At 48.2% G+C, this 57,671-nt stretch carries 44 protein-coding genes (1 of these 44 only partly in view); 15 read left to right on the top strand and 29 right to left on the bottom strand.

Annotated elements, in window-relative coordinates; translation table 11 throughout:
* Both srfAA and U2H13_RS01885 read right to left on the bottom strand, forming a co-directional pair.
* On the bottom strand, positions 1–9,492 hold the 5' portion of the coding sequence (srfAA, locus tag U2H13_RS01890; protein WP_154817978.1) for a surfactin non-ribosomal peptide synthetase SrfAA. Its footprint begins 1,263 nt before the window's first position; the window shows 9,492 of its 10,755 coding nt (coding positions 1–9,492); its start codon is at positions 9,490–9,492; its stop codon lies beyond the left edge, outside the window.
* A gap of 591 nt (positions 9,493–10,083) precedes the next feature.
* Entirely contained in the window at positions 10,084–10,446 is a 363-nt protein-coding gene (locus U2H13_RS01885) for a helix-turn-helix domain-containing protein (RefSeq protein ID WP_007409352.1), read from the bottom strand.
* Between the two features lie 231 nt (positions 10,447–10,677).
* Between U2H13_RS01885 and hxlA the strand changes: the two genes are divergently transcribed.
* The 4 genes from hxlA to comJ all read left to right on the top strand — a co-directional run bounded on the left by hxlA (position 10,678) and on the right by comJ (position 13,054).
* Positions 10,678–11,313: a 3-hexulose-6-phosphate synthase gene (hxlA, locus tag U2H13_RS01880; RefSeq protein ID WP_014416875.1), complete on the top strand. Its 636-nt coding sequence runs from the start codon at positions 10,678–10,680 to the stop codon at positions 11,311–11,313.
* Complete coding sequence (hxlB, locus tag U2H13_RS01875) at positions 11,310–11,867, top strand: 6-phospho-3-hexuloisomerase (RefSeq protein ID WP_103527165.1); 558 nt, start codon at positions 11,310–11,312, stop codon at positions 11,865–11,867. Before hxlA ends, hxlB begins: the two co-directional genes overlap by 4 nt.
* 330 nt (positions 11,868–12,197) lie before the next feature.
* On the top strand, positions 12,198–12,635 hold the full coding sequence (locus U2H13_RS01870) for a NucA/NucB deoxyribonuclease domain-containing protein (RefSeq protein WP_103527166.1): 438 nt from the start codon (positions 12,198–12,200) through the stop codon (positions 12,633–12,635).
* Positions 12,636–12,655: 20 nt separating this feature from the next.
* Positions 12,656–13,054, top strand: a complete 399-nt coding sequence (comJ, locus tag U2H13_RS01865) for a competence protein ComJ (protein WP_007609299.1) — start codon at positions 12,656–12,658, stop codon at positions 13,052–13,054.
* 40 nt (positions 13,055–13,094) lie between these two features.
* On the opposite strand, the gene U2H13_RS01860 is transcribed toward comJ, so the two are convergent.
* From U2H13_RS01860 to U2H13_RS01835, 6 genes are all read right to left on the bottom strand, one after another.
* Complete coding sequence (locus U2H13_RS01860) at positions 13,095–14,531, bottom strand: glycoside hydrolase family 1 protein (RefSeq protein WP_072177592.1); 1,437 nt, start codon at positions 14,529–14,531, stop codon at positions 13,095–13,097.
* Between the two features lie 103 nt (positions 14,532–14,634).
* A complete protein-coding gene (locus U2H13_RS01855) occupies positions 14,635–14,913 on the bottom strand; it encodes a YckD family protein (protein WP_263612330.1) in 279 nt (92 codons plus the stop codon).
* A 116-nt stretch (positions 14,914–15,029) separates the two neighbouring features.
* Positions 15,030–15,464: an RDD family protein gene (locus U2H13_RS01850; protein WP_014416871.1), complete on the bottom strand. Its 435-nt coding sequence runs from the start codon at positions 15,462–15,464 to the stop codon at positions 15,030–15,032.
* A gap of 14 nt (positions 15,465–15,478) precedes the next feature.
* Complete coding sequence (locus tag U2H13_RS01845) at positions 15,479–16,615, bottom strand: zinc-dependent alcohol dehydrogenase (protein ID WP_094296367.1); 1,137 nt, start codon at positions 16,613–16,615, stop codon at positions 15,479–15,481.
* Positions 16,616–16,679: 64 nt separating this feature from the next.
* On the bottom strand, positions 16,680–17,882 hold the full coding sequence (locus U2H13_RS01840; protein WP_014416870.1) for a GTP-binding protein: 1,203 nt from the start codon (positions 17,880–17,882) through the stop codon (positions 16,680–16,682).
* Between the two features lie 189 nt (positions 17,883–18,071).
* Positions 18,072–19,277 (bottom strand): MFS transporter, encoded by a 1,206-nt coding sequence (locus U2H13_RS01835; RefSeq protein ID WP_014416869.1) that lies wholly within the window; start codon positions 19,275–19,277, stop codon positions 18,072–18,074.
* A gap of 181 nt (positions 19,278–19,458) precedes the next feature.
* Between U2H13_RS01835 and nirB the strand changes: the two genes are divergently transcribed.
* From nirB to cobA, 5 genes are all read left to right on the top strand, one after another.
* On the top strand, positions 19,459–21,786 hold the full coding sequence (gene nirB / locus U2H13_RS01830) for a nitrite reductase large subunit NirB (protein WP_121984615.1): 2,328 nt from the start codon (positions 19,459–19,461) through the stop codon (positions 21,784–21,786).
* Positions 21,779–23,911, top strand: coding sequence for a molybdopterin oxidoreductase family protein (locus U2H13_RS01825; RefSeq protein WP_022552564.1), 2,133 nt, complete (start codon positions 21,779–21,781; stop codon positions 23,909–23,911). Before nirB ends, U2H13_RS01825 begins: the two co-directional genes overlap by 8 nt.
* 119 nt (positions 23,912–24,030) lie before the next feature.
* A complete protein-coding gene (nasD, locus tag U2H13_RS01820) occupies positions 24,031–26,448 on the top strand; it encodes an NADPH-nitrite reductase (protein WP_233662492.1) in 2,418 nt (805 codons plus the stop codon).
* 20 nt (positions 26,449–26,468) lie between these two features.
* Positions 26,469–26,789, top strand: a complete 321-nt coding sequence (gene nirD, locus U2H13_RS01815) for a nitrite reductase small subunit NirD (protein ID WP_007409365.1) — start codon at positions 26,469–26,471, stop codon at positions 26,787–26,789.
* Positions 26,790–26,855: 66 nt separating this feature from the next.
* Positions 26,856–28,295 (top strand): uroporphyrinogen-III C-methyltransferase, encoded by a 1,440-nt coding sequence (gene cobA, locus U2H13_RS01810; RefSeq protein WP_100261589.1) that lies wholly within the window; start codon positions 26,856–26,858, stop codon positions 28,293–28,295.
* Positions 28,296–28,349: 54 nt separating this feature from the next.
* Here the strand turns inward: cobA and U2H13_RS01805 are convergent, their stop codons facing one another.
* The 9 genes from U2H13_RS01805 to U2H13_RS01765 form a co-directional block, all read right to left on the bottom strand.
* Complete coding sequence (locus U2H13_RS01805) at positions 28,350–29,360, bottom strand: NAD(P)/FAD-dependent oxidoreductase (RefSeq protein ID WP_103527170.1); 1,011 nt, start codon at positions 29,358–29,360, stop codon at positions 28,350–28,352.
* A gap of 198 nt (positions 29,361–29,558) precedes the next feature.
* Complete coding sequence (locus U2H13_RS01800; RefSeq protein WP_003156600.1) at positions 29,559–30,794, bottom strand: CdaR family transcriptional regulator; 1,236 nt, start codon at positions 30,792–30,794, stop codon at positions 29,559–29,561.
* Between the two features lie 157 nt (positions 30,795–30,951).
* Positions 30,952–32,406, bottom strand: a complete 1,455-nt coding sequence (gene putP / locus U2H13_RS01795; protein WP_376700649.1) for a sodium/proline symporter PutP — start codon at positions 32,404–32,406, stop codon at positions 30,952–30,954.
* Positions 32,407–32,497: 91 nt separating this feature from the next.
* Entirely contained in the window at positions 32,498–34,045 is a 1,548-nt protein-coding gene (pruA, locus tag U2H13_RS01790) for an L-glutamate gamma-semialdehyde dehydrogenase (protein ID WP_103527171.1), read from the bottom strand.
* A 17-nt stretch (positions 34,046–34,062) separates the two neighbouring features.
* Positions 34,063–34,974 carry a proline dehydrogenase family protein gene (locus U2H13_RS01785; RefSeq protein WP_087920787.1) on the bottom strand — a complete coding sequence of 304 codons (912 nt, stop codon included), beginning with the start codon at positions 34,972–34,974 and terminating at the stop codon, positions 34,063–34,065.
* Positions 34,975–35,161: 187 nt separating this feature from the next.
* Positions 35,162–35,947 carry a nucleotidyltransferase domain-containing protein gene (locus U2H13_RS01780; RefSeq protein WP_376700648.1) on the bottom strand — a complete coding sequence of 262 codons (786 nt, stop codon included), beginning with the start codon at positions 35,945–35,947 and terminating at the stop codon, positions 35,162–35,164.
* A gap of 65 nt (positions 35,948–36,012) precedes the next feature.
* Entirely contained in the window at positions 36,013–36,969 is a 957-nt protein-coding gene (gene cah, locus U2H13_RS01775) for a cephalosporin C deacetylase (protein WP_127070164.1), read from the bottom strand.
* 144 nt (positions 36,970–37,113) lie between these two features.
* Positions 37,114–37,674: a shikimate kinase gene (locus tag U2H13_RS01770; RefSeq protein ID WP_003156609.1), complete on the bottom strand. Its 561-nt coding sequence runs from the start codon at positions 37,672–37,674 to the stop codon at positions 37,114–37,116.
* A gap of 125 nt (positions 37,675–37,799) precedes the next feature.
* Positions 37,800–39,110, bottom strand: a complete 1,311-nt coding sequence (locus U2H13_RS01765; protein ID WP_007609271.1) for an MFS transporter — start codon at positions 39,108–39,110, stop codon at positions 37,800–37,802.
* Positions 39,111–39,327: 217 nt separating this feature from the next.
* On the opposite strand from U2H13_RS01765, the gene U2H13_RS01760 reads away from it, so the two are divergent.
* The 3 genes from U2H13_RS01760 (at position 39,328) to U2H13_RS01750 (ending at position 41,222) form a co-directional block, all read left to right on the top strand.
* A complete protein-coding gene (locus tag U2H13_RS01760; RefSeq protein ID WP_104679037.1) occupies positions 39,328–40,116 on the top strand; it encodes a sugar phosphate isomerase/epimerase in 789 nt (262 codons plus the stop codon).
* Between the two features lie 53 nt (positions 40,117–40,169).
* Positions 40,170–40,763, top strand: coding sequence for a tunicamycin resistance ATP-binding TmrB (tmrB, locus tag U2H13_RS01755; RefSeq protein ID WP_121984610.1), 594 nt, complete (start codon positions 40,170–40,172; stop codon positions 40,761–40,763).
* Positions 40,764–40,943: 180 nt separating this feature from the next.
* Positions 40,944–41,222 carry an antimicrobial peptide LCI gene (locus tag U2H13_RS01750; protein ID WP_007609269.1) on the top strand — a complete coding sequence of 93 codons (279 nt, stop codon included), beginning with the start codon at positions 40,944–40,946 and terminating at the stop codon, positions 41,220–41,222.
* Positions 41,223–41,272: 50 nt separating this feature from the next.
* On the opposite strand, the gene nadE is transcribed toward U2H13_RS01750, so the two are convergent.
* On the bottom strand, positions 41,273–42,091 hold the full coding sequence (gene nadE / locus U2H13_RS01745) for an ammonia-dependent NAD(+) synthetase (protein ID WP_007409061.1): 819 nt from the start codon (positions 42,089–42,091) through the stop codon (positions 41,273–41,275).
* Between the two features lie 134 nt (positions 42,092–42,225).
* Complete coding sequence (locus U2H13_RS01740) at positions 42,226–42,822, bottom strand: DUF1989 domain-containing protein (protein ID WP_011996295.1); 597 nt, start codon at positions 42,820–42,822, stop codon at positions 42,226–42,228.
* Between the two features lie 124 nt (positions 42,823–42,946).
* Between U2H13_RS01740 and U2H13_RS01735 the strand changes: the two genes are divergently transcribed.
* A complete protein-coding gene (locus U2H13_RS01735; RefSeq protein ID WP_121984609.1) occupies positions 42,947–44,275 on the top strand; it encodes an amino acid permease in 1,329 nt (442 codons plus the stop codon).
* 1 nt (position 44,276) lies between these two features.
* Here U2H13_RS01735 and U2H13_RS01730 read toward each other — a convergent pair whose 3' ends face one another.
* From U2H13_RS01730 to U2H13_RS01720, 3 genes are all read right to left on the bottom strand, one after another.
* Positions 44,277–45,038: a YqcI/YcgG family protein gene (locus tag U2H13_RS01730; RefSeq protein ID WP_015416762.1), complete on the bottom strand. Its 762-nt coding sequence runs from the start codon at positions 45,036–45,038 to the stop codon at positions 44,277–44,279.
* Positions 45,039–45,102: 64 nt separating this feature from the next.
* A complete protein-coding gene (locus U2H13_RS01725; RefSeq protein ID WP_007409057.1) occupies positions 45,103–45,732 on the bottom strand; it encodes a LysE family translocator in 630 nt (209 codons plus the stop codon).
* 63 nt (positions 45,733–45,795) lie between these two features.
* Positions 45,796–46,257: a MarR family transcriptional regulator gene (locus tag U2H13_RS01720; RefSeq protein WP_003156626.1), complete on the bottom strand. Its 462-nt coding sequence runs from the start codon at positions 46,255–46,257 to the stop codon at positions 45,796–45,798.
* Between the two features lie 114 nt (positions 46,258–46,371).
* Between U2H13_RS01720 and U2H13_RS01715 the strand changes: the two genes are divergently transcribed.
* Positions 46,372–47,904, top strand: a complete 1,533-nt coding sequence (locus U2H13_RS01715; RefSeq protein WP_121984608.1) for an MDR family MFS transporter — start codon at positions 46,372–46,374, stop codon at positions 47,902–47,904.
* Between the two features lie 41 nt (positions 47,905–47,945).
* Here the strand turns inward: U2H13_RS01715 and U2H13_RS01710 are convergent, their stop codons facing one another.
* From U2H13_RS01710 to U2H13_RS01695, 4 genes are all read right to left on the bottom strand, one after another.
* Positions 47,946–48,899 carry an L-lactate dehydrogenase gene (locus U2H13_RS01710; protein ID WP_014416851.1) on the bottom strand — a complete coding sequence of 318 codons (954 nt, stop codon included), beginning with the start codon at positions 48,897–48,899 and terminating at the stop codon, positions 47,946–47,948.
* 248 nt (positions 48,900–49,147) lie between these two features.
* On the bottom strand, positions 49,148–51,127 hold the full coding sequence (locus U2H13_RS01705; protein ID WP_021495278.1) for a starch-binding protein: 1,980 nt from the start codon (positions 51,125–51,127) through the stop codon (positions 49,148–49,150).
* Between the two features lie 232 nt (positions 51,128–51,359).
* The gene (locus U2H13_RS01700) at positions 51,360–51,848 is read right to left on the bottom strand and encodes a DUF6773 family protein (RefSeq protein ID WP_029973922.1); all 489 of its coding nucleotides are present in this window, start codon (positions 51,846–51,848) and stop codon (positions 51,360–51,362) included.
* A gap of 92 nt (positions 51,849–51,940) precedes the next feature.
* Positions 51,941–53,374 carry a YfcC family protein gene (locus tag U2H13_RS01695; protein ID WP_376700646.1) on the bottom strand — a complete coding sequence of 478 codons (1,434 nt, stop codon included), beginning with the start codon at positions 53,372–53,374 and terminating at the stop codon, positions 51,941–51,943.
* Between the two features lie 135 nt (positions 53,375–53,509).
* Between U2H13_RS01695 and U2H13_RS01690 the strand changes: the two genes are divergently transcribed.
* Positions 53,510–54,631 (top strand): M20 peptidase aminoacylase family protein, encoded by a 1,122-nt coding sequence (locus U2H13_RS01690; RefSeq protein ID WP_014416847.1) that lies wholly within the window; start codon positions 53,510–53,512, stop codon positions 54,629–54,631.
* A gap of 35 nt (positions 54,632–54,666) precedes the next feature.
* Here the strand turns inward: U2H13_RS01690 and U2H13_RS01685 are convergent, their stop codons facing one another.
* The 3 genes from U2H13_RS01685 to opuAA are packed head-to-tail and all read right to left on the bottom strand — an operon-like array spanning position 54,667 to position 57,653.
* Positions 54,667–55,548 carry a glycine betaine ABC transporter substrate-binding protein gene (locus tag U2H13_RS01685; protein WP_014416846.1) on the bottom strand — a complete coding sequence of 294 codons (882 nt, stop codon included), beginning with the start codon at positions 55,546–55,548 and terminating at the stop codon, positions 54,667–54,669.
* Entirely contained in the window at positions 55,548–56,396 is an 849-nt protein-coding gene (opuAB, locus tag U2H13_RS01680) for a glycine/proline betaine ABC transporter permease subunit OpuAB (protein ID WP_003156639.1), read from the bottom strand. Before opuAB ends, U2H13_RS01685 begins: the two co-directional genes overlap by 1 nt.
* Positions 56,397–57,653: a glycine/proline betaine ABC transporter ATP-binding protein OpuAA gene (gene opuAA / locus U2H13_RS01675; RefSeq protein ID WP_003156640.1), complete on the bottom strand. Its 1,257-nt coding sequence runs from the start codon at positions 57,651–57,653 to the stop codon at positions 56,397–56,399.
* Positions 57,654–57,671 lie beyond the last annotated feature (18 nt).

Below are 57,671 nucleotides of genomic sequence, written 5' to 3'. Positions count from 1 at the left end.
TTCTGTTATCTCCGGATCAAAGCCGTCTTTCGCGTGAAGCATGACGGATTGATTCCAGTGGTGTTTGTCGGTGAAGTTTTTCTCAAAGAACCAGCGCTGGATCGGCGTTAAGTCCGCTTCACCTTCGACAGGGCCTTGGTCGGCCTGCTTGCCTTCCGTCCGCTCCACGTAGGAGACGAGCTCTTCGATGGTCGGGTGCTGGAAGAGGTCTTTCATCTCCAATTTGTAGCCGTGCTGGTTCAGGCGGCTCGCCATTTGGATGCCTTTGATCGAGTCGCCGCCGAGCGTGAAGAAATTATCGCTTACGCCGATCTGGTCAAGACCGAGCACTTCCTGCCAAATGTCGGAAAGCAGCGTCTCCATCTCCGTTTCTGGCGCTTTGTAAGCGGCGCTTCCCGCTTCAATGTCCGGTTCCGGCAGGGCTTTTTTGTCAATCTTGCCGTTTGCGGTGACCGGAAGCTCGTCCATCTCCACCCAGAACGCCGGCACCATGTAGTCAGGCAGCGTGTCTTTCAGCGCGGCTTTGAGCGCTTCAATATCGTCCTGCTGAGGCGCGACATAGGCGCAAAGCGCGGTATTGCCCGCTTTGTCTTCCACCGCCGTCACCGCTGCGTCATGAACGTCCGCAAGCCGGGCGAGGCGGACTTCGATTTCTGAAAGCTCGATCCGGTAGCCCCGCACTTTGACCTGCTGGTCGATACGCCCGATGTATTCGATGCCGCACTGCGCGTTCCATTTGACGAGGTCGCCGGTCCGGTACATGCGCTCGCCGGGCACGAACGGATCTGCGGTAAACCGCTTCGCCGTTTCTTCTTCACGGTTCAGGTATCCGCGCGCAAGTCCGCGGCCTGCCACGCATAATTCACCGGCAATGCCTTCCGGCTGCACCTGATCGCCGTCGCCGAGAATATAAGCTCTCGTATTGGCAATCGCCCGTCCGATCGAAAGCGATCCTTCCTCCGGATTGATGACGCCGCTTGTCGCGACGACGGTGTTTTCCGTCGGGCCGTAGTTGTTGACGATCGTGTACGGCTGTTTCACCGCCCGCTTCAGCTTGTCGCCGCCGACGAGAAGCATGCGGAGAGAAGTATTTTCCAGCTCCATAAATTGTTCGGCGAGCTGCGTAGGCAGGAAGGTGATGGTCACGCCGTGCTCTTCGAAATAGTGATTTAAGCGGGTGATATCCAGCCGGATCGCTTCGTCAATGACGTGAAGTTCCGCGCCGATGGTCCATGTCGGGAACATCTCCCAGATGGAGGCGTCAAAACCGAAGCCCGCGTATTTGGCGCTTTTATCATCCGCCGTCATGGCGAATGCGTCGTGATGCCAGAAGCACAGGTTCACCAGCGCATGGTGTTCGACCATGACACCCTTCGGCTGTCCGGTCGTTCCTGACGTGTAAATCATATAAGCGAGATGATCCGCCGTTGTTTCCGTCTGCGGGTTCGCTTCATCGTTTTCATCAAGCGGCAGGCTCAGAATGGAGCGTCCGCCGTCAAGCAGAATCGTTTCTCCGTTGTAGCTGTCCGGCACGTCCAGCGCTTCCTGTGTGAGAAGAAGCTCGGCGCCGCTGTCCTGCAGAATGTAGCTGATCCGCTCTTCCGGGTAGTCGGGGTCAATCGGCACAAATGCCGCGCCCGCTTTCAGGACGCCGAGTACGCCCGCGGCCATTTCCAAGGACGGTTTCGTCAGGATGCCGACACGTTCGTCAGCCGTGACGCCGCAGTCCATGAGAATGCGCGCGATCCGGTTCGCCCTTGCATTCAGCTCGCCGTACGTCCATTTTGCGCCGTTGTATGCCGCGGCCGGCCGGTCCGCGTAGCGGGCGGCCGTTTCTTCAAAGAGACGGTGAACCGTTTTGTCCCGCGGCACAGAGAGTGTTTTTCCTTTCCATGCATTAAGGAGGGCTTGTTTTTCTGTTTCATTCACCAATGAAAGCTCAGAAAGTTTCGCGGCCGGATTTTCCGCTGCGGCTTCTAACAGTTGAAGCCAGTAATGCTTCCATGTCTCTGCCGTTTCCGGTTTAAACAGCGCGGTGTTATATTCAAGCACAAACGTTAAGCCTTCGTCTGTGTCCTCAGCCGTCATTGTCAGGTCAAACTTGGCTGTTTTTCTGTCAAACGGATGGTGCTTCAGCTCAATTCCTTCCATGACCAGATCTTCCGCATTTGCATTTTGCATTGAGAATACCGCATCAAACAGCGGATTTCTGCTCGTATCACGCTGCACCTCAACCTTTTGCAGAAGGTCTTCAAGCGGATAATCCTGCGCGTCAAATGCATGTAAAGCGGTTTGTTTCACTTCTTTAAGATAGTCCGTGAACGTTTTGTCCGCTTCCGGATACGTACGAAGCGCGAGTGTATTCACAAAAACACCGATGACGTTTGCGAGATCCGCATGTGACCGTCCCGCAACCGGCGAGCCGACAATGATGTCATGCTGTCCGCTCAGTTTTGAGAGAAAGGCGCTGTATGACGCCAGCAGCACCATGTACATGGTAGAATCCGTTTGTTTCGCAAGACTGCGAAGAGCCGACGTCTGTTCCTCAGTCAGAGAAAAGACCAGCTTGTCTCCTTCAAAGGTTTGCACGGCCGGACGGCTGTAATCAGCCGGCAGCGTCAATACCGGAAGCTCGCCGTCAAGCTCCCGAAGCCAATGCTCCTCCTGCTTGCGGTACTGCTCTGATTGAATAAATTTCTGCTGCCATACCGCATAGTCTTTATAATGAATCCGCAGCGGCTCAAGCGTTTCGCCGCCATACAATCGGGACAGTTCATCTATCAGCACGCCGACTGAAGCGCCGTCCGAAATGATATGGTGCATATCAAACAGCAGCAGGTGGTCATGTTCAGCCAGCTTGACCAGTCCCGTTCTGACGAGAGGAAGCTGATCCAGGCGGAACGGCCGGATAAAGCTCTGAATAATCCGTTCAGCATCTTCTTCAGAGGCTTCATAATATTCCATGTCGATATCAGCTTCCGCCCATATGCGCTGAACCGTTTCTCCATCCTTTATGTCAAATGTCGTTCTGAAGGCTTCATGGCGTTCTGTCAGCTGTTTCATGACGGATTTCAGCTTTTCTGCATCAAGCTTTCCTTTTAAGCGGAGCACAGACGGCATGTTATAGCTTGTTTCAGCGCCCTCCAGCTGCTGGAGCACGAACATCCGCTTCTGCGGTGAAGAAACCGGATACGTTTCCTGCTCGGCCGCCGGTGTGATGCTCTCAGCCGCCTTCCGCTCAGCCCCTTCAATCAGCTGCGCCAGCCCCGCAGCTGTCGGAGAAGTGAACAGATCCTTTAAGGTAAGCTGCACGCCGAATGTCTTCTGGATAAGGGCCAGCAGTTTCATCCCCGCTAACGAGTGGCCCCCGATCTCAAAGAACTGATCATGGACGCCGACACGTTCCATTTGCAGCACCTCAGCCCAAATATCCGCCAGTTTTTGTTCTGTTTCATTGCGCGGCGCCGTATATGCCACGGCATTCGCTGCGGTCACATCCGGCATCGGCAGCGCCCGTCTGTCGATTTTTCCGTTCCCTGTAAGAGGCAGTTCATCCAATTGAATAAAGACGGACGGAATCATATAAGCCGGAAGATCCTTCGCCGTATGCTCCCTCAGCTCCCGGGAAGAGATTTCTCGGAGGCCGACAACATACGCGCAAAGAAGTTTGTCACCCGCGCCCTGATCCACAGCGAGCACAATGCATTCCTGAATCTGGTCATGGCTTTGGAGCTGATGCTCAATTTCGCCAAGCTCAATCCGCTGACCGCGGATTTTCACCTGATGATCGATACGTCCGATAAACTCGATATCGCCATTCGGAAGCCATCTGGCCAAGTCGCCCGTTTTATACATCCGTTCACCTTCCTTAAACGGATGCTCTACAAATTTTTCTTCCGTCAGTTCAGGACGGTTGTAGTACCCTTCTACGAGACCTTCCCCGCTGACGCACAGCTCTCCCGCGATACCCGCCGGCTGAATGCGTCCGGCTGAGTTCATAATAAAGACTTCCGTATTGCTGACCGGTTTCCCGATCGGAACGGAGAGCGTATCCTCTTCAATGACATCCACCGGATGGTATGTCGCAAACACCGTGCTTTCCGACGGGCCGTACATATGAAGCAGTCTTCCTTTTCCGACTGCCGCCAGCGCTTTTTTGACATGTTCTACAGACGCTCTTTCGCCCCCGAACATGATTTTCCGAAGCGTCGTCAGACAGGACGGCTCCATATCAACAAGCAGGTGGAACAGGGCCGTCGTAATCATCAGAATGCTGACGTTCTCCCGTTTGATCACACGGGACAGGCGTGACATATCCAGCACCGTATCTTTCGGGACGATCACAAGCTTTGCACCGTTTAACAGCGAACCGAACATATCAAACATAAAAGCGTCAAAGACGTAGTTTGACAGACCGAGCACTGTGTCCTCTTCAGAAACAGTCAAATAGTTCGTGTTTTTTACCGTCCGCAAAATGTTGGCATGTGTGACGATGTTTCCTTTCGGCGTTCCCGTCGTGCCTGATGTATAAGTGAGATTGGCAATCGTTTTGGAATCAAACGGCAATGCTGGATTGCGAGAGTCCTTTTCATAGCTCGCCTCATCATCAGCAAGCACAATGACGCCTTGAAAACCGGCCTTTTCCGCAAGCGGCTTGAGGCTTTGCTGAGTCATGAGCACATTCGCCCCGCTGTCGCGGAAGAAATGCTGAATCCGCTGAACCGGATGCTCAGGATCAATCGGCACATAGGCGGACCCCGCTTTTAACACAGCCATAATGGAAACAATCATATCCATTGACCGTTCACACAGAACAGCCGCGGTTTTTCCGCCGCCTCCGACCGAAAGAATATGCCGCGCAAGCCTGTTGGCGCGTTCATTCAGCTGCTGATACGACAGGGTTTCCCCTTCGAACTGAAGAGCCGTCCGGTCAGGGTTCTTTCGGGCTTGTTCTTCAAAGATCTGCACGATCGTTTGCTCTTTCGGGTATGCCGTGCGTTCCGGGTTGAACCGCTGTAATTGAGTCAAAGCCTCCCGTTCAGAAAGCAGATCATATTCGCTGATTTTCGCATCCGGCTGAGCTGCCGCTCTCTCCAGCAGACGGACATAGTGCGCAAGCATGCGATCCGCAGTTGAGCGCTTAAACAGCTTCGTGCAATAATCCAAATCAAGCGCAATGCCTTCCGCTGTTTCCCGGGCCTGCATGGTCAGGTCGAATTTGGCGATATTGAAGTTTGTTTCATAAAGAGCCAGCGTCAGATTACCGATCTCCGGAATTCCGTCCGAAGCATTTTGCAGACTGAACATCGTGTCAAATATCGGATGCCTGCTCATGTCCCGGGGTACGTTCAGCTCCTCGGTCAGCCACTCAAACGGATAATCCTGGTGGGAAAACGCATCCAGCACCTGCTTGCGCACATGACCTAACAAGCCGGCAAATGTCTGACCCTGCTTCACGGAGCTTCGCAGCGCAAGCGTGTTGACAAACATCCCGATAAGCCCCTCGGTATCAGAGTGGTTTCTTCCCGCTGATGGTGTTCCCACGATGATGTCTTCCTGTCCTGAATACTTAGAAAGCAGCGTATAGTATGCCGATAACAGCACCATGTAAAGGGTGGCTCCGTTTTTCTCGGCAAGCTTCTGCAGCCGTTCCCGCAGCATTTTCGGCAGCTTGACGGACACGCGGTCACCTTCAAAGCTTTGCACCTGCGGCCGCGGATAATCAGGGAGCAGCTGAAGCACCGGCAGTTCCCCGCTGAAGACTTCTTTCCAGTACGCCCGCTCCTTCTTGTAGCCTTCTTTCGCCCGTTCCGCCTGCCATACGGCATAATCTTTATATTGAATGCGCAATTCAGGCAGCTGATTTCCCCCGTAGATGTCAGCCAGTTCCTTCAGCATGATGGAAATAGACACCCCGTCAGAAATCAGGTGATGCATATCAAACAGCAGCAGATGGCTATTGTGACCGAGCGTTTGCAGGCCGATTCTGAACAGCGGCGCCTCAGATAAATCAAAACGGCGCACAAAGTCCTTCATGACCTGTTCATTCGTTCTTCCGCGCGCTTCGATCATTTCAATATGAAACGGAACATGCTCGCCAATCACTTGTCTCGGCGTGCCGTCCTCTGATTGAAACGATGTTCTGAGCGCTTCATGCCTGCTGATTAAGGCAGAAAATGCACGCTCAAGCTTTTCACGGTCTAAAGCGCCCTCAATCATGGCCGCAGCCGGCATGTTATATCCGACTCCCGCGTCTTCAAATTGGCTTGCGATATAAGTCCGCTGCTGAGCGAGCGAAAGCGGATAGCTCGCCTGCTTCTCAGCCGGCTCAATTGCATTGAATGCCGGTCCTTCGTTTCGGTTTTCCGCATAATCGGCAAGCGCCGCAATCGTCGGATGCTCAAACAAGTATTGCAGCGGAATTTCAACGCCCATTTGCTTATGAATTTTCGTCAGAAGCGTCATTGCCTTTAATGAATGACCGCCTGACTCGAAGAAATGATCATAAATGCCCGCCTTGTCCATTCCGAGGACTTCCTGCCAGATGACGGTGAGCATTTCCTCCGTTTCATTTCTCGGCGCGGCATATTCGGATGAGCTGACAGCCTGCACATCAAGCGCAAACAGCTTTTTGCGGTCCGCCTTCCCGCTCGGCGTGAGCGGAATTTCGTCCGTTTTTGTAAAGTAAGCGGGCACCATGTAATCAGGAAGGTGCTTGGACACATACTCCCTGTACTCGGCAGGGTGAAACTCGGTTCCTTTTTCCTGAACGATATATGCGCAGACATCTAAGCTGCCCTGCTGATCCGGCCGTGCCAGCACGACGGCCTGCGCCGCGCCCGGAGCTTTTCTGAGCACCGTTTCAATTTCTCCCAGCTCAATACGGTAGCCGCGGACTTTCACCTGATCATCTTCACGGCCGATATATTCGATCGTCCCGTCCGGCAGCCAGCGCGCCATATCACCCGTGCGGTACATGCGGCCGCTTCCGTTAAACGGGTCCTGCAAAAACTTCTCTGCGGTCAAATCCGGAAGATTTAAATAGCCGCGGCCTACACCATCACCCGCGATATACAGCTCACCGGCCGTGCCGTCGGGCTGAAGCCGCTGGTGCTTATCCAATATATACAGACGGGCGTTGCCGAGCGGTTTTCCGATCGGAACGTACGCCGCCTGTTGATTCATTCCGTTATCGGCTGACATCTGATGCACGGACGCATCTACGCACGTTTCTGTCGGCCCGTAGACATTCGTCAGACGCGGCGTCCTGCCCGATTGATGAAAGAGCGTCATCAGCTGTTCAGCAACAGCCGCGGACAGGCCCTCTCCCCCAATGAGCATGTGGCTGAGTTCAATTCCGCTGACATCTCCCGCCGCAACCATCATCTGCAGATGCGCAGGCGTTCCGTCAGTGGCTTCAATCCGGTTTTGACGATAATAGTCCAGCAGTGCCGAGCCATTCGTTACAGTCGTTTTCGGCACGATATAAAGCGTCTGTCCCAAAAGAAGCGAGGCGAATATCTGTTTGACGGACGCATCAAAATGAAACGGAGCCAAAAGCGCCATTCTTAATGTCTGCTCACCGCATTGATAAATCTCCTGCTGCAGTGATTGCACCAGATGATGAACTTGCCGGTGCTCAATCATCACGCCTTTCGGCCGCCCCGTTGTACCTGACGTGTAGATGATGTAAGCCAGCCGGTCTGATTGTGTGCTGACACCGTCCGCAGCCGTCTCATACTGAACAGCCTCGTCAAAATCAATCCGTTCGGCATCCGCTGCAGGCGCCTGTATTCCGGCTTCCGTCAGAACAGCCTTCGCTCCGCTGTCCTCCAAAATGTACTGAATCCGATCCGCTGGAAAGTCAGGATCTATCGGCACATAGGCGCCGCCCGCTTTCAAAATTCCCAATATTGCCGCAATGACACGCTCAGAACGGCCAAGCAGCACCGCGACAGGAGAATCGGCTGATATCCCGGCTTGAAGAAGACGTCCGGCAATACGTCCTGACTGTTCATGCAATGTGCGATAGGACAATGTTCGGCCTTCATACACAACCGCGGGTTTGTCAGACAGTGACTTCACTTTCTCTTCAAACAGCCCCGGAATCGTCATCTCCTTGCGGTAATTCACCGGATTGCCGGAGGCCCGTTTCAGCAGCCGCTCTTTCTCGGATTCAGAAAGAAGAGTAAGTTCATCAATTATGCGATCAGGAGATGAAATCGCATCTTCAATCAGCGTGATCAAACGTTCAGAAACAGATTCAATCTCTTCCCCCTTGAAAATGTCGCTGCGATAGTCAAAATCAATTGTCAATTTCCCGGTGTCCCATCGTTCCTTCACATGAATTGAAATATCATTTGTACCGCTTCCGCTGAAAATAGGGTCTGTCAGGAAGGACAGATTCTCTTTTTTCTGCCACTGCATCACCTGGTACTCCAGAGCCACCGTAAACAATCTGCTCAGCGAACTTTTCGAAGCGCGCAAATCATTGACAAGCAGGTTATACGGATACTTTTGGTGGCGGAGAATTTTCATCAGATCCTTCATCCGGCCTTTAACGAATTCCAAGAACGACTGTCCTCCGTCAACGCTTGTCCGCACAGGCACCGTAGATACGAACATCCCGAGCATCTGCTTTTCTTTCGCATTCGTCCGGTTTCCCATAAACGTACCCGTGACAACGTCATCACGACCGGTCACTTTGTAGAGATAAGTGATCAGAGCTGACTGGAACAGAGACAGTACGCTGACTTTATGCTCCTCGCAGAATGAATGAATGCGGCCATATAAGTCGTGAGGAATTTCTTGAGAAAACCGTTTCGCATTAAGACCCGCATCTGCCTGGCTCCGTTTCAGGGACACAAGCTCCGGCACGGTCTCAAACTGCCCGTTCCAAAAATCCCGATCCTTTTTAAACCTCTTCGACTGCACATATTCCTGCTCTGTCAGCACGTGCTCAATAAAAGAAGGAATCTCCGTCTGTTCCTCACTTGTCCCGCCTGAAAGCTCCAAATAAATATCAGTAATCGCATTGCCCAGAATTGTCATGGAAATCCCGTCTGAAATAATGTGATGCACATTAGCGTAAAACCAGACCTCATTTTCACTGATCGTGTGCACGGAAAAACGGAATAAATCCTGATCATATAACGCCAGAGGCTTGCCAGCTTCTTCACGCCCCCATTTGGACAGCTCGTCCGCAGAGCAGCCGGCTTGCCTGATATCCGTGTGCCCGATAGAGAGCGGACGGTATTCGCTCACATATTGAACGGGCTCCCCCTCATCATCAAGCCGCAGACGGATTCTCATCGACTCATACCGCCGGACGAATTCCTGTATCGCTTTCTCAACGTAATGAGCCTGTACGCCGTCTTCAGAAATGAGTTTCCCGAAGCCGGCTAGATTTGAAATGCTTGTGTTCGGATAGAATTTTTCTGTATACCAGATACGTTTTTGAGCATTTGTTAAAGGATAAAAAGTTATTTCCATATGTGTGCGCCTCCCCTTTTTAAGATAAAGTTGTCAATTCTCCCTTAGAAACAGCCTCCCTCTATGTCCCTAACTCATTCTCAAGCCAAAAGAACCACTTACCTCCAAAAACGATCCCGATTCAATCACCGCCGAAATCCGTCATCCGTTCACCCGCGCAGTCCGAAATGCGGCATCAAATTTATGAGAAATCAAGACAAAAAGCCATTGATTGTAAGCACGAAAGGTTTACCTATTTCTGCATGTATTTCTATATATCTACTTACGTTCACTTTATATGAAAATATTGTTTTTATCACCGAAAAATGGGTGAAAAGTTTCATGCGGCACACCGAAAAAAAATCCGACGAATCCAGAGGGTATTTTGCGGCATCCCGCAATTTATTTTCAAAAATATTATTTACGTAAAATTAAAAATCTTTAAACTATAATGAAAATCTGTCGAATATCCAGTTATGGCAGAATGAAAAAAATTTACGTACGTAAGCTGACCCGGAAAAAACAGCGCAAGAACCGAAACAGACAGCCCGAATGTTCGCAATATGATTTCATTAAACCGCAAAAAAAGCACTCTATTTTACATAGAGCACTTCAAAAAGATTCCTTTATTGCAGTTTTATCAATGTTGATTAATTCCATATAATCTTTTCCCCACTTATACATGGCGTCCAGAATCGGCATAAGGCTTTCTCCTTGCGCCGTTAAAGAATACTCCACTTTCGGAGGAACGACAGGGTAAACTTCCCTGTGAACGATCAGATCCTGCTCCAGCTCCCTGAGCTGATTCACAAGAATTTTGTGCGTAATATCCGGAATTAAAGCTTTCAGCTCATTAAACCGCTTCGTCCCTTCTTTTCCCAAGTGCCACATAATCAGCATTTTCCACTTCCCGCCTATCACGGCAAGCGTCAATTCCTTTTCGCAATTAAACGTTTTCTCATCCATTCGGCTCACGGACAATTCTCCTTCCTCTTACTTTTTGTACGGTCATCATCTATTCATACACGCTTACTTTTTCACACAACTTTCGTCAGTTTATACTACCACGCAGTTTTGCTGAAACAAAGCGCATTGCCTGCGGGGACAGTATCCTCAAAGTAACTATTAGACTTCAAAGTGCGTACTTCTCAACATGCGGGGCACTCTATAGAATGGAAATACATGAAAAAGAGGAGTGGATATAAAGTGGAATTACAGCTGGCATTAGACTTAGTAAATATCCCGGAAGCAATTGAACTTGTGAAAGAGGTCGAACAATATATAGATGTTGTAGAAATCGGCACTCCCGTTGTCATTAATGAAGGACTGAAAGCCGTGCAGGAAATGAAAACAGCCTTTCCTCACTTGAAAGTGCTTGCCGATCTTAAAATCATGGATGCAGGCGGTTACGAGATTATGAAAGCGGCAGAAGCGGGAGCCGACATCATCACCGTTTTAGGAGCGACAGACGACTCAACGATCAAAGGGGCGGTTGCCGAAGCAAAAAAACAGCAGAAAAAAATCCTCGTCGACATGATTAACGTAAAAAACCTTGAAACACGGGCAAAAGAAATTGACCAACTCGGTGTTGATTATATTTGTGTTCACACAGGTTATGATCTTCAAGCAGAAGGAAAAAATTCATTCGAGGAACTGACGGCGATTAAAAAAGCGGTCAAGAGCGCTAAAACCGCAATTGCCGGAGGCATTAAACTTGATACGCTTCCTGAAGCCATCAAACAAAACCCAGATTTAATCATTGTCGGCGGAGGCATTACGGGAGCTGACAATAAAGCGGATGCTGCTGCTAAAATGAAACAGCTGATCACACAAGGATCATGAAAACGACTGAATACTTACATGAAATACTAAATGAAATATCCCGCACCGCAGCATTAATATCCGACAGTAAAGCTGACAAGCTTGCGGATCTGATTTTATCGGCAGATCAAATCTTCACGTCCGGAGCGGGACGTTCCGGCTTTATGGCTAAAGCGTTCGCCATGAGGATGATGCACATCGGCCTGAACGCTTACATCGTCGGTGAGACGCTTACCCCTCCCCTCCAAGAAGGCGGTCTCGTCATCATCGGCTCAGGCTCAGGCGAAACAAAAAGTCTGCTTCATACGGCTGAAAAAGCCAAAAACCTTAACGGCATTATCACTGCATTAACGATTAACCCCGCTTCAAGCCTCGGCAAACTTGCGGATCTTACAATAACGATTCCCGGCTCTCCTAAAGAAGAGACCGGCGGAGACAGAAAGACGATTCAGCCGATGGGTTCTTTATTCGAACAAACTCTTCTGCTGTTCTACGATGCGGTTATTCTAAAAATCATGGAGAAAAAAGAATTGAATTCAGCAGACATGTTTACAAAGCATGCGAATCTGGAATGATTTGCTAACGGCCTTCTTATCAGATGGCCGTCTTTTTATCGTCCTGTTTCGCACGACACTCGCAGACGAAGATACCTCGCCGGTGAGCTTATCGCTATAATAAGTCAATTGACGATACGGCCGCAACCGTTCATTTCTGAATAAGGAAACGGCAAAAAACACTTTCTGATCGAATTTTTAATGAATAAAGTTGATTTGTGCGGATGGTTTTACAGATATTCAGCTGAATTGCGGCTGAGAAATATATTTTAACAGCTTTACAGCCGGCCGATTCTGCTTTATTCTTGGACCAGCTTAACAGCAATTTAAAACTGGAGGTGATTGATACTCTTGAAAACATTAAAAGCACTGCTGCTTGTTCTTATCATCATTGCCGGAGCAGTCGCGGCCCTGATCAAGGGTGATCTTTTCTCAGATAACGAGCAGACCGTTCAGAAGAGTGATTACGACAAGGTAATCCTATTTCCGTCCGATCGATATCCGGAAACAGCAAAGCATATTAAGGACGCGATAACAGAAGGACATTCCAGCATATGCACCATTGACAGAGACGGAGTACATAAGCGGCGTGAGCAATCTCTTAAACATGTGCCTGTCAAAACGGGATACGATAGGGATGAATGGCCGATGGCGGTTTGTAAACAGGGCGGAAATAATGCCTCCGTAGAATATATTTCTCCGGCAGACAACCGCGGAGCCGGCTCTTGGGTCGGACACCAGCTTACCAATGATCCCGACGGAACGAGAGTATTATTTAAAATCAAGTAAAAAACAGGAGGAACAGCGCATTGATTAAATCATGGAAACCGCAAGAACTAGCCATTTCTTATCATCAATTTACAATCTTCCAAAAAGATTCAGAACCGCCTGTTATCGATTGGACCGATGAAGCTATTGAAAAAGGATATGCGGAAGCTGACGGAGCTGTTTCATTTGAAGCAAGGAGAAATACGAGGGCATTTATCGTCCTCAGGCTTAACACAAGTGAACCGGTACCATCCTATGAGAAAAAAGCGACTGTTCCCTTTGAGGCTGTAAAAGATGGAATTGAGATTGAAAGCGTGATGTCAAAGCGGCTTTTCTTTCATATTCCGAAAGGCCGATACAGCCTTACCTGTTATTCAGTGCCTGCCGAAATATCCGATCTTCATGCGGATACGTATATTATTGATGCAGCCGCAATGTAAAAGAAATCCCTGAGAGAATCATATTTCTCTCAGGGAACTTTTATAAACTTTTACCGTTTGTTTCAATTACATTCTGATACCAATAAAAACTTTTTTTCCTGATCCGTTTCAAATCTTTTTCATCTTCTTCATCTCGATTGATATAGACAAAACCGTAGCGTTTTTGATAGCCGTTCAGCCAGCTTAACAGATCCGTGAATGACCAGCTGCAGTAGCCGATGAGATGAACTCCATCACTAATGGCCTCTCTGCACTGTTCAAGATGGGAGCGTAAATAGTCAATTCTGTAGTCATCCTGAATTGAGCCGTCTTCTTCTATTTTATCGAATTCCCCCAGCCCGTTTTCTGTTATAAAAACCGGCAGCTCATAGCGGCTCGTTATACGCCGGAGGCCGATGCGCAGACCTATCGGGTCAATCGTCCAATCCCAATTACTCGTCACGAGATTAGGATTCTTTTTCGTTTTAAACAGCCCCGGTATACCGGTATCCTGGTTTGTCCCTTTCTGACCAGTCGTGTTCATTTTCCCCTCCGATACACCGTCAAGAGGATTTCTTTCGTACGTAATCGTCTGATAATAATTAACACCGATAAAATCCGGCTTGCCTTTCGCAAGCAATTCCATATCCCCGGCTTCAATGGCGGGCGCCCAGCCCTTTTCCTTTAAATAATTGAAAGGAATTTGCGGATAAGTCCCCCGGCAATACATATCAAGCCACCAATGGTTCATAAATTCCTCTGCGTTTTCAAATGCAGTTATGTCTTCAGGGTGACTTGTAAGCGGATAAGCCGGTGAATAAGCGAAGCTCGGGCCGATCAAACCGTCAGGAACATATTGTCTGAAGGAGTCAATCGCTTTGGCATTAGCTAAAAATGCGATATGATTCGCTGCATAAAATCGTTTTCTGTCCTTTACGCCGGGCGGATGTGCAGCTGTTATAAACCCGTTATGAAAATTATAATTCTGCTCATTTAACGTGACCCAGTATTTCACCTTGCCGGCAAATCTTTTGTATAACGCAATGCAGTAATCATTGAAATCATCAATAATTTTTCTTGATTCAAAGCCGCCGTATTCATCCATCAGCGCCTGAGGCAAGTCCCAATGATAAAGAGTCAGCACCGGCTCAATATCGTTAGAAATCAATTCATCGATCAAGTCTTCGTAAAATGCGACCCCTGATTCGTTAATTTCCCCTCTGCCATTCGGAAAAATTCTCGGCCAGCTGACAGAAAATCGGTAAGCTTTCAAACCCATTTCTGCCATCAAGGCGATATCTTCTTTATAGCGCTCATAATGGCCGACTGCTGTATCACCATTTGAGCCTTTAAACGTTTTACCCGGTATTTTCGTGAATAAGTCCCATACTGAAGGTCCTTTACCGTCTTTATTCCAGGCTCCTTCAACCTGATAGGCAGCCGAGGCTGACCCCCATAGAAATGTATCAGGGAACAGGCCCTGTTTTTTATGTATCATGTGTTTCATCCTCCTGATGCGTATGATATTGATATCATACGTTATGAAACGCGTTTCAGAGCAATCCCGATAAAAACAAAAAAGCATCCGGCTTGCCGGATGCTTAAGAATGATGATGCCGCTTTTCCAATTTATGAGGCGGAGGCTTCGGGACAAACCCATTTTGTTTCATCATGTTAAAGCGCCTGTCCATATGCTGTTTAATATGTTCTGCTTTTTCTTTCGGCAGGACCCCGTACTCAACATATTTGGATATGACATGTTTTCGTTTTTCGAGCACTTCTTTTTCAAGTGATTCAATTTCTTTTTTCTGCTGTTCCGTGAGTGACATTGTTGAAGGCATTTTTGTTCCGGCGGCGTGTGCCGGCATTGTGAAAACCATTGCTGTAATGAAAAACGCAGCTAAAGACAATGCAGCTTTTTTCATGACTCTTTCCTCCTTTAACGTTTGTTATATGTTGCTCCCCCATCCATTTTTTATGCAAAAAAAGAGCGAAATTATTCGCTCTTTTCAATCGATTCGTCCGGCAGCGCGTATGTGACATACGTTCCTGCTACAAAATCGTGGATTGACCGTCTGTCTTCTCTCATTCCGACCATGAATGCGCTCACGATCACACCGATTCCAAACGTCACGCCATATATCAGGCCGCCCACAAGCACTCTCAAAATCATAGTGAGAAAGCCTACCTGAGTTCCGTCTTTTTTGACGATGCGGATACCGCAGATCTTTTTGCCGATAACATAACCGTTCCAGTATACAGGGAGCAAAATACCATAAAGAGTCAAAATGATGCTGATCATTGCGCTCTCATTCGGATCTTTTCCTGTTGCCAGCATAAAAATAATCGCCAAAGGCACTGAAGTAATTAAATAGTCGAGTACCACGGCTCCCAATCTGATCCAAAATCCCGCCGGTCTGTAAATATTCATCGTGTTTCTCCTCGCTATGGCTTCAAAATCACTTTAATGTTGCCATCTTCTTTTTTGTCAAATATATCATATGCAGCAGGAGCTTCCGCAAGACTCATTTTGTGTGTAATGATATCCGTCGGATCAATTTCATTTTGTTCGATCATTTGATACAGCATCGGCATCAGATGAATAACGGGTGCCTGGCCCATTTTTAAAGAAACGTTGCGTGTGAAAAAATCACCGAGCGGAAAGCCGTCCGCTTCAGAAATGTATGCGCCCGTGAGCTGCACGGTTCCGAACTTCTTAACGGCTTCTGCTGCTGTAAGAATCGGACTGATCGTTCCGAACTGATTCGGTTTTTGCTCTGTTTTTTCTTTTGAAAGCGGCGTGCCGTCCATTCCGACACAATCAATCACTACATCCGCGCCCCCTGACGTTTGTTCATGCAGCAGTTTCCCGATCTCATCATGTTCTGAAAAATTGAAGGTCTCTGCTCCGTTTATGCGTCTCGCATGTTCAAGGCGGTGCGGGACTTGATCAACTGCGATAACCCGTTTAGCTCCTTTTTTCCACGCGAATTTTTGCGCCATTAAGCCGATCGGACCTGATCCCAGAATCACGACTGTATCTCCTTTTTTCACTCCGCTGTGCTGGACGCTCCAAAAGGCGGTCGGCATGACATCTGACAGAAGCAGCACCTGCTCATCTTCAAGCTCACTGTCTGCCGGAACCAGAAAAGAAGAGAAATCAGCATAAGGAACACGTAAATATTCAGCCTGCCCGCCGGGATAATTACCGTTAAACTCCGAAAAACCGAATAAGCCGCCGGCATCTGTATGAGGATTTGGATTAGATTCATCACACTGGCTTTCCATCTGGTGCTTGCAATAATGACATTCTCCGCAGCCGATATTAAAAGGAATCACGACCCGGTCGCCTTTTTTCAGCTTTTTGACTTGACTGCCCGTTTCTTCAACGATTCCCATCGGCTCATGCCCGACGATATAACCCGGATCGGCGGGTATTCCGTTTTTATATAAATGAAGGTCTGAACCGCATATCCCGGTTGCGGTGATTCGAACGATGACATCTCTCTCATCTTGAATGGCGGGTGCCGGGACTTCTTTCACTTCCATATGTTCTTTTCCTTGGTATGTCAGTGCTTTCACACTTGGTCAGCTCCTTTTTCATCACTCCTTCCCTTTTCACCTGCTTCTAAACTTGGCCGGTATGTTATTCGGCCCGCTGAATATCCCATTGAAAAGGATCTTCAAGCTGCGACCAGTCGGAATCGAACTCAGACGGCGTGAGCAGGCACTGATCCAATTCCTTTGTAATGGCTGCTTCATCTAAATCTGTTCCGATAAACACCAGGTTCGTATGACGATCTCCGAATTGGTCGTCCCAATCTTCCAGAATCTCTGGTTCCTGCTGTTTGATCTGCTCCTGCTCAAGTTTCGGCATTGCCGCCACCCAATAAGAAACAGGCTCAATCGAAACCGCCGGACCCGCCTGAGACATCAGCAGCGCAAGGCTGTTGCGGGTTGCGCACCAAGCAATTCCTTTTGCGCGCACAATGTTGTCAGGGATTGATTGATGTAGCCAGCTGTCAAAACGAGCGGTATGAAACGGCAGACGCCGCGAGTACACAAACGAAGTGATGCCGTACTCTTCCGTTTCCGGAGTGTGCGCTTCATGACCTGCCGTCAGTTCCTTTATCCATCCTGCTGATGAACTCGCTTCCTCAAACTCAAATAAACCGGTATTCAATATGTATTCGGCGGGCACTTCTCCGCGGACGGACCGGATCAGTCTGGCACGGGGCTGTAATGCGCGAAGGACCGTTTCCAGCTGTTCAAGCTCTTTTTCGCCCACCATGTCGCATTTATTTAAAATGAGCACATCACAAAACTCGATTTGGTCAATTAATAAATCGGCAATCACCCGTTCATCCTCTTCTCCCGCCGCTTCCTTCCGGTCAAGAAGGCTGTCACCGGACTGGAAATCATGCCAGAAGCGGTTTGCATCCACCACGGTCACCATTGTGTCCAGCCTGCAGAATGTTGTCAGATCAATGCCCATTTCTTCATCTATATAAGAAAATGTCTGGGCAACGGGAATCGGTTCGCTGATCCCTGTTGATTCAATCACAATATAATCAAATCTGCCGTCTTTCGCGAGTTTCTCAACTTCGACTAATAGATCCTCACGCAGCGTGCAGCAGATACAGCCGTTGGATAATTCTACGAGTTTCTCATCCGTCCTTGACAAGCCGCCTCCCTGCTTCACCAATCCCGCGTCTATATTTACTTCGCTCATGTCATTGACGATGACGGCAATTTTTAAACCGTTGCGGTTTTGTAAAATATGATTCAAAACGGTCGTCTTTCCGGCACCAAGATAGCCGCTCAATACTGTAACCGGAATTTTTTTCATATAAATAGCCCCCTGACAAAATAGAATGATTACGATTTAAATTCCGCACCTGCCCCTTTTTCATCATGATGTACATTGTTATAAATCGTAATCGTTACTATTTATTCTGATATATTCTCCGTTGAAAATCAAGTGGAAAATAATCAATCATAAAAAAGACACGCTGTCATACGTGTCTTCCGCCCAAACTTAAACATCCGCAGGACTGTTTTCAGTGCCATAGCTTTTTCTCCAAAAATAGCCTGCGGCCAGAACAAGCACAAATGCGAGCAATGCGATACATGAAAAAGAGATAAAACCGATCGCATAAGTTCCCGTCATCTGCTTCAATGATCCTAAAATATTGGGAAGGAAAAAACCTCCTATGCCGCCGGCCGCTCCGACGATTCCCGTCACCATTCCGATTTCTTTTGCAAAGTGCTGAGGGACAAGCTGAAATACTGCTCCGTTGCCCATACCGAGCGCCATCATTCCGATAAACAACAGAACGATCACCGTTGAAAGCGGAGGCAGGCTGCTGACTCCCGCCATACACAGAGCCGCGATGACAAACAGTACAGCGAGAACTTTCGCACCTCCCGCACGGTCTGAAATCCAGCCTCCTGCAGGGCGAAAGAAACTGCCCGCTGCAACACATATTGTGACGAAATCACCGGCATGGATTTTTGACAATTGATATTGATCAACGAAAAAAATCGCCAAAAAACTTGATAATCCCACAAAACCTCCGAAAGTGACGCCGTACAAAAGACAGAAACACCATGTCTCCTTCTGCCTGAAAACGTGAAGATAGTTTTTAAGCGGCTGCGGTGCGGGCTGTGCAGGAGAGTCCTTCGCCATGACGATAAACAGTATAAAAACGATCATCAACGGAAGAAGCGCAATTCCCATTACACTGTGCCACCCAAACTGTTCTGCGAGGCGGGGACCGAACAATGTCGCAAACAAAGTGCCGCTGTTGCCGGCACCTGCTATCCCCATCGCAAGCCCCTGCAAGTGAGGCGGATACCACCGGCTCGCCATCGGAAGCGCGACAGCAAAACTTGCGCCCGCCACGCCCAGCAGAATGCCGATCGCATACAGCTCAGTCAAAGAACGGCCACCGAATGCCCCCCAAAGCAGCGGGATCATTGTAATCAGCATCCCGATCACGGCTGTTTTCTTCGGACCGATCCTGTCCGTTAACACGCCTAAAATGATCCGAAACACAGATCCTGATAAGATCGGCAGAGCCACGACAAACCCTTTTTCAAAAGAAGATAACCCGAAATCCTGAGAAATATAAACGCCGAGCGCCCCCAGCATGACCCAAATCATAAAACTCACATCAAAATATAAGAAGGAACAGAGCAGAGTGAGCGGATGGCCGCTTGTTTTTAATTCCGACAGCTTCATAACATTCTCCTTTCTGGTCTTCTATCATTTCAAATTGCTGAATCAAGAATATATGACCGGCATTCACTGGAAAAGACATGTGTAAGATAATGCGACACATTTAATGCGTTAATCAGGCAATGTGCCATAATTTCTCATAGAGAAGCAAAACTTACAGGCAGCTGCAAAGGAGGTTTGGCGAATGAAGAAACAACGATTAATTGTTGCAGGGAACGGAATGGCCGGAATCCGCTGTATTGAACACATTTTAAAGATGAACCGTGACATGTTTGAGATTGTTATTTTCGGAACCGAACCTCATCCCAATTACAATCGCATTCTCTTATCCTCCGTTTTACAAGGTGAGGTTTCGCTTGATGACATTACGCTGAATAGCCGCGAATGGTACGAAAAAAACGGAATTACGCTTTACACGGGAGAAACGGTTGTACACATAGATACAGAACGGCAGGTTGTCACAACGGATCGGAAGCGCAGCATGACTTACGATCATTTCATCGCGGCAACTGGCTCCTCTCCTTATATTCTCCCCATACCCGGAGCAGAGAAAGAAGGCGTCTGCGGCTTTCGGACAATAGAAGACTGCCAATCCCTTATCAATGCGGCCGGCCGGTATCAAAAGGCGGCGGTCATCGGCGCCGGTTTATTAGGTCTTGAAGCGGCCGTCGGCTTACGGCAGCTCGGCATGGACGTCAGCGTCATTCACCACTCTTCCGCCATTATGCAAAAACAGCTTGATCAAACGGCATCCCATCTGCTGCAGAAAGAACTGGAGCGAAAAGGCTTAGTCTTTCTTTTAGAGAAAGACACGGCATCCATTACAGGAAACTCACGGGCGGAAGGCATCCGTTTCAAAGACGGTTCTTCCATAGAAGCAGACCTGATTGTCATGGCCGCCGGTGTGAGGCCCAATATCCGATTGGCTGCATCTGCCGGACTTTCAGTGAACCGAGGAATCATCGTCAATCAATTCATGCAGACGAACAAACCGAATGTGTATGCCGTCGGTGAATGCGCGGAGCATGACGGGATTGTACACGGATTGGCTGCACCGCTTTATGAACAGGGAAAAGTGCTCGCACAGCATCTATGCGGCGTTCCGTGTGAAGGGTTTCAAGGCTTTGCACAATCTGCGGCCTTAAAAATAGCCGGTATTGATGTATGGTCGGCAGGAAAGGTGCACGAGGATGAGCACACAGCCGGCATATTGTTCCATGATGAGCATGGAGGCATCTACAAAAAAGCGCTCTTTGAGGACGATAAACCGGCCGGCTTTATTTTATTCGGGGACACGCGCGGTAAACAGCGGCTTCTCGACAGTCTTGTGAAGCAAAGGGACATTTCCATCGTGAAAAAACAGCTCATGGAACCCGATCAAGGCGGTATATCCTTTGAATCCATGCCACCCCATGAAACCATTTGCCAATGCAGCTCAGTGACCAAGGGCTCCATTGAAGAAGCGGTGAACAAATATGGCTTAAAAACCGCGGAGGAAGTGAAGCACATGACAAAAGCGTCCGGGTCTTGCGGGGGATGCAGGCCGCTCGTCGAAGACTTGCTGAAGTATATGGTAAGCGATGATTACACAAAACCTTCCCGCCAGCCTTCGTTTTGCGGCTGCACCGATTTGACGGAAGAAGAAGTCATCGCCGAACTTCGGCGCCGTCCATTCACTGATACCGCCGAGGTGATGGAAGTGATCGGCTGGAAAACAGAAAACGGCTGCCGCATTTGTATTCCGGCGCTTCACTACTACCTGGAAAGGATGCGGCCTGATTTTATGCAGTTCAATGAAATATCGGCAGAAGAGACATGCACCCTGATTCCGCAAATGTACGGCGGACTGACAAGTGCGGGAGAGCTCAAAAACATCGCAAACGTCATTGAAACATACGGCATCCCCGGCGTTTCAATTACTGACAGTCACCGGCTGAAGCTTTCCGGAATCAGGCCAAATGACCTTGCAAGCATCAGAAAAGCACTGAACATGCCGGTTTTCTCCCCCCGGCACCGCTGGACGATTCAAATCAAAGCATGTACGTGCGGACAGCATCGCTCCTTTCAAGAGCTGGCAAGCAGGATTGAACGAGATACCGACACACTTGCCGTCCCCGCTTATGTATCCGTCAGCTTGTCATGTGAAAACAATTGCAGCGATGCTTACATTCAGGATATCGGCGTGCTTCAGACACAAACTTGCTGGGAAATTTATATCGGGGGCGTCCGCGGAAAACAAGCCCGCGCCGGCATCCTTTTTTGTGTGACGAATAACGAAGACAGTACCGCCGCTATGATGAAAGGCCTTATTCAATATTATCGCGAAACGGCTCACTACAACGAAGCGATTTATCAATGGGTTGACAGACTCGGCCTCGTCCATATCAGAGAAATGCTGTTTGAAGAAGATATGCGGACACAGCTTCTGAAAAATCTCCGTTCAGACATATCCCTGCTGCAAAACCTGTCTGCCGGGAAAACGCCATACGAAAGGATGAAGCTTTTTGACTGAACCGATGCTCCGTTATTTCCGTGACAAACTGCAAGATGTCCAATCGGAAAAAACATATGAGACGCAATGCCCGTTCTGCAGCATGCAATGCAAAATGCAGCTTACGGAACAAACCTTCGCGGCACGGAAGAAATACACTGCAATCGGCATTGATAATCCGACGACACATGGCCGTTTATGTACAAAAGGCATGAATGCCCATCAGCATGCCGTGCACTCTTCCCGCATTACACGCCCCCTGCTTAAAAAAAACGGTGAATTTGTGCCTGTCTCTTGGGCTGAAGCACTGAATCGCATAAAGGAACAAATCAATCTGATCCAAACCGAACACGGCAATGATGCGATGGCCGTCTATGGGAGCGCCTCAATTACAAATGAAGAAGCCTATCTGCTTGGAAAGTTCGCACGGGTCGGCTTACAGACGAAATACATCGATTACAACGGGCGGCTCTGTATGTCTGCCGCAGCAACGGCGGCCGGCCAGACATTCGGCGCGGACAGGGGCCTGACGAATCCATTATCGGACATTCCGCATACACGTGTCATCATCCTGGCAGGCACCAATATCGCGGAATGCCAGCCGACGATCATGCCGTATTTTGATAAAGCGAAAGAAAACGGGGCTTACATTATCGCCATTGATCCCCGGGAAACGGCGACGACCAAAATAGCCGATCTTCACCTGAAAATCAAGCCCGGCACAGACGCCGCCCTGGCAAACGGACTCGTCAAAATCTGCATTGACGAACAGCTTACAGACAAAGACTTTATCCGCACACGCACAAACGGATTCAATAAGCTCAAACGGCATACCGACGCTTTGGATCTGAAAGAGATTTCCGAGCAGACAAGTGTGCCTTTGGAGCATATGCGAAAGGCCGCCGTGAAGTTTGCCAAGGAAACATCCGGCATGCTGTTTACAGCGCGGGGGATCGAACAGCAGACTGACGGTACCGCGGCGGTGAAAGCTTTCTTAAATATGGTGCTGATCACCGGAAAAATCGGCAAGCCCTTCTCAGGTTACGGGGCGATTACCGGTCAAGGCAACGGACAAGGCGCGAGAGAACACGGCCAAAAAGCGGATCAGCTTCCGGGCTACCGTTCTATCGAAATTGAAGAACACCGGGCGCATATTGCGAAGGTGTGGGGGATTCATCAGGATGAGCTGCCGCGAAAAGGTGTCTCAGCCTATGAAATGATAGAAAAAATAGATAACGGCGACATCAAAGGACTGTTTCTCATGTGTTCCAATCCGGCTGTTTCCGGCCCAAATGCGAATTTCGTCAAGCAGGCAATCAAGAAACTGAGATTTTTTGTCGCAGTTGACTTATTTATTTCTGAGACCGCGGCATTCGCAGATGTGATTTTACCCGCCTCCTCTTATTTGGAAGACGAAGGCACGATGACAAATGCAGAAGGCCGCGTGACATTAAGAGAAGCGAGCCGGTCATGTCCCGGCGAAGCGAAGCATGATTGGCAGATCATTTGTGATCTCGCATCCGCTCTCGGCAAGGGCCGCTACTTTTCTTATACGTCAGCGGAGGATATTTTTAATGAATTGAGAGAAGCGAGCCGAGGCGGGATTGCCGATTATTCAGGCATCTCATACGACAGGCTCAGACGTGAAGGCGGCATTCATTGGCCGTGTCCGGAATCTGATCATCCCGGAACTGGGCGCTTGTTTACAGAATCATTTGCTCATCCGGATCAAAAAGCGGCATTAAGTGTGATTCCAAACGAACCACCTGTTCCAAAAGAGAAGCCGACAGCCGATTATCCGCTTTATTTAACGACGGGAAGGGTGATGTCTCACTACTTAACAGGCGTCCAAACAAGAAAAAGCGCCGCTCTTGCCGCGAGACATTTTGAATCGTTTATGGAAATCCACCCAAAAACGGCGGCCAACTATCATATCGAAGACCGTGTTCTCGTGAAGATAGAATCCCCCCGGGGCAGCATCACGGTCCGGAGCAGATGGTCGGAGAACGTACGAAAAGACACGTTGTTTGTCCCCATCCATTGGTCTGACACGCAAAACGTCAACGATTTAATTGGTGAAGCCTTGGACCCGGACTGTAAAATGCCCGGTTTTAAGATGTGCGCGGTACGAATCAGCCCTATATAATTTTTCATAAAATTTTTAGATTTTTTAGTATTTTTTGTTACATTTCATAACATGCATCTTAAATATTTGTTTTTGCTGTGCTACGCTAAAAAAAACAAAGATAAGGAGCGGATCATCTGATGGGAAAAAAACAGCTAGTCCTTGTTGGAAATGGAATGGCCGGGGTAAGAGCGATTGAAGAAATACTGCGTGTTTCAAAAGACGAATTTGAGATTACAATATTCGGGGCCGAACCTCATCCCAACTATAACCGAATCCTTCTGTCAAAAGTGCTGCAAGGCAATACCGACATTCAAGACATTACGTTAAACGATTGGAACTGGTACAAAGAAAACAACATTCAGCTGTATACCGGTGAAACAGTCATCAAAGTCGACACGGAAAACAAAACCCTCATCACCGATGCAGACAGAATCCAGCCTTACGATGAACTCATCCTGGCGACAGGCTCTGTCCCTTTTATCCTTCCGATTCCGGGCGCAGACAAACAAGGCGTCACGGCATTCCGGGACATAAAAGATACAGACACGATGCTCGCCGCGTCAAAACAATATAAAAAAGCAGCCGTCATCGGCGGAGGACTGCTGGGTTTGGAAGCCGCACGCGGACTGCTGAATCTCGGAATGGACGTGTCTGTCATCCACCTCGCCCCATTCCTGATGGAGCGCCAGCTTGACGCAGCGGCGGGACGCCTGCTGCAAAACGAATTAGAAAAACAAGGCATGACCTTTTTCCTTGAAAAGCAAACCGAAGAAATTCTCGGTACTGACCGTGTCGAAGGCGTACGCTTCAAAGACGGCACAAGCATCGAAGCTGACCTGGTCGTCATGGCGGTCGGCATCCGCCCGAATACACAGCTTGGCACAGAAAGCGGCATTCCGGTAAACCGCGGAATCATTGTTAATGATTATATGCAGACTGACATTCCGCACATTTACGCGGTCGGTGAATGTGCCGAGCACCGCGGAATCGCATACGGTCTTGTGGCGCCGCTCTATGAACAGGCGAAAGTGCTGGCCAAACATATTTGCGGCATTGAAACAAAACCGTATGAAGGCTCCGTTCTCTCCACTCAATTAAAGGTATCAGGCGTCGAAGTCTTCTCTGCCGGTGACTTTAACGAATCAGAGGACAAAAAAGCGATTAAAGTGTTCGATGAGCAGGACGGCATTTATAAAAAAATCGTCCTGAGGGGCAATCAAATTGTCGGCGCTGTTTTGTTCGGAGACAGCAGCGAGGGCAGCCGCCTGTTTTCAATGATTCAAAAAGAAGCCGATATCTCTGAAACCTCCAAAATATCAATCTTACAGCCTCTTGATCAGGAAGCAGGCGCAAGCATGACCGCGGCGATGAGCGACGATGAAATCATCTGCGGATGCAACGGCGTTTCAAAAGGCGCGATTATTCAAGCCATTCAGGAAAAAGGCTGCACATCAACGGACGAAATCAAAGCATGCACCGGGGCATCCCGTTCCTGCGGAGGCTGTAAACCGCTCGTGGAAGACATTCTTCAATATACACTGGGCTCAGAATTTGACGCGTCCGCGCAAAAAGAAGCGATTTGCGGCTGCACCTCACTGTCGAGAGATGAAGTCGTAGAAGAAATCAAAGCCAAAGGGCTGTCCCATACAAGAGAAATCATGAACGTGCTCGGCTGGAAAACGCCGGAGGGCTGCTCCAAATGCCGTCCTGCCCTCAACTACTACTTAGGCATGATTAATCCGGCTACATACGAGGATGACAGAACATCCCGTTTTGTGAACGAACGGATGCACGCCAATATTCAAAAAGACGGAACATACTCAGTCGTGCCCCGTATGTACGGCGGCGTGACCAACTCTAAGGATCTCCGCAAGATCGCCGATGTCGTCGACAAATATGAGATCCCGCTCGTTAAAATGACCGGCGGCCAGCGAATTGATCTCATCGGCGTCAAAAAAGAAGACCTGCCGAAAGTATGGGCCGAGCTTGATATGCCGTCAGGCTACGCGTACGGAAAAACACTCCGCACGGTAAAAACGTGCGTAGGCGAACAATTCTGCCGCTTCGGCACGCAAGACTCCATGGCACTGGGCATTGCGCTTGAGAAAACATTCGAAGGGCTCAATACGCCTCATAAGGTTAAAATGGCCGTGTCCGCCTGCCCTCGGAACTGTGCGGAATCAGGCATTAAGGACCTTGGCGTTGTCGGCATCGACGGAGGCTGGGAGCTTTATGTCGGCGGAAACGGCGGAACCCATTTGCGCGCCGGTGATTTGCTGATGAAAGTAAAAACGAATGAAGAAGTCTTAGAATATGCGGGTGCTTACCTTCAGTACTACAGAGAAACGGCAAACTATCTGGAGCGGACATCCGCATGGCTTGAGCGCGTCGGTTTATCTCATGTCCAATCCGTATTAAACGATCCGGAAAAACGGCAGGAGCTCAACGACAGAATGAATGAAACACTCTCTGTCCACAAAGATCCGTGGCAATACTTCCTTAAAGATAAAAAAGCATCTAAAGATCTATTCGAAAATGTCGTCACGACTTCATAAAACAGTAAGGGGGAACGGACATGGTTAATAAAGATATGACAAAGGTTTGCATAGGCAAAGTAAACGAATTACCGGAGGAGTTAGGAAAAACCGTATATATAGAAGATAAAGAGCTTGCCGTATTTAAGCTTTCTGACGGGAGCGTCCGCGCCGTCGAAAACCGCTGTCCCCATAAAGGGGGCGTCCTGGCTGAAGGCATCGTCAGCGGAGAATACGTCTTCTGCCCGATGCATGACTGGAAAATCTCCTTAGAAGACGGAAAAGTCCAAGAGCCGGATCATGGCTGTGTCAAAACATACGAAACACTGATTGAAGGAGAGAATGTATACCTCCTGTATTGAGCAAAGACCGGATCACTTTTTCAAGTGGTCCTTCATTTTTTAAATTGCTGAAGGGATGACGCCATCATGAAAAACGGAATCGTATATTTTGTCGGTGCCGGCCCAGGAGACCCGGGGCTGATCACCGTAAAAGGAAAACAGGCTCTGGAGAAAGCGGATATTATTTTGTATGACCGGCTCGCAAACCCAAAGTTTCTTGAATATGCCTCACCGGACTGCCGGTTCATTTATTGCGGAAAGCTGCCCGACCGCCATTTTATGAAACAGTCTGAGATAAATGCCCTGCTGATTGAAAAAGCGGCGGAGGGCTGCACCGTCGTCCGCTTGAAAGGCGGAGACCCAAGTGTGTTCGGCAGAGTCGGCGAAGAAGCAGAGGCGCTTCATCAGCACGGCATCCGCTACGAAATGGTGCCCGGCATCACCTCGGGTATCGCAGCGCCGCTGTATGCGGGAGTCCCCGTCACCCATCGTGATTTCGCTTCGTCCTTCGCGATGATCACCGCTCATGATACATCATTGCAAGGCAGGCCGAATCTCGACTGGGAAGGGCTTGCCCGAAGCGTTCAAACGCTTGTGTTTTACATGGGCGTTAAAAATCTGTCATTTATATGCCGGCAGCTTACGGAGTACGGAAAATCCCCTTCCGTTCCCGTACTCGTCATTCAATGGGGGACGTGGGGGCGGCAGCGGAGCGTTAAAGGAACGCTTCAGGATATCCATGAAAAAGTTCAAAGCCAAAACATCACCAACCCTGCCATTATCGTCATCGGTGATATTGTCAATTTTCAAACACACAGCTGGTTTGAAAGCAAACCGTTCATCGGGCGGCATATCATGGTTGTCACTCATGGCGATGAAGAACATACATTGACAGACAAGCTGCGCGAGTATGGCGCCGATGTTATCGAATGGCCGAAGCGGATCGTTAAAAAAATGCCCGCAAACGAAAACATCCTGAAACAGATCAGCACCTTTGAACAACTATTTTTCACATCACGCCTTGCGGTATGCGAATTCTTTGACACACTGGCTTTCAAGCAGATCGACATCCGCCGGGTGACCGCAAGCCTGAATGCAGCAACTGAGGCCGCAAAGACGGAACTGACAAAACGGGGCTTTCTCCTATCCGAATGTCAACATGATTCTCCGCATTCACTCATTGTAGGAAGCCGTCAAGCGGCAGAAAACTTGTCAGAATCAAAATCATGCCCTTTTTATATCACCCATGAACATATCGCGGATGAGCGGTTCACTTCCATGATCGAACGCACGATCAGTGAGTCTCCTCTGCAAATGATTATCTGTACGGGCAAAGAATCCGCTCAGCATTTGATCAGCGCCGGAAAACAAATCGGCATATCACCGGATCCGTCGGCAAACCGCCCTCCCGTCATCTGCATGGGCGAAGACGTCCCCGCCGGCTGCGGGTTTACCGCTGTGAAAAACCAGGAGCAGTTATTTGCGTTTATACGAAATGAAATGAAAGACATGCTCGTTCACAGCTGATACGCCGGAATGCTTTTCTGACCCCCCAGACTCAACATCGGGGGTCAGCCTTTTTTATTGTGTCACCAATTTTTTATGATGAGTCGAATACATCGCCATCTGATCTGCCTGCGGGTCCAAATAGGCTTTGGCGCTGTTCACGGCGGTCGGCCCCTCCGTAAAACCGCCTGCAATCAATCTGAGCTTGCTTTCATAATGGGCGGCGTCACCGGCGACAAACACGCCCGGAAGATTCGTCCGCATATGTCTGTCAGCTTTAATCCTGCCTTCTTCTATCTCAAGTCCCCAGTCCTTCATCGGACCGAGATCAATTTTAAACCCGTGGTTGATAATGAGCTCATCAAGCTTGATGACTTCAGAAAGTCCGGACTCAGTTTGGCAAACGGTGACGCTCTCGACCCGTTCCCCTGTGCCGTTGAGATGCTTCAGACGATACGGCGCAAGCACCCGCACGGAAGACCGCTTCATTTTCGCCACGCTGCTTTCCAAACCGCCAAACTCCTCACGGCGGTGCAAAACGGTAACAGATGCCGCAATCGGTTCCAGCTCATTCGCCCAGTCAACCGCGGTATCTCCCCCTCCGGAAATCACGACATGCTTATCTCGAAACGCATCAAGCTTCTCCACCTTATAATGAAGGTTCTTTCCTGAATACCGGCTCGCATCCGCGCTGTCAAGTTCATTGACCTCAAGCGTCCCCATGCCGACGGCCAAAATCACCGTGCGCGTATAGTGTTTTTCCCCTTTGGAACTTTCGAGCACAATGGTTCCGTCTTTCAGCCGCTCAAATCCGGCCACCCGCTGATTCAACACGATATCCGGCTCAAATGTCGCCGCCTGCTCCTTCAGCTGCTTAATCAGCTGTTCCCCGGCAATCCCGGGTATTCCGCCGATATCACGGATGATTTTTTCAGGGAAAAACATAGACACCTTCCCTCCGAGCCGCGGTAAAAACTCGATCACCTTCGTTTTCAGCTCCCGCATCCCGCAATAGAAAGCCGCAAACAGGCCGATCGGGCCTCCGCCTATAATCGTGACGTCGTACACCTCATGATTTTCCGCCATCGTTCTGCCTCCCGTTTATATCTATACTTCATACATTTTTAATTGAGAATCAATATCAATGAAAGTATAACACATATTGAGGAGCAGTGTTTATTCATTTCTCATCTTGCGGGAAAGGAGTGATTCAGAAGTGAGGTTCTGAGATTGATAAGCGGGAAGGTATTAAAACTGAAACCAGTACGGCGACTGGTTTCTTTTTTATCTCTTTTTCATCAGCATGATATCGAGATACAGCTGGCACCTTGTCCTGAAGTCGTTTAAATTAATTGATGTCATGTCAAGAATCTGTTTGATGCGGTAGTTCAATGTGTTTTGATGAATAAAAAGCTGTTCTGCGGCTGGTTTTGTTTTGCAGTTATTGAGGAGATAGATTTCTAACGTTTTCAGCAGTTCGGTGCTGCTTTCTCTGTCTTTGGCTTTTAATAACGCTAAATCATCGTTTACATATTCCAGTGAGGCGTTTTTTTCTTCGATGCTTTCAAGATAGCGGTAAATCCCGAGCTTACTGTATTCGTACGGGATATTTTCCTGGTTTCCGGTAATTTCGGCGGCCTTTATGACTTCAAGGGCTTCTATATAACTTTTCCCGAGCTTCAGGATGCTGCTGTATTCATTGCCGATTCCGATATAGATGGGAGTGGGGATCTTCTGAAAGTGAAAATGAGTCAGCAGTTTGTGGATGAATTCAGATGCTGCCGAAGTGCCGGAGCTTTTTTGCGAGAAGCTTGCGACGACGATGACAATATTGGAATCAATGGTTAAGACGTGGCTGACTTTATCCCGCAAATTCAAGTACGATTTGATATTTTCCTTTACATCTTCGACTGCCTCCCCATCCCCATTTGCGGCATGCAGGACGACTACCGAAAAAACCGACGGCAGCACGGCGTTCATCTTTTCCGCTTCCCGCCTGAACTCCTTTTCAGAGGAGAATTGCTGAAAGATCGCCCGTTTCACCAGGTCTTCCGCTCTCTCTTCTTTTTCCTGTTTCAGCCGGTTCGTTTTATAGATGATTTTTCCGACATGGAATGAAGTTTCATATAAAAAATCGAGCTCCTCGTCCGTCAAGTTTCGGTCGAGCTCCTGAATCCAGATGTAGCCCATCACTTCCCCTTTATGTTTTGCGCTTACAACCACTCTCTGATTCAGTCCGATACTGTCTATTTTTTCGACACGGAACGGTTCAGGAACGGTTTTCAGCTTTTCGATCACTCCGTCCTTCAGAAACCTTTCAAAAATCTGCACGGGGCATTTTTTTGAGAATATCGTCTGCTGGTTGGCGGAGTCGAAGTGATTAATGTAATAAGAATTATAGGCAAGCAAAAAGAAATCCGCGCTTTCCAGAATAACGGGCTTCTGCAATTCATAACTGATGAAATCAATTAATTTATCAATGTCCGTAAATGAAAAAACTCTCTCTAAAAGCTCTTCCATACCTATTTCTCCTATGCTCTTTTTATCTTTATCATACTCTGAGGGGTGACTTTTTGTATAGAAAAAAATTCATATACTCCCAAAACGGAATGATCCGAAAGCCTGTATCGTGAAAAGAGGAAAAAGGGCGGTCCCTTCTTCCTCTCGTTCCTTGCTTTTATTGAGAAAGTGTATCACGGTAGTCATGAAACTGATCTGTGACATCTTTTGACGGAGCCTGTGTCAATAAGCTGACGACAAATACAGCGGCAAGGCTTACAGCAAAGCCCGGAATGATTTCGTACAAAAAGTCTGAAAGACCGGCATTCGCCCAAATGATTACGGTAATCGCTCCCGCAATCATGCCGGCGAGTGCCCCCCATTTCGTCATCCGTTTCCAAAATAAACTGAGCAGTACGACCGGCCCGAATGAAGCGCCGAATCCCGCCCATGCATAGCTGACAAGACCAAGTATCGTGTTGTTTTTCTCCCAGGCGAGCACCAGGGCGATGATTGACACCGCAAGCACTGCCATTCTCCCCAGAAATACGAGTTCCTTATCAGAAGCTGAACGCCTGAACATGGACTTATACAAGTCCTCCACTAAAGAACTGGACGTAACGAGCAGCTGAGACGAAATCGTACTCATAATGGCCGCTAAAATCGCAGAAATGAGAAATCCCGTAATAATCGGGTGGAACAGAATATTGCCGAGCTGAATAAAAATGGTTTCCGGATCATCCAGCTTCAACCCGCGCTGGTGGTAATACGCGATTCCCGCAAGACCCGTAAACAGCGCGCCGAGTGCAGACAAAATCATCCATCCCATTCCGATCCGTCTGGCGCGTTTGATCTCTTTCACAGATGTGATCGCCATAAAGCGCACAATAATATGCGGCTGCCCGAAATAGCCGAGCCCCCACGCAAATAAAGAAATAATGCCAAGGACGGTGGTCCCTTTGAACATATTAAACAGTTCCGGGTTGACGGAACGGATATCGGCAACGGTTTCCCCCGGGCCGCCCGTATGGAAAATCGTCACAATCGGCACGAGAATAAGCGCCGCAAACATGATGATCCCTTGGACAAAGTCCGTCCAGCTTACCGCCAAAAAGCCCCCGAACAAGGTGTAGGCGACAACGACGCCTGTCACGGCCCACAGGCCGGTGTGGTAATCCCACCCTAAAATGCTGTTGAATAAGACACCTCCGGACACCATGCCGGATGATACGTAAAAAGTGAAAAAGACGAGAATGACAAGACCCGAAAACAGTCTGAGAAGCTTCGTATGATCACCGAAACGGTTTTCAAGGAAACCCGGAATGGTGATGGAATTCCCCGCTTTTTCGGTATACGTTCTCAGTCTCGGCGCCACGAAAAGCCAGTTCGCCCACGCCCCGAGCACAAGCCCGAGCACAATCCAAGCGCCGCTTAATCCTGTCGAGAACATAGCGCCCGGAAGCCCCATCAAGAGCCATCCGCTCATATCCGCCGCTCCCGCGCTGAGCGCTGTGACGGCAGGGCCTAAAGAACGCCCACCGAGCATGTAATCCGTCAGATTCGACGTCCGTCTGTAGGCGAAATAACCGATAAACAGCATGCCCGCCATATAAATACAAATGGAAATAATCAACTGAATGTTTGCTATGGCATTTCCTCCTCCGCTTTATAGGTTTATGGTGAAATGGACACCCCCCGCGAGGAGGATGCCCATTCAGTCCCTCTTAAAACATTTCACTGATTGTTTTCGCCTGCATGTGGAGGGCCAAATAATCCGGGCCGCCCGCTTTTGAATCAGTGCCGGACATTTTGAAGCCTCCGAACGGATGGTAGCCGACAATCGCTCCCGTACAATTGCGGTTGAAGTACAGGTTGCCGACATGGAATTCCTGTTTCGCCCGTTCAATATGTTTGCGGTTATTTGTAATGACCGCGCCTGTCAAACCGTATTCAGTATTGTTGGCCACTTCCAGTGCTTCATCAAAGTTTGATACTTTAGAAAACGCCACGACCGGCCCGAAAATTTCTTCCTGCATGAGTCTGGCTTTCGGATCAAGGTCAGCGAAGATCGTCGGCTTGATAAAGTAGCCTTTTGAATCATCTCCGGTGCCGCCGCTTACTAAACGGCCTTCTTCTTTTCCGATTTCGATGTAGCTCATGATCTTGTCGTAAGAACCTTGGTCGATGACAGGTCCCATATACACGTCAGCGCTGTCAGGGCTTGCCGTCACTTTTGATTCAGTGATTTCGATGACGCGCTCTAATACTTGATCATACACTTTTTCATGGACAACTGCACGTGAACCTGCAGAACATTTTTGTCCAGCGAAGCCGAATGCTGATGTAAAGATGGATTGAGCCGCCAATTCAATGTCCGCGTCCTCATCGACAACAACCGTATCTTTACCGCCCATTTCAGCGATAACACGCTTTAAGTGCTGCTGGCCCGGCTGCACTTTCGCCGCGCGTTCGAAAATTCTCGTACCGACTTCACGTGATCCCGTAAACGTAATGATGCTTGTTTTCGGGTGATCGACGAGATAGTCTCCCACTTCCGCTCCGCTTCCCGGCACAAAGTTGACAACGCCCTTCGGAAGACCTGATTCCTCAAGCACTTCTACGAATTTCGCCGCGATGACCGGTGTCGCGCTTGCCGGTTTAAGAACGACCGTGTTGCCCGTTACGATCGGTGCCACCGTCGTTCCCGCCATAATCGCAAAGAGGAAGTTCCATGGCGGAATGACGACCGTTACGCCGGTCGGTGTGTAGACATATTGGTTCTTCTCGCCTTCGCGGCTGTTGACCGGCTTGCCTTTTGCCAATTCAACCATCTGGCGCGCGTAGTATTCCATAAAGTCGATGGCTTCCGCCGTATCCGCATCAGCTTCGTTCCAAGGTTTTCCCGCTTCCTTGACGAGCAGGGCGGAGAATTCGTGCTTTCTGCGGCGGACTTTGGCAGCCGCGCGGAACAGAACGGCCGCTCTTTCTTCAGGGGATGTGTATCTCCACTCTTCGAACGCTTTCGCAGCCGCTTCAATCGCCTGCTCAGCGTGCTCCTGGGACGCCTTTGACACTTTTCCGACGACTTCTTCTTTGTCTGCAGGGTTAATGGATACGATTTTCGCTTCCGTCTCTACCTTTTCACCGTTGATGACGAGCGGATAATCTTTTCCCATATACTCATTTACCGTCGCAAGCGCTTTCTTAAATTCTTCAACGTTCGATTGATCTTGGAAATTCGTGAATGGTTCGTGTTTATAAGGTGTAGTCATTGTCATCTCTCCCTTTTTTACTTCTTAGTCATTCCTTTAAAGGCGAATGCGATGTTTGAGGGGCGTTCGGCGAGCCGTCTCATGAAATAGCCGTACCAGTCATCCCCGTAAGGCAGGTAGACTCTCATGCGGTATCCTTCTTCCACCAGGCTGAGCTGGGTTTGCGAGCGCATGCCGTACAGCATCTGAAACTCAAAACGGTCGTTTGGAATGCCGTGCTCTTTGGCAAGCTGTTTTGTAAACTCGATCATTTTGTCATCATGCGTGGCGACTGCCGTATAATGTCCTTTTAAAAGCTGTTTGCGGATGAGTCTTTTATAATTTTCATCGACGTCGCTTTTTTCAGGATAGGCCACCTTTTCCGATTCTTTATAGGCCCCTTTGACAAGCCGCAGAAACGGATTCAGCGGGCTGAGGTCATCAAGATCCTTCTCCGTTCTGTACAGATAAGCCTGCACCACGGTGCTTACATATTCATACCGGCTCCGGAAGTCTTTAAAGATATCCAGCGTTTTCTGGCATCTCGTTTCATCTTCCATGTCAATCGTCACCATGACTTTATGTTTTTCAGCCGTCTGGAGGATTTTCGTCATATTTTCATAGACGAGATCGAGATCTATATCAAGACCTAAAGACGTCATTTTTAATGACACTTGGGAATTCAGCTGTTCATCAGCAATTAAGGCGATGGTCTGCATGCACTCCTCGGTGCGTTCTTTCGCGACGTCACCGCTGTTGACAAATTCCCCCAAATGATCGACAGTAACTGACAGCCCCTGGCTGTTCAAATGTCGGATTGTCGGGATAGAACTGCGGAAATCCATTCCTCCGATGATTTTGCCGGCTGCCACACGGCTTCCCCAGCTTCGCGCCATCTTATTGAGAAAGCTGCTCTTGGATAAAAATAAGAAAAAATCTCTTGTAATCACTTCCAACCTTAACACCCCGCAATCTAAGAAGTATTTGTATGAGTCTATTGTAAATGGACAAAACATCCTCTCACAATATTCTAAAAATACAAAGATTCTGATAAATTTTTGTGGTTTTACCACAATCAGCTTCTTAGATAGCAGGCGGATTATGCCGAAAAAAGGCGGACGGAAATGACGGCAATCGTCAATTTCCGCCTTTTTCCCCCCACGCCTCTTCGACGGCCTGAATCAATAGCTGATTCAGTTCCTCCGTTATGTCAGGTTTCGGCGTTTTGATCGTTTTGACATAGTGCCCGATGCGTTCTATTTCTTCTTCTATAAACACATGAATCATCGTATTTCTCGGTTCCGGAGCCAGCTCCTGACCGCTTTTTTTCCTTGTAAGCAGTATATTGATTTCAGAAATGAGCGCTTCATCCGTCAATAAGGCATCGGCCAGTACGGGAAATGACATCGGCGGTACGGAGCCGAACGTTTCAATCCATCTGCAGGCAAGGAGAGGACGCAGAACATAAAAATACTTTTTAATCTTCACTTCACTGCCCTGCAATTCCGTTTTTTCATTCCGTTTTGCCATATTGAGATAATGATAAATGCAGGCTTCAGGCGAAAAGGCGCGGATTTTCAGTTTTCGAAGCTTTTCAGCCGCTGAGAAAGCTTCATAATAGATCATCTCAGAAGAGAGCCATTCCAAAAGAGGCGGATTTGATTTTTTAAAAAGCCGCAGCGCTTTTCTCAGTTCCCAGCCGCTGATGTCTAGCATGTCATGAATCGGCTCTTCTATGACATCCCTATGCGGTTCGATCGAAAAGTACCATTCTTTTTTCGGCACATAGAGAAACCGCACATCGTAGTCGCTGTCGCTTGACGGAAATCCCCATGCGCGGCTCCCTGATTCTACGGCGTAAAGCACCTTGACGCCGTGCTGTGCTTCAATTCGTTTTAATTCTTCGATGATCCTTTGTTTCATCTGTATCCGTCCTTTTCCGTGATCATTCCTGAAAAAAGCCCAAGTACTTGGGCTTTTCGCTGTCGTCAGCCTTTCAGATGCGCTTTCAGAAAGGCCAGCTTTTCCGTATGGAAAGAAGGTATGTATTCATGTCCGAAATACCGGTACACCTTCAATTCTTTTTCCGTTTCCAGATGATTGTAAGCGGCAAACACCGTCGACGGCGGAGTCACGCGGTCAATCAGCCCGATGGACATGAGCACCGGAACTTTTACGCGGTCCGCCAGATTCATGATATCAAAATAGGCCAGTGTATTCATCGCGGCCTTCTCCGTTTCAGGGCTGCCGTTCTTTCTGAAAAAGGAGTTAATCTCAAGATACGGCTCATCAAGAGCGACATCAATGGCCCGCTCAAAATTACTTAAATAAGGATAATCGGCTGCAACCGCTCTCGGGATGTCAGATAGTGCCGCCGCGGCGATTGAAAGTCCGCCTCCCTGGCTCCCCCCGATGACGGCGATTCTCGTCTCATCCACTTCATCAAAGCCGCTGATGACTTCCAAAGCCCGGACGGCGTCTAAGTACACGCCGCGGTAATAATATGTATCTTTATCTAAAATCCCTTTCGTCATCCAGCCGGGAACGTGTCCATGCGGTGAGACGCTTGTATCTGTGCTGCTGTGCTGGCCGCGGACAAGCATCCCGAACGCGGCATATCCGTGAAGCGCCCAATTTACGATGTCATGTATGTCCCCGTCATAGCTTGCGTTGTAGCCGTGGTATTTCACGATGGCCGGATGCGGGCCTTTTCGGTCGGGAACGGCGTACCATCCCTCAATTTCCGCCTTGCCGAAGCTCCGGTATGTCAGCCGGAATACTTTCACGCCGTCAGCCGGGTAGCTTTCAGCCGTCAATTCAGGCTTTGCCTCTTCCTTTGCAAGCTCATGTAATGATGAGGCCCAAAAATCCGAAAAGTCATGAGGAGCGGTTTTATTTGGTTTATAGGTTTGCAGTTGGTCGAGCGGCAAGTCGTATAATTGCATATCCGATTATTCTCCTTTGTTTTATAAGTTTTAATTTTCTGACTCTATCTTAACACGATTTTACACTCATTTTCTAAAAATTTTAATAAACGTTTGTTTAAAAGAAAACAAAAAAGCCGTACGCTCACAGCGTCACGGCTCTTTTTACATCGGCTGATACAGATCCCAGCCGATTTTTAACGTTTCTACGATATAATCGGCGATTTCTTCCGGTTCCAGATTATCCGTTGCCACTTTTGAATTATGTTTATCATAGATGCTTTGGCGCTCGTTAAAGAGCTGCTGCATTTCATCCATGGAACGGTTATGCAGAACGGGACGGCTTTCAATCAGCAGGTCAGCCCGCTGCTTCCAATTCTCCCATGATAAATCAAGATGGAGCACGAGACAGTTTTCAAGACAGCACTGTCTGATTTCCTCTTGTTTAAACGAACCGCCCCCAAGTGACACGATCTTGAATTTCGTATTGCGGCAGATATCTAATATATAATCCTTTTCGGTCTGACGGAAAAAGGCTTCACCTTTTTTCTCAAACATTTCAGGGATGGACATATTGAAATCTTTCTCAATCTGCAAATCAATATCAATGAAGTCTCTGTATAATTTCTTAGCGACCAGCTGGCCGATTGTTGTCTTTCCGACACCCATGAATCCGATCAGTACGATGTTTCTTTCTCTTACGGGAATGGCACGTTTTGCGTTCATCTTCGGCGAAATCCTCCTAAGAAATGAAAAAGTTATGTTTATTATATGATAACTCAATATTGAAATATAGAGATAATGCAATGAAAGAAAACCCATCCTTTATAAGAAGAGATGAGTTTTTCTTTCTATCGGAGCGTAATGCGCTCCACCTTTCCGACAATGAAAATATAAGAAAATGCCCCGATAAATGCGACAGCGCCGACAAACAGAATCGCTCCGTTATATGAACCGGTCGCAGAAACGATAAACCCGATGATAAGCGGGGTGATAATGCCGGCCATATTGGCGAAAAAGTTAAACACGCCTCCTGCCAATCCGATTGTCTCGCTTGGCGCCACCTCACTCAGCATCGTCCAGGATATATTGGACATGCCCTGCGCAAAAGAAGCAATGGATAAGATCGTCAAAACCGCAGGAGCAGAATCCGTAACATTCGCGAGCACGATGGAGCCTGTCAGCAGAAGACCGAGGATGACGGGCGTTTTCCGGGCAACGTTCACCGAGACGCCCCGTTTCATCATTCCGTCAGACCAATATCCGCCGAACAATACGCCGAAAAAGGCGGCGATATACGGAATTGATGCGGCGAAGCCGACTTTTAAGAAAGCCATGTGCTTTGCCTCCGCCAGATAAGTCGGAAACCATGTCAAAAAGAAGAACAGCGTGGAGGCTACGGCGAACTGGCCGATATACAAGCCGACAAGCTTGCGGTATTTAAGAAGCTGGACGAAATCCGGCCACGTGATCCTGCCGGCTGATTCTGACACCTCTGTCAGTCCGCCGCCTTCTCTAATATAATCAAGCTCCTCCCGGTTCACTTTCCGGCACCGATTCGGCTCGTGATACATTTTGAACCAGAAAATGGAGAAAACAAGCCCGAGCACCCCTGAGGAAATAAAGACGGCGCGCCAGTCAAATGCCGTTAACACCCAGAATAAAACCGGTGTGGCGAACGCCAGCCCCACATATTCTCCCGCCGTATAAGCACCCGTCGCAAAGGCGCGTTCCCGCCTTGGAAACCATGTCGTGACAATCCGGTTGTTTGCCGGAAACGCAGGCGATTCAGCCAGCCCGATAATCAGGCGGCAGCCGAATAAAAATCCGAAACTGGCCGCAAAAGCCTGCACTCCGGTGAAAACCGACCAGATCAATAAAGAAACGCCGTACGTCCGTTTTGACCCGAATTTGTCCAAAATGAGCCCGCCGGGAATCTGCATTCCCGTATAAGTCCAGCTGAATGCGGAAAAGACGACGCCCAAAAGCGCGGGGCTTATGTTCAGCGATGTCTGAATGGACGGGGCGGCGATGGATACACTGGCACGGTCTATATAATTAATCGCAGTGATAAAAAACAAAAGAATCAGTATCACATAACGAGCGCGAGTCGGTTTATTGCGGACGGGACTGAAGTCCGTCAGCTCCGTTTCATTTTTCAATGGCTTCTCCCCCCTTACTCGAATGAAATTAATTGTACAACACTTCGGTCAATTATTTAATACTTTGACGCAAAAAAGCGCTAAACAATTTGTGTGCCGCACTGAACTGATGCAGACACACCCCGCTTATAAAAGTGTCTGCCCTTTTCACCTGTTTATCCGTATCGCACCCGGGGAAAAAGTACACATATGATAGACAGTTACGGGAGGATTACCGATGAAACTGAGTTTTTGCACGACAGGATTTAAAAAAAAGCATATTTTCGACATCATTTCTTTCGCGAAGGAGCACTCCTTTGACGGAATCGAACTGTGGTACGGACACGCTAAACAATATATAGAGGAAATCGGCCCGCTCGACAGGCTTGATCAGCAGCTTCAGGAGGAAGGCATCGGGGTACCTGCCGTCAGTTTGTACACTGACTTCGCCACTCAGGATGAAAAGCAGGCGTTAAAGGATGTTCAAAGGGCATTAAGCGCGGCACGACAGCTGCACAGTCCCTTGATCAGAGTCTTTGCCGGCAATCTTCCTTCGCATCGGACGTCACCGGAAAAGTGGCAACGTGCGGTTGATCAATTTCAGCAGGCGGCACGGCTCGCAGATGACTATGAAGTCGATATCGGGCTTGAGATTCATTACGATACGTACGCGGATACACCGGAGGCGGCGCTGGCATTTTTGGAGGATGTCGGACATCCGCGGGTCCGCACCATTTTTGACGGCTCCAACCTACACGTCAATCACGTTGACCAAATGCCCGCTTTAGAAAAACTGTATCATACCGTCAGCCACATTCATCTGAAAAACTATCACTGGAATTTTGACAACTGGTATCTCAGCAAGCCAACTCCGATTTTTCAAGGAGATCTCGATCAAAAAGCATTTTTAAAAGAGCTGATGAACAGACAATATGACGGTTTTGTTTCTCTTGAGTATTTTGGAGAACATGCCTTTACGCATATAAAGGAATCGCTCCGCGAATATACGTCTGTTTTTTCCCGCTGACTCTTCGATCGAAGGGTCTTTTTTGTATCATATAGAAAAAGGGGGATATCATGATGATCATTTGGATAAATGGGGCTTTCGGTTCCGGAAAAACACAAACAGCGTTTGAACTGCACAGAAGACTGAAACCGTCTTACGTATATGATCCTGAAAAGATGGGGTTTGCGATGCGTTCGATGATACCGCCGGATATCGCTGATGATGACTTTCAAAGCTACCCTCTGTGGCGGGAATTCAATTACAGCATGCTTTCCTATTTGTCAGATACATATCAGGGCATCATCATTGTGCCCATGACCATTACGAACGATCAATACTTCCATGACATGATCAGCAGGCTGAGACAGGATGGCCGGACCATTCACCACTTTACCCTGCTGGCTTCAAAGAAAACATTGCTGAAACGCCTGCGCACCAGAGCGGAAGGAAAAAACTCCTGGGCCGCAAAACAAATCGACCGCTGCATCAACAGCCTGTCTCATAGCCTCTTCACAGAACATCTCCATACAGACCAAATGTCTATTCAGCAGGTCGCAGAAACGATCGCTGCCCAAGCAAATCTGCCTCTTGAGCCTGATTCGAGAGGCAGCCTTCGAAGATTCACCGACAGATTGATGGTGAATCTGAATCATATCCGCATCAAATAAAAAAACGTTTTGAAAACATGTCCCTGACCCACGCAAATGGATCAATAAATAAAAAGTCCCTCTGAAGGAATGTTTTTTTCAAATGAAGAAAAAAATTTCAGAAACATGGAAGGTATTTTATGGATAATCATCCAATTATTAACACTGTAATACATTTCATTTGAAAAGGGAGTGTTCGAAATGAAATTCAAAAAAGTGTTAACCGGTTCTGCGCTGTCTCTTGCCTTACTGATGTCTGCCGCTCCTGCCTTTGCCGCATCACCAACAGCATCCGTGGAAAATAGCCCAATCTCAACGAAAGCAGATGCCGGCATTAATGCCATCAAACTCGTTCAAAGCCCTAACGGCAACTTCGCTGCTTCTTTCGTTTTAGATGGAACAAAGTGGATTTTTAAAAGCAAATACTATGACAGCAGCAAAGGGTATTGGGTAGGGATTTATGAAAGTGTAGATAAATAAAAATGAAATAAACAAAAAACCTCCCTTTCAAAAGGGAGGTTTTTTTTATTCTATTTCCACCAATCATCAAACATCGATGCCGGCACCTGGCGCTTATGCTCCGTACTGAGGTAGCGTTTTTCCAGCGCTTCAATCACTTCGGAAGAAACATCCTTGCCTTCTAAATAATCATCAATGTCATTGTATGTGATGCCGAGTTCGGTCTCATCAGTCTGCTGCGGTTTTTCATCGAGCAGATCGGCCGTCGGTAATTTCAAATACAGGCGTTCCGGCGCGCCGAGTTCTTCTAATAAACGTCTGCCCTGGCGTTTCGTTAATCCGGTCAGCGGCAGCAGATCAGCTCCGCCGTCACCGTATTTCGTGAAGAAACCGGTCACCGCCTCGGCCGCATGGTCGGTTCCGATGACAAGCAGCCCCTCTTGTCCGCCGATGGCATATTGAGCGATCATTCTCATTCTGGCTTTTACATTTCCTTTGTTAAAGTCAGACAGCTGATCGCCCGTGTCTTTTTTATACTGATCAGCGAACGCGCTGACAGCGGACTTAATATCAAATGTCCATGATTTATCAGGTTTAATGAATTTGAGCGCCAATTGGGCGTCATCCTCATCCTGCTGTGTGCCGTGCGGAAGGCGGACGGCGATAAATTCAGCGTTTCCGCCTTCTTCTCTGATGCTTTCAGCCGCCAACTGGGCGAGGCGTCCCGCAAGCGTGGAATCCTGCCCCCCGCTGATGCCGAGCACAAAGCCTTTGGCACCTGTTTTTTTTAAATATTGTTTCAGAAAGTTCACTCTGTCCTCAATTTCTTGTTTCGGATCAATTGAGGGCTTTACATGGAGATCATTCATAATTTGTTTCTGGATGCTCATCCCAATCACTCCTCCTGCATTGTTTCTTTATGATCCATTTCCCGTTCATGCTGAAAATGAATCATGCCACTATGTACGACTCTCTGTTAAATATAGCACAGGTGCAGATTTTAAGTGAATCAAATACACCGGGATCAGCTGATTTCCACCCGCAGCGCCGTGATGCTGTCTCCGTTGCATTTTCCTTTTTCAATCGGACAGGATGAAAACGCGACGACGAGATCCATTTCCGCACGGAGCCGTACATAATCACCCGCGTCAGAAAGAGGCGTTTCGACTGATAAGTTCCCCTTCTCATCGAGCACCGTGTTCATAAAGATGGCAAATGGGTAATGCATATGCGGCCGCGGCACCCCGAACGGTTCAAGCGCCCCGCTCATATTGTCATAGCACGTATCCTGGAGCTCGTCTTTATGCTTTCCGTATAAAAGCCTGTTCATATCCGGACGGCAGGCGGGAAGCAGCAGGTCATGCTTGCCGACTGTATCCTCAATCAGCGTCAGCATCGGCTTGTATAAATTCGAATAAATATGATCACCCGTTTTTACATGAATGGACTGGTTGGCATCAATCGTCGCGCCCTGATCAAGATGTTCATAAAAGTCCTTGGCATGATACGCCGTAAAATCAGCCACCTGCTGCCCTTCCACATCGACTACTTTTATAATCTGCCCTTTGTGAACCTTCAGGCCGAGCCCTTTTTTCGGCGGTACGATAAATTGCTGTGTCATCAGACTGCTCCTTTTTTTCTTCTATTATGAACCCCGGCCGTTTGTTTCATGTAAAGCAATTTATTGGATGTATATTCCCCTTCTGACGGCTGCAATCTAAGCTTTGATAAAGGGGTTGAACTTCATGAGTAAATCACAGGACCAGCCTAAAGGGAATCTCGCTTGGTGGCAGCTCTCCTTAATCGGCGTCGGCTGCACAATCGGGACGGGCTTTTTTCTCGGGTCCAGCATCGCTATTGTCAAAAGCGGATTTTCCGCGCTGATCTCATTTCTTATTGCCGGGCTTGGCACCTATTTTGTCTTTGAGCAGCTCGCGAAGCTCTCGGCCAAACAGCCCGAAAAGGGGTCTTTTTGCGCTTATGCGAGAAAGGCTTTCGGCACTTGGGCCGGTTTCAGCAACGGATGGGTGTACTGGTCGTCCGAGATGCTGATCACTGGAAGCCAGCTGACAGCGATCTCGCTATTTACGAAGCATTGGTTTCCGAATGTGCCGCTGTGGATTTTCGCCTCCATCTATGCGGTGCTCGGTCTCTTGATTATATTTACGGGGCTGTCCGTTTTTCAAAAAACGGAAAATGTGCTCGCTGTTGTCAAGACGGCGGCGATTGTTATGTTTATCGTCATCGCCATATTGGCGCTGTGCGGTATATTTTCTCATAAACCGGATGTGCAGGTGCCGAACGAATCAAAGGATTTGTTCCCGCACGGAGCGATGGGGTTATGGACCGGATTGATTTATGCGTTTTACGCCTTCGGAGGAATTGAAGTCTTGGGGCTGATGACCGTGCATTTGAAAAAGCCGGAGGAAGCCTCAAAATCAGGCCGGCTGATGCTTGCCGTTCTTGCGGTGATTTACGTCATTTCTCTCGGCCTGGCGCTGCTGTTAGTGCCGCTGGGCAAATTCACCGAACAGGACAGCCCGTTTATTACATCGCTGAAGGGTTTTCATTTAGATATCATTCTTGATATTTTTAACGGGATTTTTATTATTGCGGGATTTTCCACGCTCGTCGCCTCGCTGTTTGCCGTGACGACATTGCTTTGTACGATGGCAGATGACGGAGATGCGCCGAAATGCTTCAGATTAAAGGAAAACAAAAAAATCTGCTGGCCTGCGCTCGGATTGACGTTTGCCGGACTCATCGTCTCCATCATCCTGTCATTGGTGCTGCCGAAAAATATATATGAACACATGACGACCGCGGCGGGCCTGATGCTTCTTTATACGTGGCTGTTCATTTTGTTCTCGGGCAAGAAACTGCTCGAAACGACAAAGATGGGAACCGTACAGATTGTTATCGCCCTTGTGCTGATTGTCGCGGCCGTCTACGGGACGCTGTTTGAGAAATCGAGCCGGCCCGGTTTTCTGGTCAGCCTTTGTTTTCTCGCCGTCATTGCGATCGTGACATGGATCGTACAAAAAAAGCAGGGACACAGCCCTGCCGGATCATAGCTTATTTCGTCGGTTTAAACAGTCTCTTCAAATAAGAAAAGGGACACTTTGACACTTGCGTCTCATCATCACGGAGGAAATATTGCTTCCATTCTAAATTGTCTTTTCCTCCGTACCACCCCAATCGGGGATGAAGAGGGGCTTCATCATACGCCTCTAAGCGTTTTCTGATCAGCCGGCTCATGTTTCGTCCGAACGCGGTTGAATCATTTAATCCTTCGAAAACCCATCTCGGCTGAAACGCCAGCATAAAAAACGGGAAGCTTCTGCTTTGTCTCGCTTCATGCGCAGGCGTCGCGCACAGAATAAAATACGGCTCGCCGTCAAAGCAGAACTCCCATTTATAATGTTCAGGGTCTTCCGGTATGTCTTCCGGCCAGTCTTTCGGATCGCAGCCGCTCAGCCGGTTTAAAAAAGACCAGAACAGCTCTTCATACGCCTCAATGGAATAATACTCAGCTAAATCCTCAGGCGTATCAAAAATCACAAGCAGCGACGCGTATTTTCCGGTATTCCTTGAGATCTTTCCGTACTCGGACAGCAGTAGTCCCACTTCCTCCGGGGTTCCCTCTTCGCGGGGATCACCCGCAAAGGATATCCGGAGCTGATCTGTCAAAAATCCCTGACGTCCGGGAATGCACGGAAACGCGTCCGCTTTATCGCCTACTTTTTCTGATAGAAGCTCAAAAGCGATTCTCTGCCAATTTGGCAGATCCAATAACTTTTCCTCAAGGCAACTTTTTGTGTACAGCTCGCTTGCCATCGGCCCACCTCCAGTATCGTCATGATACGTTATGATGGAGATAGGCGATGGGTGACTCTTCTATTTATGAGATGAGCATTTGAATCCCCTGCCATCCGAAATAAAACCCGAAAACGATCAAAGACACACCCGCCGCTCCCGTCAGCCAGCGGAGCGCTTTTTCATGAAGGAGATTTCTGAAAGTGCTCGCGGCGACCGCCATGCAGAAATCCCAGATCAAAATGCCGAGAAGAATGCCGGAGCTGTAAATCAAAAGCTGATTTGCATCGAAGGATTCAGCGGTTTTAGCGAGGATGCTGCCGTATATGCCGAGCCAGAATAAAATGCTCAGCGGATTGGAAAGAGAAATAAAAAATCCCGCGCCGAATGTTTTGTAAAAAGCCGGTTTTCCTTTTCCGCTTCTGACATTCATGGCTTCCCTGATATTTTTTAGCGTTTCGACTCCCGTATAGGTCAGCACGAAAAAACCGAAGAGCCACAAAAACGTTTTTACAAAAGGAGCGGTCAAAAATTGAGACAGCCCGAAATAGATCAGAATCATATACAGCCCGTCCGCGGCCATAGCGCCGAGACCGAAAATCCATGCATGCCAAAAGCCGTTTTTGATGCCTTTGTCAATTTGCGCCGCATTGACCGGTCCGACAGGTGCTGACAATGACAGCCCGAGAACGATGTAGCTTAAAAAGATGTTCATTGGCTTCCCCCTCATTCATGCAACTTGTACAAGTTATTCATGAATGGGCCGTGCTATGATACATTATTTTAATTTCTCAAGCTCGTCTTCCATCATGTCCGTCGCTTTTCCTAAAAAATCGAATATCAGCCGCAGTTCTTCTTCTTTATATTGCCGGCAAAGGCTGATCGTGGACTGGGATAAGGAGCTGAACAATTGCTTCACATTCGCTTTTCCTGCTGTCAGCGGCACGATGATCACACGCCGTTTGTCTTCGGGGTCTTTTTTCCTCATGACATATCCCGCTTTTTCGAGCCGGTCAATGAGCGCCGTTACCGAACCTGTGCTGAGGCCGGTTTTTTTCCCAAGCTCGCCTGCGGTCATCGGGCCTGCTTCATTTAAGATATCAGCTGATTTCAAATCGGTCGGAAACAGACCGAGAGATTGAGCGGCGGCCTGATGAAAAAGGATCGTTCTTGTGGCCATCTTCCGGAATAACTGTATCGCGGTTTCCTCCGTCTCGCTTCTGGTATTTCTTGTTGACAACTGACAGGCCTCCCTATAAAATCAATTTATCTTGACGATCAAGATAATTTTCGGCAAATCTAATATGATCATAGCAAATTTAATGATCAAAAGTAAGTATGGGAGGAAAAAAGCATGGAACAAACAGCCGCGAAGGACGCCACGACAAAGTTTGTCGTCATCGGTCTTTTGCTGGGCATTTTAATGTCGGCTATGGATAATACAATCGTTGCCACTGCGATGGGAAATATCGTGGCGGACCTCGGAAGTTTCGATAAGTTCGCGTGGGTGACGGCATCATACATGGTAGCCGTTATGGCCGGTATGCCGATTTATGGAAAACTGTCCGATATGTACGGACGCAAACGTTTCTTTTTATTCGGTCTTATTCTTTTCTTAATCGGATCTGCATTATGCGGAATCGCCCAAACAATGGATCAGCTCATTATTTACCGCGTTATTCAGGGAATCGGCGGAGGCGCGCTGATGCCGATCGCCTTCACGATCATTTTTGATTTATTTCCGCCGGAAAAACGCGGAAAAATGTCGGGCATGTTCGGTGCCGTTTTCGGCCTTTCCAGCGTTCTCGGGCCGCTTTTAGGCGCGCTCATTACCGACTCCATCAGCTGGCACTGGGTGTTTTACATCAACGTGCCGATCGGTATTTTATCATTGTTTTTCATTCTGCGTTATTATAAAGAGTCCCTTGAACACAAGAAACAGAAAATCGACTGGGCCGGCGCAATCACGCTGGTGGTTTCCATTGTCGGTCTGATGTTCGCTCTTGAGCTCGGCGGAAAAACGTATGATTGGAACTCCGTGCAGATCATCGGTCTGTTCGCTGTATTCGCCGTGTTCTTTATCGCCTTTTTTATTGTGGAAAGAAAAGCGGAAGAACCGATTATCTCATTTTGGATGTTTAAAAACCGTTTATTTGCTACGGCACAGATTCTGGCGTTCCTTTACGGAGCCACGTTCGTCATTTTAGCGGTGTTTATCCCGATCTTCGTTCAGGCTGTGTACGGAAGCACCGCGACAAGCGCGGGCTTTATTTTGACGCCGATGATGATCGGTTCTGTTATCGGAAGTATGATCGGCGGAATTTTCCAGACGAAAGTGCGGTTCCGCAATTTAATGCTGATTTCCGTGGTCGCTTTCTTTATCGGAATGCTGCTGCTTTCCAATATGACACCGGATACGGCGCGTACGATGCTGACGGTATTCATGCTGATCTCAGGATTCGGCGTCGGCTTTAACTTCTCACTGCTGCCGGCCGCGTCCATGAACGATCTGGAGCCGCGTTACCGCGGAAGCGCCAACTCAACAAACTCGTTTTTGAGATCATTCGGCATGACACTCGGTGTGACGATTTTCGGAACCGTCCAGACGAATGTGTTTACCAATAAGCTCACAGATTCATTCAGCGGCATGAAAGGAGCGGGCGGCGCGATGCAGAACATCGGAAATCCGCAGGAGATCTTCCAGGCCGGCACGCGCGCTCATATTCCGCCGTACATTCTGGATCGCATTATTGACGCCATGTCGCAAAGCATCACATATGTATTTACGCTTGCGCTGGCGCCGATCGTCATTGCGGCCGTTACCATTTTGTTTATGGGAAAAGCGAGAGTAAAAACCTCTCAGGAAATGGCGAAAAAAGCGAATTAAAAAAAGCAGTACATGGCGTTTGTCATGTACTGCTTTTTTGTTTACTCTGCGAAATGCGGAGCGAGAATATCTTTCAGCACGTTTGCGCTGCGGCTGAATTGAGCCTGTTCTGTTTCATTCAGCTCAAGTTCCGTCACACCTGCGATGCCGTTCCGATTGACGACGGCCGGAACGCCGATAAAGACGTCGTTAACACCGTATTGGCCGTCCAGATATGTGCTGACGGTTAAAATGCTGTTTTCATTACGCAAAATCGCTTTTGTGATGCGGGCGAGGCTCATCGCCACTCCGTAATATGTCGCGCCTTTTTTCTCGATAATATGGTAGGCCGCGTTTTTCACATCGTCAACGATCTGATCCAGCTCGTCCTGTTTGTAAGCTGCATTTTTCTCCAGCAATTGCTGCACCGGCACTCCGCCGATATTGGCGTGACTCCATACAGGAAGCTCGGTATCGCCGTGCTCGCCGATAATGTGGGCGTGTACGTTTTGCGGAGCGGCTCCGAAGTATTCACTCAGCATATAACGGAATCGCGCAGAATCCAGTGTCGTGCCGCTGCCGATGACGCGTTCTTTCGGCAGCCCGCTGAATGTCCATGTCGCATAAGTGAGAATGTCGACCGGGTTTGTGGCAACGAGGAAGATGCCGTCAAATCCGCTTGCCATTACTTCACCGACAATGCTTTTAAAAATGGCGAGATTTTTTTCGACCAGCTCAAGTCTCGTTTCGCCCGGTTTTTGATTGGCCCCTGCACAGATGCACACGATATCGGCATCCTTGCAATCCTCATATGTGCCGTAAGACGTTTTGACCGGATGAGGCGCAAATGCCTTTCCGTGATTTAAATCCATGACATCTCCCATGGCTTTTTCTCTATTTACATCAATGATCACAAGTTCATCTGTGATCCCTTGGTTAATTAACGCAAATGCATAACTGCTTCCAACAAAACCTGCTCCGATTAATGCTACTTTGTTCACTCGTTCGTTCATCATGTATGCTCATCCTCCAGTGTTTCGTGGTGTCTGTTTTTACCTTGTGAAGTATTTCACATTTATATTGTGCAACACTTCACAAACTTTTGCAAGAGAAAAGTTTGATTTTTGGACAAAAAAATACCGGTGATGGTTTCCAGATTGTTGACAACATCCTAAAACAGAACCGTTTTAGGATGTTGTCATCTTTTCAGCGTGATTGATTTCCTAACCGAAGCAAGGGTTTGATGTAATGATGGCCCTATCCATTAATGCGGAAGATAACCATTCAAACCAGAGTTGTTATACAAACCATTCTGCACATAATCAAAGCCGGGATGGTTCTGTCCGGGCACTTGGGCGCTGCCATTGTTAAAAATCACTTTGGCGTCGGCCGTATCCGCATTCGCAGGCAGCGTCAGTGTGTAAATTCCATCTGCATTCTTAGTCATGGCTTTCCCCGGCCACGATCCGGTTAATTCTATGGCCCCGCCTCCATCATGTTTGTAAATATAAGCATTTACATTGCCCCAATGATCCGGATTTTGATAGCCAATGATGTTGGTTTGGGACGGGTCTTTTTTGACAAACGTGTATTCTTGGGTTCTCGATGCACCCTCGCCGTTCGTTCCGGTTAACTTGACGTTGTATGTCGTGCCGATTGGATCTTCTTTCCCGATCGTTAATCGGTCTCCATCCTTAAATGCTGTCTCCTGCCCATTATTGATTTGGTAAACGGCTTTTGTTGTTTTCGCATTTGCACGCAGGGTGACCGTCAGCTGATCATTGAAAGAATGGACTGCCTCTGTTTGGTAATTCTCAAGAAAGACATGAGGCGCATTTCCAATATCATCAGGATAAAGAACAGCCGCGGATCTGGCATTGATCGTACCTGTCAGTTTGCCGTTCGCTACTTGAAATGAACCGGCGCCGGCCCTATTATCATACCTGCCGTCAGGTAATTTCGTTGAAGTATTGATGGTGACAGAAGACGATCCTGCATTTGCCAGCACAACGCCTTTTGAGCCGCGCTGATTCATAAATATTTGATTGTTGCCATTCGGATTTGAGAGTTCCTCAGGCTGCCCGGCCATTTCATTGTGAAATTGATTGACCGCAGTGATCGCCTGGTCTTTAAATAAGGCGCTCCCGCGATCTCCTATTTGACTTTTTCCGGGAAATCTTACACCATTTCCTCCGCCCTCAGGTCTGGAAAAGAAAAGAGGCGTGCTTCCTGAGCGGGAACCAATCACTGCCCAGCCTAAACGAATATCGTCATCACTCATCCATGTGGACTCTTCATCATCATTGGCATACGTATCATGTGATTCCACCCATGTGACTAACTTGTCCGCAGACACATCAGATGCATAATGGGAGATATTCGACACACTCAGATTACGATTCTTTAAAGCGGATCTGATGGAATGCCCATAGTTAGAAGCCGTCACATTCATATAATTCGCATAAGCAGTATCTCTGGACGCGCTGTCTTGCAGGATTTCTCCGTATTGGAACTCCGCCGATGTATTTGTGATATTCGGCCAAAATTGGCTGCCGTAATTCCCATCATCCGGAAGCTCTATATGCTTGGCGGCATCATAGCGGAACCCGTCTGCTCCGTCATTCAATGCTCTTTCCAAGAAACCTTTCAGGTAGGCTTGCACCTCAGTATTCTGAGTATTCCAATCATACAGCCCAAGCAATGCATTTTGAGTGATGTCCCATCGGTCCGACCAATTTTTAATTTGTGTGTTTCCATGGGTCCAGTTTGGAATACGCTTAATCTCATCAGAAATCGCGCCATAATCGCTGGTGGTATGATTGACAACCGCATCGACAATGACTTTTACGCCATACTTTTCCGCGGCTGCACACATGTCCTTAAATTCTTGTTCAGTGCCTAAGTAACGGTTGCCGATTTGGTACGATGTCGGCTGATAGAGCCAGTACCAGTTCGACATGCTTTTATCTCCTTGGTTCCCTTCCTTTACTTGGTTAATCGGAGACGTCTGAATGGCTGCATAACCCGCATCACGAATCTCTTTCATATTTTGTGTTAACGTATTGAATGACCAATTCCATGCATGAAGGATGGTCCCGTTTTTGACCGATGAATCGGTCACCTCATTCGATTTGTTTGCAGTTTCAGCGTTTGCACCCGCTGGGCCTGACAAAACCAAATGAAACAGCAATAAAAATCCGGCGAATAACGGCAATAAAGAGGTTTTGAATCGTTTTTTAAACATTTTTGACACTCCTTATTTGATTTTTGAAGACTGACTGCGGAGTCAAAAATTCCTCTTACTCTTTCTTCAGCTTCCTCCTTTCAATTGTTGTGAAGACTGGATAATTCTGTTAACGCTTACATTTGAACTTACCACACACTCTCTATCAAAGCAACGCGGCAGAGTGAATTCAAATCTATATTCCTATCAAATTAAAAGACTTTTCTCTTATAAACAAAAAAAGAAACCACCATCAAGATGATTTCTTTTTTATTTCTTTTATCGCTCTTCTGTAAGACAGCTTCACAATGACATACCGAAGCAGAAACAGAATGCCTCCGCAGACGATAAAAAGAAAGATCATTTTCAGCCAAGCAAAGAATGTATGGGGAAACCCCCTGTCGTACATCGTAAGCGCCGCTGCCGCAAAAGTGACCGCAATTGAATCTATCCGCTGCTGCTTCACCCGCTTTTGCAGTTCTTCTTTGGTGTCTATTCTCGGCATGAGCATTCCCGACGCTCCCGCCCTGATGCAATAATAAACAATTATAATGAAGAAAACCGCCAAGCTTCCGGCCCATTCCCTAAACGGACAGTTCAGAACAAGTCCGCGTACGATGATGTCAAGCAAAGACAGTGTGCCCACAAGCATTCCGACTTCTGACCAAATCATTCGTTCTTTCTCTTTCACACTCTCACTCTTTCCATTCACGTTTGAAAGTCCGTTCCGACGCTGATTCATGACTTCCTCCCGTACTATTAAGAATGGCTTACAACTCCCATTATATCTTGCCGATTCATAATGATAAAACCGAAATATCATTGACAAAAATATTAATAAGGACCCCAATTGATCAGGACGCCTATGCAAATAAACACGAGGCCGATGACAAACCAAATCAGCGCCAGCGGAATCATGAAGCGAAGCCACTTTACGTACGGAATGCCGCTGGCAGCCAGTACGGCCATCAGCACGCCGGAAGTCGGATTGACACAGTTTACGACGCCTTCTCCGAGCATGACCGCTTCAACCGCGACCTGTCTCGTGATGCCCATCAGATCGGCAAGCGGCGCCAAGATCGGAATAAATACGACCGCCTCCCCTGAGCCCGATGAAATCAGAAAATGAAGCAGGGCGCTGGAAATATACATCCCGATTGCGCCTGCCATCGGGCTGAAACCGTGCAGCAGTGACGCAAGTCCATTGACTACCGTATCAAGCAGCTTTCCATGTTCCAGGATAACGGAAATGCTTCTCGCCATTCCGACGATCAGCGCGCCGTAAACGAGCCCCTGACAGCCTGTAATAAATGTTTTTGCGACATCATTTGCCGCCATTCCCGCAATCAGGCCGGACACGATTGAGATAAAAATGAACACGGCGGCCATCTCTGAATCAGACCAGCCAAGAGTAAGCGCACCGTATAAAAAGCCGGCAAGCGACAAAGCCGCAACAGCCAGAATCAGTTTATGGCGGACAGTAAACGGGACATGCTTGTCCTCCGGCTCAGAAACCTGCGGGAGTGAACCTGCCGCCGGAAACCAATCGTTCCCCAGCAGACTGGCTTCCTTTGCTTTTCTGAGTTTTCTCGTATACCGATAAATATATAAAATAGATGATAGCAGAAAACAAATGTAGACGGCAATCCGCAGGCCGATGCCGGAAAACAGCGGCAGCTCCGCGATGCTTTGTGATAACCCGAGCGGTGAAGGTGATAAAATCGTCGCGTTAAACCCGGCATAACAGCCGATATAAATGACTGCCGCTCCGGCCACGGCGTCCCATTTCAGCGAACGGGCGACAATCAGGCCGATCGGAATAAAGCCGATCACGGAATTAACGATGATGCCGGTTGTACCGAGGATCGAAAATAGAGATCCGACAATCGCAATAAACAGCAGCTGTTTTGTGCGGAACGTACTGATGACATTATTGATCAATCCATTGATGGTGCCCGTTTTCTCCAAAATCGCAATGGTGCCGCCTGTAAACAGGATTAAAAAAATAATCGGCGCGGAACTTGTCATCCCTTCCTGAATCGCGGTAAAAAAAGCGATCGGGCTGACCGGAGACTGGTTCAAAGAATGATAGCTTCCCGGGACGGCGGACGTCACACTGCCCTTTGTCACCCTGTCAAATTCCCCCGCGGGAACGATGTACGATGCTATCGCGCATAGTAAAGCGACAATGAACAGCAGCACATAAGCATCAGGCATCACAAACAATTTCTTCTTTTTCAATACAGGTTCGGCCTTGGGAACAGCCATACCATCACCATCCCGCTTTAAATTTATAAACTATTCAGAAAATACAGATATGTGTGCTATATTATATACAGACCGATTGCCTGTTTTCAATATCAAAAATAAAAAACAGACAGCTTTTGAAGGAGGACTTACGGCATGAACAGACTCACAGAGCATGAAAAGCAAGTCATTATGGATATTTTTGACCACCTGCACGCCAATCCCGAAGTAAGCTGGAAAGAATATCAAACAACTGAATATCTGACTGAAAAACTGAAAGCGGCCGGCTGCCGGACCCGCACGTTTGATGATTGTACCGGTGTTGTCGGCGAAATCGGAGAAGGCTCGCCCGTTGTGGCTGTCCGGGCGGATATTGACGCGCTGTGGCAGGAAGTGGACGGTGTCTTTCAGGCGAACCATTCATGCGGACATGATTCACATATGACGATGGCGCTCGGCACGATGATGCTTTTAAAAAGTCAGCCGCAGCTTCCGAAGGGCACCATCCGCTTTATTTTTCAGCCGGCGGAAGAAAAAGGCGGCGGAGCGCTGAAAATGATTGAAAAAGGCGTACTGGGTGATGTTGACTTCCTATACGGCGTGCACGTGCGCCCCGTACAGGAAACGGCAAACGGCCGATGCGCACCGTCCATTCTGCATGGCTCAAGCCAGCATATTGACGGCCTGATTATCGGAGAAGAAGCCCACGGCGCGAGACCGCATCTCGGCCTTAACAGTATCGAAATCGCCGCTCTTCTCGTCCAAAAACTCAGCTTCATTCATCTTGATCCCGGCATCCCGCATTCCGTGAAGATGACAAAGCTTCAGGCAGGCGGAGAGAGTTCCAATATCATCCCGGGAAAAGCATCGTTCAGCCTTGATCTCCGCGCACAGACCAATGCCGCCATGGAGAAATTAACCGCCGAAACCGAAAGAGCCTGCGAAGCGGCTGCTGCCGCATTCGGCGCAAAAATTGAACTGCAAAAAGAACACAGCCTCCCGGCAGCCGAGCGAAACAAGGAGGCGGAAGCCATCATGGCATCTGCGATAAGCGGCATTCTCGGAGAAGAACATGTGGATGAACCTCTTGTGACAACCGGTGGAGAGGATTTTCATTTTTACGGGTTAAAGGTGCCGAACTTGAAAACGACGATGCTCGGCCTGGGATGCGGTCTGGAGCCGGGACTTCACCATCCGCATATGACATTTGACCGAAGCGCCATCTTTACTGGCGTTGAGATATTAACGGCCGCCGTCCTCAAATCGTTTGAAGCTTAAAAAAAAGCAGCCCGTTACAGGGCTGCTTTTCTTCATTACTTCTTCAAATCTTCAATTGAATTGACGTTTTTCATATACTGAGGAACGACCAGACCCATCTTGACGCCTGTCAGACTCGTTCCCACATCTTCATATTTGCCTTTATATTTAGACGCATATGCCTTATGGGTATTCGGAAGCCAAGCAGACAATGACGCATCCGCGCTGCCTGTCGCAATCGCAGTCCACATCGGTCCTGCCTCCACTTGCGTCAGCTTCACGTCATAGCCGAGGTCTTGAAATACTTTTCCGACCACGTTCGTACTTGCGATTTCACTGTCCCACGCCACATAAGCCAGGTTGATTTTATCACCTTTTACTTTATGAGCGCCTTTTGTCCATTGAGCTACTTGATCTTTATGTTTTTTCACATATTCAGCAGCGGCTTTGGCCGGCTTTTCGCCTTCCTCAACGGCAATCATGACTTCTCCCATATCGTCCTGCGTCCATTTGAACTGGCTGAGAACTTTGGCCGCGTTAGGCTGTTCCTTACTGAAGCCGGTTCTTGTAATCGTATGAATCTGCTCGGCAGTTCCGTACGTTTTTTTCGGATCATCAAGGAACTTCAGCTTGTATCTGGAGAACATCCAGTGCGGCGTCCAGCCCGTTACGATGATCGGCTTTTTCCGGTCATATGATTTCTTCAATGTCGCCGTCATGGCAGCACTTGACGCCGTGACGACATTCCAGTCTTTCAATCCGTAATCGTTCACGGCCTCATCCGTCAGGGCCATGATCCCCGATCCCGGATCAATACCGATAATGGTTTTGTTCACCTGGTCCGCAGCCGTTGCCTTACCATCAGTCTGCGAACCGCAGGCAGCCAAAGAAAGAGCCAGCGCAGCGGTAACGCCGACACCGATGATTTTCTTAAGCATCAGGCATTCCCCCTGCTCTTCTTCTTCACTTTAATGTTTTGCGTGATACGGTCGAGTGTAATCGCTACGATGACGATCGCGATACCCGCTTCCACTCCGACACCGGTTTTCAACTGTGTCACGGCGCTGTATACTTCAGAACCGAGGCCCGGCGCACCGACCATGGCCGCGATAACGACCATTGACAAAGCAAGCATGATGCTTTGGTTAATACCGGCAAGAATCGTTTTTGTGGCAAGCGGAAGCTGGACCTTGAACAGACGCTGAGACGTCGTTGAACCGAATGCTTCCGTCGCTTCGATCAAATCAGCCGGAACTTGTTTAATACCGAGAACCGTCATGCGGATCGTCGGAGGCATCGCGAAAATAACAGATGCTACGACGCCTGGCACAACCCCGATATTAAAGAAGAAAATTGCAGGCAGCAGATATACGAAAGCCGGCATGGTCTGCATTAAATCCAGAATCGGTGTGACAATGCGGCGGACCGTTTCTTTCTGAGACGCCCATATGCCGATCGGAACCCCGATAATAATGGAAATCAAAACAGATGTGACGACAAGCGCCAACGTTTGCAGCATCGGCGACCAATAGCCCAAATAATCAATAACAAGGAATCCGATTAACGTAAAGAGTGCAATTCCTCTCGTACTGATCCACCAAGCGAGAGCTGCAAAAATAACAGTCAATAAAATAGACGGGATGAAACCCAAACCGCTCACAATCGCGTTTACGAAAGCGGCCAAACCGTTTGAGATTCCGTCAAAGAAACCTCCGAACGTCATGGTAAGCCAGTCAACAAACCGGTCAACGATATCTGCTAACGGAATTCTAGGCAATCTGTCCATTTACTTCACCCCCTGAACAGAAGAATCCTGAGCTTGTTCAGCAGAATCTTCAACATTTATATAATCGTTATTTCCTGAAAGCGCGCCGATTAATGCGCCTTTCACGACAATGCCTTTCATGCGGTCCTTATCGTCCGTGACGGCGATCGGAATATTCGCATCAGACACGACATCGAAAATTTCCGTCAAGTACGTGCTTTCGTGCACAGTCGTAAATTCAGTATTTAAAATATCCTGAAGTGATAAGTCGGATTCCACCGCTTTTTTCGCATCCGCCGCGTGAATGACGCCGAGAAGCTGTTTCTGTTTATCAACGGCGTAAATAGAAGAAATACCGAGATTCTTCATGAGCTGCAGCGCTACACGAGGCCCTTTGTCAATCCGCACGGTTTCAGCGCGCTTCATGATGTGGCCCGCTGTCAGAACTTTGGATAAATCAACGTCCTCAACGAATTTCTCAACGTATTCATTGGACGGGCTCATCAGAATTTCTTCAGGCGTCCCGATCTGAACGATGTTACCGTCTTTCATCAGCACGATTCTGTCGCCGATGCGCAATGCTTCATCAAGATCATGCGTGATGAAGATGATCGTCTTGCCGACAGAGTCATGAAGGTCTAAAAGCTCATCCTGCATGTCTTTGCGGATCAGCGGATCAAGCGCACTGAAAGCTTCATCCATCAGAAGAATGTCAGGATCATTCGTCAATGCGCGGGCAAGTCCGACACGCTGCTGCATTCCTCCGCTGAGCTGATCTGGGAATTGGTGTTCAAAGCCTTCAAGACCGACAAGTTTAAGCGAATCAAGCGCTTTTTGCTCACGCTCTTTTTTGTCGACGCCTTGAAGCTCCAGGCCGTATTCCGTATTTTCAAGAATTGTTCTGTGCGGAAACAGCGCAAATTTTTGAAAGACCATGCTGATTTTTTTCCGGCGCACTTCCCGGAGCTGGTCTTTTGACATATTTGTTATCATGTCACCATCAATATAAATATTCCCGGCAGTCGGTTCAATAAGCCGGTTTAACAGCCGAACTAAAGTTGATTTACCGCTCCCCGATAGACCCATGATGACAAATATCTCCCCATCATATACATCAAAGTTTGCTTGATTGACACCAACGGTTGATCCGGTCGCTTTCAGGATCTCTTTTTTGTTTTTTCCGCTGGACAGCATCTGAATGGCTTTTTTTGTCTGTTTTCCGAAAACCTTAGATACATTTTCGACTTTTATCTTAATTGGTTTCTCATCCAAATTCATATTTTCCCTCCATAATAA

Source organism: Bacillus sp. A1, assembly GCF_042296235.1.
Lineage (GTDB): Bacteria > Bacillota > Bacilli > Bacillales > Bacillaceae > Bacillus > Bacillus velezensis.
This window is presented reverse-complemented; position numbering and strand designations above follow the sequence as displayed.

Excerpts from the sequence above, each read along its gene's own strand:
- nirD (WP_007409365.1), top strand. The coding sequence starts at position 26,469 with ATGGTTAATAAAGATATGACAAAGGTTTGCATAGGCAAAGTAAACGAA.
- U2H13_RS01705 (WP_021495278.1), bottom strand. The coding sequence starts at position 51,127 with ATGTTTAAAAAACGATTCAAAACCTCTTTATTGCCGTTATTCGCCGGA.
- U2H13_RS01800 (WP_003156600.1), bottom strand. The coding sequence starts at position 30,794 with ATGGAAGAGCTTTTAGAGAGAGTTTTTTCATTTACGGACATTGATAAA.
- U2H13_RS01690 (WP_014416847.1), top strand. The coding sequence starts at position 53,510 with ATGAACAGACTCACAGAGCATGAAAAGCAAGTCATTATGGATATTTTT.
- opuAA (WP_003156640.1), bottom strand. The coding sequence starts at position 57,653 with ATGAATTTGGATGAGAAACCAATTAAGATAAAAGTCGAAAATGTATCT.
- U2H13_RS01715 (WP_121984608.1), top strand. The coding sequence starts at position 46,372 with ATGGAACAAACAGCCGCGAAGGACGCCACGACAAAGTTTGTCGTCATC.
- U2H13_RS01855 (WP_263612330.1), bottom strand. The coding sequence starts at position 14,913 with ATGGTTTTCACAATGCCGGCACACGCCGCCGGAACAAAAATGCCTTCA.
- U2H13_RS01700 (WP_029973922.1), bottom strand. The coding sequence starts at position 51,848 with ATGAATCAGCGTCGGAACGGACTTTCAAACGTGAATGGAAAGAGTGAG.
- nadE (WP_007409061.1), bottom strand. The coding sequence starts at position 42,091 with ATGAGCATCCAGAAACAAATTATGAATGATCTCCATGTAAAGCCCTCA.
- U2H13_RS01695 (WP_376700646.1), bottom strand. The coding sequence starts at position 53,374 with ATGGCTGTTCCCAAGGCCGAACCTGTATTGAAAAAGAAGAAATTGTTT.
- nasD (WP_233662492.1), top strand. The coding sequence starts at position 24,031 with ATGGGAAAAAAACAGCTAGTCCTTGTTGGAAATGGAATGGCCGGGGTA.
- hxlB (WP_103527165.1), top strand. The coding sequence starts at position 11,310 with ATGAAAACGACTGAATACTTACATGAAATACTAAATGAAATATCCCGC.
- U2H13_RS01860 (WP_072177592.1), bottom strand. The coding sequence starts at position 14,531 with ATGATACATAAAAAACAGGGCCTGTTCCCTGATACATTTCTATGGGGG.
- U2H13_RS01835 (WP_014416869.1), bottom strand. The coding sequence starts at position 19,277 with ATGAAGCTGTCGGAATTAAAAACAAGCGGCCATCCGCTCACTCTGCTC.
- U2H13_RS01740 (WP_011996295.1), bottom strand. The coding sequence starts at position 42,822 with ATGACACAGCAATTTATCGTACCGCCGAAAAAAGGGCTCGGCCTGAAG.
- U2H13_RS01730 (WP_015416762.1), bottom strand. The coding sequence starts at position 45,038 with ATGGCAAGCGAGCTGTACACAAAAAGTTGCCTTGAGGAAAAGTTATTG.
- U2H13_RS01770 (WP_003156609.1), bottom strand. The coding sequence starts at position 37,674 with ATGAACGCAAAACGTGCCATTCCCGTAAGAGAAAGAAACATCGTACTG.
- U2H13_RS01840 (WP_014416870.1), bottom strand. The coding sequence starts at position 17,882 with ATGAAAAAAATTCCGGTTACAGTATTGAGCGGCTATCTTGGTGCCGGA.
- pruA (WP_103527171.1), bottom strand. The coding sequence starts at position 34,045 with ATGACTACACCTTATAAACACGAACCATTCACGAATTTCCAAGATCAA.
- U2H13_RS01850 (WP_014416871.1), bottom strand. The coding sequence starts at position 15,464 with ATGAATATTTACAGACCGGCGGGATTTTGGATCAGATTGGGAGCCGTG.
- cobA (WP_100261589.1), top strand. The coding sequence starts at position 26,856 with ATGAAAAACGGAATCGTATATTTTGTCGGTGCCGGCCCAGGAGACCCG.
- U2H13_RS01780 (WP_376700648.1), bottom strand. The coding sequence starts at position 35,947 with ATGAAACAAAGGATCATCGAAGAATTAAAACGAATTGAAGCACAGCAC.
- U2H13_RS01760 (WP_104679037.1), top strand. The coding sequence starts at position 39,328 with ATGAAACTGAGTTTTTGCACGACAGGATTTAAAAAAAAGCATATTTTC.
- cah (WP_127070164.1), bottom strand. The coding sequence starts at position 36,969 with ATGCAATTATACGACTTGCCGCTCGACCAACTGCAAACCTATAAACCA.
- U2H13_RS01750 (WP_007609269.1), top strand. The coding sequence starts at position 40,944 with ATGAAATTCAAAAAAGTGTTAACCGGTTCTGCGCTGTCTCTTGCCTTA.
- U2H13_RS01710 (WP_014416851.1), bottom strand. The coding sequence starts at position 48,899 with ATGATGAACGAACGAGTGAACAAAGTAGCATTAATCGGAGCAGGTTTT.
- nirB (WP_121984615.1), top strand. The coding sequence starts at position 19,459 with ATGAAGAAACAACGATTAATTGTTGCAGGGAACGGAATGGCCGGAATC.
- U2H13_RS01805 (WP_103527170.1), bottom strand. The coding sequence starts at position 29,360 with ATGGCGGAAAATCATGAGGTGTACGACGTCACGATTATAGGCGGAGGC.
- U2H13_RS01725 (WP_007409057.1), bottom strand. The coding sequence starts at position 45,732 with ATGAACATCTTTTTAAGCTACATCGTTCTCGGGCTGTCATTGTCAGCA.
- tmrB (WP_121984610.1), top strand. The coding sequence starts at position 40,170 with ATGATCATTTGGATAAATGGGGCTTTCGGTTCCGGAAAAACACAAACA.
- opuAB (WP_003156639.1), bottom strand. The coding sequence starts at position 56,396 with ATGGACAGATTGCCTAGAATTCCGTTAGCAGATATCGTTGACCGGTTT.
- U2H13_RS01685 (WP_014416846.1), bottom strand. The coding sequence starts at position 55,548 with ATGCTTAAGAAAATCATCGGTGTCGGCGTTACCGCTGCGCTGGCTCTT.
- U2H13_RS01735 (WP_121984609.1), top strand. The coding sequence starts at position 42,947 with ATGAGTAAATCACAGGACCAGCCTAAAGGGAATCTCGCTTGGTGGCAG.